The 57671-nt window shown below is 70.6% G+C and carries 47 protein-coding genes (2 of these 47 cut by a window edge); 32 read left to right on the top strand and 15 right to left on the bottom strand.

Going from position 1 to position 57671, the window contains the following annotated elements:
- The 7 genes in view from G7043_RS32965 to accC are tightly spaced (at most 49 nt apart) and all read left to right on the top strand, a layout consistent with a single transcriptional unit that may run on beyond the window.
- A protein-coding gene (locus G7043_RS32965) for a beta-ketoacyl synthase N-terminal-like domain-containing protein (protein WP_242642906.1) crosses the window boundary here: on the top strand, positions 1-1374 show its final stretch. 5658 nt of this gene lie to the left of the window's left edge; only the last 1374 of its 7032 coding nucleotides appear in the window; its start codon lies beyond the left edge, outside the window; it ends in the stop codon at positions 1372-1374.
- A complete protein-coding gene (locus tag G7043_RS32960; protein ID WP_166052399.1) occupies positions 1371-2939 on the top strand; it encodes a PfaD family polyunsaturated fatty acid/polyketide biosynthesis protein in 1569 nt (522 codons plus the stop codon). The genes G7043_RS32965 and G7043_RS32960 overlap by 4 nt, the downstream gene beginning before the upstream one ends.
- Positions 2940-2988: 49 nt before the next feature.
- Positions 2989-4740 carry an acyl-CoA dehydrogenase family protein gene (locus tag G7043_RS32955; RefSeq protein WP_166052397.1) on the top strand — a complete coding sequence of 584 codons (1752 nt, stop codon included), beginning with the start codon at positions 2989-2991 and terminating at the stop codon, positions 4738-4740.
- A complete protein-coding gene (locus G7043_RS32950) occupies positions 4737-6473 on the top strand; it encodes an acyl-CoA dehydrogenase (RefSeq protein ID WP_166052395.1) in 1737 nt (578 codons plus the stop codon). The genes G7043_RS32955 and G7043_RS32950 overlap by 4 nt, the downstream gene beginning before the upstream one ends.
- Positions 6470-8131, top strand: a complete 1662-nt coding sequence (gene accD, locus G7043_RS32945; RefSeq protein WP_166052393.1) for an acetyl-CoA carboxylase, carboxyltransferase subunit beta — start codon at positions 6470-6472, stop codon at positions 8129-8131. Before G7043_RS32950 ends, accD begins: the two co-directional genes overlap by 4 nt.
- Positions 8128-8574 carry an acetyl-CoA carboxylase biotin carboxyl carrier protein gene (gene accB, locus G7043_RS32940; RefSeq protein ID WP_166052391.1) on the top strand — a complete coding sequence of 149 codons (447 nt, stop codon included), beginning with the start codon at positions 8128-8130 and terminating at the stop codon, positions 8572-8574. Before accD ends, accB begins: the two co-directional genes overlap by 4 nt.
- Positions 8575-8579: 5 nt before the next feature.
- A complete protein-coding gene (gene accC / locus G7043_RS32935; RefSeq protein WP_166052389.1) occupies positions 8580-9923 on the top strand; it encodes an acetyl-CoA carboxylase biotin carboxylase subunit in 1344 nt (447 codons plus the stop codon).
- Here accC and G7043_RS32930 read toward each other — a convergent pair.
- From G7043_RS32930 to G7043_RS32920, 3 genes are all read right to left on the bottom strand, one after another.
- The gene (locus G7043_RS32930; RefSeq protein WP_166052387.1) at positions 9894-11282 is read right to left on the bottom strand and encodes a DHA2 family efflux MFS transporter permease subunit; all 1389 of its coding nucleotides are present in this window, start codon (positions 11280-11282) and stop codon (positions 9894-9896) included. The two genes, accC and G7043_RS32930, sit on opposite strands and share 30 nt — an antisense overlap.
- A gap of 114 nt (positions 11283-11396) precedes the next feature.
- Positions 11397-12254 (bottom strand): hypothetical protein, encoded by an 858-nt coding sequence (locus tag G7043_RS32925; protein ID WP_166052385.1) that lies wholly within the window; start codon positions 12252-12254, stop codon positions 11397-11399.
- Positions 12255-12334: 80 nt separating this feature from the next.
- On the bottom strand, positions 12335-12769 hold the full coding sequence (locus G7043_RS32920; protein WP_166052383.1) for a peptidase inhibitor family I36 protein: 435 nt from the start codon (positions 12767-12769) through the stop codon (positions 12335-12337).
- Positions 12770-12948: 179 nt separating this feature from the next.
- Here G7043_RS32920 and G7043_RS32915 point away from each other — a divergent pair, with 179 nt between their 5' ends.
- Entirely contained in the window at positions 12949-14358 is a 1410-nt protein-coding gene (locus G7043_RS32915) for an AfsR/SARP family transcriptional regulator (protein ID WP_166052381.1), read from the top strand.
- Positions 14359-14390: 32 nt separating this feature from the next.
- Here G7043_RS32915 and G7043_RS32910 read toward each other — a convergent pair whose 3' ends face one another.
- Genes G7043_RS32910 through G7043_RS32895 form a run of 4 tightly spaced genes read right to left on the bottom strand, consistent with a single transcriptional unit; the run spans position 14391 to position 18710 of the window.
- Complete coding sequence (locus G7043_RS32910; protein ID WP_166052379.1) at positions 14391-15782, bottom strand: dynamin family protein; 1392 nt, start codon at positions 15780-15782, stop codon at positions 14391-14393.
- Positions 15779-17542 carry a dynamin family protein gene (locus tag G7043_RS32905; protein ID WP_207312015.1) on the bottom strand — a complete coding sequence of 588 codons (1764 nt, stop codon included), beginning with the start codon at positions 17540-17542 and terminating at the stop codon, positions 15779-15781. Before G7043_RS32905 ends, G7043_RS32910 begins: the two co-directional genes overlap by 4 nt.
- A gap of 3 nt (positions 17543-17545) precedes the next feature.
- On the bottom strand, positions 17546-18085 hold the full coding sequence (locus G7043_RS32900) for an IniB N-terminal domain-containing protein (RefSeq protein ID WP_166052377.1): 540 nt from the start codon (positions 18083-18085) through the stop codon (positions 17546-17548).
- A gap of 55 nt (positions 18086-18140) precedes the next feature.
- Positions 18141-18710: a hypothetical protein gene (locus G7043_RS32895; protein WP_166052376.1), complete on the bottom strand. Its 570-nt coding sequence runs from the start codon at positions 18708-18710 to the stop codon at positions 18141-18143.
- Between the two features lie 235 nt (positions 18711-18945).
- Between G7043_RS32895 and G7043_RS32890 the strand changes: the two genes are divergently transcribed.
- The 4 genes from G7043_RS32890 to G7043_RS32875 are packed head-to-tail and all read left to right on the top strand — an operon-like array spanning position 18946 to position 22879.
- On the top strand, positions 18946-20361 hold the full coding sequence (locus G7043_RS32890) for an Hsp70 family protein (protein ID WP_166052373.1): 1416 nt from the start codon (positions 18946-18948) through the stop codon (positions 20359-20361).
- Positions 20358-20807: a hypothetical protein gene (locus tag G7043_RS32885; protein ID WP_166052371.1), complete on the top strand. Its 450-nt coding sequence runs from the start codon at positions 20358-20360 to the stop codon at positions 20805-20807. The genes G7043_RS32890 and G7043_RS32885 overlap by 4 nt, the downstream gene beginning before the upstream one ends.
- Positions 20804-22180, top strand: a complete 1377-nt coding sequence (locus G7043_RS32880) for a helix-turn-helix transcriptional regulator (protein ID WP_166052369.1) — start codon at positions 20804-20806, stop codon at positions 22178-22180. The genes G7043_RS32885 and G7043_RS32880 overlap by 4 nt, the downstream gene beginning before the upstream one ends.
- Before the next feature lie 27 nt (positions 22181-22207).
- A complete protein-coding gene (locus G7043_RS32875; protein WP_166052367.1) occupies positions 22208-22879 on the top strand; it encodes a transporter substrate-binding domain-containing protein in 672 nt (223 codons plus the stop codon).
- Positions 22880-22883: 4 nt separating this feature from the next.
- Here the strand turns inward: G7043_RS32875 and G7043_RS32870 are convergent, their stop codons facing one another.
- Positions 22884-24044, bottom strand: a complete 1161-nt coding sequence (locus G7043_RS32870) for a beta-ketoacyl synthase N-terminal-like domain-containing protein (RefSeq protein ID WP_166052492.1) — start codon at positions 24042-24044, stop codon at positions 22884-22886.
- Positions 24045-24243: 199 nt separating this feature from the next.
- Here G7043_RS32870 and G7043_RS32865 point away from each other — a divergent pair, with 199 nt between their 5' ends.
- From G7043_RS32865 to G7043_RS32815, 11 genes are all read left to right on the top strand, one after another.
- Positions 24244-27003 (top strand): sensor domain-containing protein, encoded by a 2760-nt coding sequence (locus G7043_RS32865; RefSeq protein WP_166052365.1) that lies wholly within the window; start codon positions 24244-24246, stop codon positions 27001-27003.
- Positions 27004-27055: 52 nt separating this feature from the next.
- Positions 27056-27772, top strand: a complete 717-nt coding sequence (locus tag G7043_RS32860; RefSeq protein ID WP_166052363.1) for a spermine/spermidine synthase domain-containing protein — start codon at positions 27056-27058, stop codon at positions 27770-27772.
- Positions 27773-27836: 64 nt separating this feature from the next.
- Entirely contained in the window at positions 27837-28928 is a 1092-nt protein-coding gene (locus G7043_RS32855; protein WP_166052361.1) for a VanZ family protein, read from the top strand.
- A 126-nt stretch (positions 28929-29054) separates the two neighbouring features.
- Positions 29055-29915 (top strand): STAS domain-containing protein, encoded by an 861-nt coding sequence (locus G7043_RS32850; protein ID WP_313888191.1) that lies wholly within the window; start codon positions 29055-29057, stop codon positions 29913-29915.
- Positions 29915-30289: an STAS domain-containing protein gene (locus tag G7043_RS32845; protein WP_166052359.1), complete on the top strand. Its 375-nt coding sequence runs from the start codon at positions 29915-29917 to the stop codon at positions 30287-30289. Before G7043_RS32850 ends, G7043_RS32845 begins: the two co-directional genes overlap by 1 nt.
- Positions 30289-30702, top strand: a complete 414-nt coding sequence (locus G7043_RS32840; protein ID WP_166052357.1) for an anti-sigma regulatory factor — start codon at positions 30289-30291, stop codon at positions 30700-30702. The genes G7043_RS32845 and G7043_RS32840 overlap by 1 nt, the downstream gene beginning before the upstream one ends.
- The gene (locus G7043_RS32835; protein WP_313888190.1) at positions 30690-31727 is read left to right on the top strand and encodes an ATP-binding protein/SpoIIE family protein phosphatase; all 1038 of its coding nucleotides are present in this window, start codon (positions 30690-30692) and stop codon (positions 31725-31727) included. Before G7043_RS32840 ends, G7043_RS32835 begins: the two co-directional genes overlap by 13 nt.
- Positions 31724-33463, top strand: coding sequence for an ATP-binding protein (locus G7043_RS32830; RefSeq protein WP_166052355.1), 1740 nt, complete (start codon positions 31724-31726; stop codon positions 33461-33463). The genes G7043_RS32835 and G7043_RS32830 overlap by 4 nt, the downstream gene beginning before the upstream one ends.
- Positions 33460-35010 carry a fused response regulator/phosphatase gene (locus tag G7043_RS32825; protein ID WP_166052353.1) on the top strand — a complete coding sequence of 517 codons (1551 nt, stop codon included), beginning with the start codon at positions 33460-33462 and terminating at the stop codon, positions 35008-35010. The genes G7043_RS32830 and G7043_RS32825 overlap by 4 nt, the downstream gene beginning before the upstream one ends.
- Before the next feature lie 114 nt (positions 35011-35124).
- Entirely contained in the window at positions 35125-37743 is a 2619-nt protein-coding gene (locus G7043_RS32820) for a SpoIIE family protein phosphatase (protein WP_166052352.1), read from the top strand.
- 151 nt (positions 37744-37894) lie between these two features.
- Positions 37895-38260: a cupin domain-containing protein gene (locus tag G7043_RS32815; protein ID WP_166052350.1), complete on the top strand. Its 366-nt coding sequence runs from the start codon at positions 37895-37897 to the stop codon at positions 38258-38260.
- Positions 38261-38262: 2 nt separating this feature from the next.
- Here the strand turns inward: G7043_RS32815 and G7043_RS32810 are convergent, their stop codons facing one another.
- Positions 38263-40371, bottom strand: a complete 2109-nt coding sequence (locus G7043_RS32810) for an alpha/beta fold hydrolase (RefSeq protein ID WP_313888189.1) — start codon at positions 40369-40371, stop codon at positions 38263-38265.
- Positions 40368-41441, bottom strand: coding sequence for a class I SAM-dependent methyltransferase (locus tag G7043_RS32805; protein WP_166052349.1), 1074 nt, complete (start codon positions 41439-41441; stop codon positions 40368-40370). Before G7043_RS32805 ends, G7043_RS32810 begins: the two co-directional genes overlap by 4 nt.
- A gap of 389 nt (positions 41442-41830) precedes the next feature.
- On the opposite strand from G7043_RS32805, the gene G7043_RS32800 reads away from it, so the two are divergent.
- On the top strand, positions 41831-44497 hold the full coding sequence (locus G7043_RS32800; RefSeq protein ID WP_242642955.1) for an ATP-binding protein: 2667 nt from the start codon (positions 41831-41833) through the stop codon (positions 44495-44497).
- Here the strand turns inward: G7043_RS32800 and G7043_RS32795 are convergent.
- The gene (locus tag G7043_RS32795) at positions 44465-45103 is read right to left on the bottom strand and encodes a glyoxalase (RefSeq protein WP_166052345.1); all 639 of its coding nucleotides are present in this window, start codon (positions 45101-45103) and stop codon (positions 44465-44467) included. The two genes, G7043_RS32800 and G7043_RS32795, sit on opposite strands and share 33 nt — an antisense overlap.
- Positions 45104-45219: 116 nt before the next feature.
- Between G7043_RS32795 and G7043_RS32790 the strand changes: the two genes are divergently transcribed.
- Positions 45220-46509, top strand: coding sequence for a cation:proton antiporter (locus G7043_RS32790; RefSeq protein ID WP_166052343.1), 1290 nt, complete (start codon positions 45220-45222; stop codon positions 46507-46509).
- Positions 46510-46534: 25 nt separating this feature from the next.
- On the opposite strand, the gene G7043_RS32785 is transcribed toward G7043_RS32790, so the two are convergent.
- From G7043_RS32785 to G7043_RS32775, 3 genes are all read right to left on the bottom strand, one after another.
- Entirely contained in the window at positions 46535-47044 is a 510-nt protein-coding gene (locus G7043_RS32785; protein ID WP_166052341.1) for a hypothetical protein, read from the bottom strand.
- A complete protein-coding gene (locus G7043_RS32780; RefSeq protein ID WP_166052339.1) occupies positions 47034-47816 on the bottom strand; it encodes a thermonuclease family protein in 783 nt (260 codons plus the stop codon). Before G7043_RS32780 ends, G7043_RS32785 begins: the two co-directional genes overlap by 11 nt.
- 325 nt (positions 47817-48141) lie before the next feature.
- A complete protein-coding gene (locus G7043_RS32775; protein WP_313888188.1) occupies positions 48142-48930 on the bottom strand; it encodes a PaaX family transcriptional regulator in 789 nt (262 codons plus the stop codon).
- Between the two features lie 92 nt (positions 48931-49022).
- Here G7043_RS32775 and G7043_RS32770 point away from each other — a divergent pair, with 92 nt between their 5' ends.
- The 6 genes from G7043_RS32770 (at position 49023) to G7043_RS32745 (ending at position 55355) form a co-directional block, all read left to right on the top strand.
- Complete coding sequence (locus G7043_RS32770) at positions 49023-49901, top strand: SDR family NAD(P)-dependent oxidoreductase (protein WP_166052337.1); 879 nt, start codon at positions 49023-49025, stop codon at positions 49899-49901.
- Positions 49898-50785 carry an amidohydrolase family protein gene (locus G7043_RS32765; protein WP_166052335.1) on the top strand — a complete coding sequence of 296 codons (888 nt, stop codon included), beginning with the start codon at positions 49898-49900 and terminating at the stop codon, positions 50783-50785. The genes G7043_RS32770 and G7043_RS32765 overlap by 4 nt, the downstream gene beginning before the upstream one ends.
- A complete protein-coding gene (locus G7043_RS32760) occupies positions 50782-51240 on the top strand; it encodes a MaoC family dehydratase (protein ID WP_166052333.1) in 459 nt (152 codons plus the stop codon). Before G7043_RS32765 ends, G7043_RS32760 begins: the two co-directional genes overlap by 4 nt.
- 12 nt (positions 51241-51252) lie before the next feature.
- Positions 51253-52569 carry an MFS transporter gene (locus G7043_RS32755; RefSeq protein WP_166052330.1) on the top strand — a complete coding sequence of 439 codons (1317 nt, stop codon included), beginning with the start codon at positions 51253-51255 and terminating at the stop codon, positions 52567-52569.
- Positions 52508-53980, top strand: coding sequence for an acyl-CoA synthetase (locus G7043_RS32750; RefSeq protein WP_166052328.1), 1473 nt, complete (start codon positions 52508-52510; stop codon positions 53978-53980). The genes G7043_RS32755 and G7043_RS32750 overlap by 62 nt, the downstream gene beginning before the upstream one ends.
- 316 nt (positions 53981-54296) lie before the next feature.
- Positions 54297-55355 carry a hypothetical protein gene (locus tag G7043_RS32745; protein WP_166052326.1) on the top strand — a complete coding sequence of 353 codons (1059 nt, stop codon included), beginning with the start codon at positions 54297-54299 and terminating at the stop codon, positions 55353-55355.
- Between the two features lie 26 nt (positions 55356-55381).
- Here G7043_RS32745 and G7043_RS32740 read toward each other — a convergent pair whose 3' ends face one another.
- Positions 55382-57457 carry an FAD-binding oxidoreductase gene (locus G7043_RS32740; RefSeq protein ID WP_166052324.1) on the bottom strand — a complete coding sequence of 692 codons (2076 nt, stop codon included), beginning with the start codon at positions 57455-57457 and terminating at the stop codon, positions 55382-55384.
- Between the two features lie 66 nt (positions 57458-57523).
- Here G7043_RS32740 and G7043_RS32735 point away from each other — a divergent pair, with 66 nt between their 5' ends.
- Positions 57524-57671, top strand: partial view of a TetR/AcrR family transcriptional regulator gene (locus G7043_RS32735; RefSeq protein WP_166052322.1) — the 5' end (the start) only. It continues 467 nt past the right edge of the window; the window shows 148 of its 615 coding nt (coding positions 1-148); the start codon lies at positions 57524-57526; the stop codon falls past the right edge of the window.

The raw sequence follows: 57671 nt of genomic DNA, 5'->3' as shown, positions 1-57671 counted from the left end.
ACGATCAAGGTCCGCGGCCAGATCACGCCGGGCACTCCGGCGATCCGCTACGAGGCCGAGATCATCGAGATCACCATGTTGCCGAGGCCTACGCTCGTCGCCGACCTGGTGATCTACGACGGCGACAAGCCGATCATCAGCATCCACGACTTCGGCATCCGGCTGTGCGAGAAGCCCGGCACCCCGTACCGGCCGGGACCTGGTGGCGTGCCGCCGTTCTTCGGGCGGCGCAACCACACCGGCGAGCAGGCGTTCGTCAACGAGCTGCACCTCGCGCACGCGGCGAAGGGCGACCTCGACGTCACGATGGGGCCGGAGTTCGAGATCTACCGCAACCTGCGCGCGCCCTACATCCCGAACGGCGACTTCCGGTTCGTGGACCGGGTGATGCAGCTCAGCGGCACCCGTCGCAAGCTCGTCCCCGGCGCGACGATGGACAGCGAGTACGACGCACCGCCGGAAGCCTGGTACTTCCACGAGAACCCGGCGGGCGACGTGCCGAACTGCGTGCTGATGGAGACCTCGCTGCAGGCGGCGATCTTCCTCGGCTACTACCTCGGTGCCACGCTGGACTTCCCGGACACCGAGCTCAGCATCCGCAACCTGGACGGCCGCGCCACCCTGGTCCGCGACCTGGACCTGCGCGGCAAGACGATCCGGCACCACTCGGAGATGTTGTCCAGCCAGTCCGTGAAAGGCGTGGTGCTGCAGAACTTCCGGTACGAGCTCTCCGCAGACGGCGAGGTCTTCTACACCGGCGAGTCGCTGTTCGGGTACTTCACCGACGACGCGTTGAGCAACCAGGTCGGCCTCGACAACGGAACCTACGTGCCACCGTGGCTCGACCAACAGTCCAATGTGGATTCTAGGAGGCTGCAGCTCGACGACAGCTGGTTCACCGAAGCGCCCGCACTCGGTGACGGCCATCTGCGCCTGGTCAACGAGGTCGACATCGTCACGGACGGCGGCGAACACGGCAAGGGCTATGTGCGTGGCACGCGCACCATCTCCCCCGACGACTGGTACTTCGACTGCCACTTCCACCGCGACCCGGTCATGCCCGGTTCGCTCGGCGTCGAGGCGATCATCCAGGGACTCCAGGTGTTCATCCGCGAAACCGGCCTGGCCGAAGGGATCCCCCGGCCGGTGTTCACCACCGCACGGGACGTGGAGATGGCCTGGCGCTACCGCGGCCAGATCCTGCGCACCGACCCGGCCATGACGTTCGACCTGCACGTGCGCGAGGTGCGCCGGCAGGACGACAGCGTGATCGTGATCGCGGACGCGAGCCTCTGGCGCACCCCCGGCCTGCGGATCTACGAGCTCACCGGCCTCGCCGTCGAGGTGCGGCCGGGCGAGGAGGACTTCAGATGACGCTCACCACCGATCGCCCCGCGGCCCAGGGGCAAGGCATGCGGCACGCGTTGATGCGCCTCGACCTGCCCTGCTACGTCGTGCGCGGACAGGGCCGGATCGGACTGACCACCGAACGACCCGCCGACGACAGCGCGGTGATCGCCGTGGCAGCGCCGCTGACCGCCGACCGGCTCGGGTCCGCCGCGTTCCGCAAGGCGCACGGCGTGCAGTACGCCTACATGTGCGGCGCCATGGCGGGCGGAATCGCCTCGCCAGACCTGGTGATCGCCATCGCGCGAGCGGGCAGCCTCGGCACCTACGGCGCGGCAGGCGTGTTGCCGACGAACATCGAGAAGGCGCTGCAACGGTTCCGCGACGAGATCCCCGGCCTGCCGTACGCGGCGAACCTGATCCACAGCCCCAGCGAGGACGCGCTGGAACGCGACGCCGTCGAGCTCTACCTGAAGTACGGCGTGCGATGCGTCGAGGCGTCGGCGTTCATGGCGCTGACTCCGCACGTGGTGCGCTACCGGGTGGCCGGGCTGTGCCGCGATCAGCAGGGCCGGCCGGTGGCACGGAACCGGTTGGTGGCCAAGGTGTCCCGCAGCGAGGTGGCCGCCCACTTCCTGCGTCCGGCTCCCGCTGCCGTGGTCGCGGACCTCGTGGTGAACGGCCTGGTCACACCTGAGCAGGCCGAGCTCGCCGAGCAGGTGCCGATGGCCGACGACATCACCGTCGAGGCCGACTCCGGTGGCCACACCGACCGCAGGCCGATGGGGGCGTTGCTGCCCACGATCCTCGGCCTGCGCGACGCCGAGCAGGCGCGCCACCGTTGGCCGATCAGGGTGGGCGCCGCCGGCGGGCTCGGCACGCCGGCCGCTTTGGCTGCGGTGTACGCGATGGGCGCGGACTACGCCGTCACCGGCTCGGTCAACCAGTCCTGTGTGGAGTCCGGCACGTCCGACGCGGCCAGGCGGCTGCTGGCGGAGGCGGACGTGGCCGACTGCGAGATGGCGCCCGCCGCGGACATGTTCGAGCTCGGCGTCGAACTCCAGGTGCTGCGCAAGGGAACGCTGTTCCCCATGCGCGCCAAGAAGTTGTACGAGCTCTACCGGACGTACGAGGGTGTCGAGGCGTTGCCCGTGAGCGAACGGCTGCGGCTCGAACAGCAGATCTTCCGCCGCCCGCTGGACGAGGTGTGGGCCGACGTGGTCGCGTACTTCACCCGGCGCGACCCGGCACAGCTGGAACGCGCCGCGGCCGACCCGCGCCGCCGCATGGCGCTGATCTTCCGCTGGTACCTCGGCATGGCCTCGCGGTGGGCGGTGACCGGCGAACCCGACCGGGCGCAGGACTACCAGATCTGGTGCGGCCCGGCGATGGGCGCGTTCAACGACTGGGTGCGCGGCAGCTACCTCGCGAACCCGGCCCGCCGCACCGCCGCCGACGTCGCCACCCACCTGATGCGCGGCGCCGCCTACACCTCACGGGTGTGGCAGCTGAAGCTGGCCGGCGTACGCCTACCCCCGTCGTGCACCACCTACCACCCCACCCCCTTGTCCACAGATCCCGGAGACGCCTGATGCCCGCCACCCCGAGCACAGACCCCAGCACGGAGAACGGAGTGGTCCCATGTCCGCGACGCTGAACGGACCGGAGGCCACCCGCTACCCCGCCGGTGCCGAGCTCGATCACCGGCTCGGCGACCCGCGAGCGGACGAGAACCCCTACGGGTTCGCCGCGATGAGACAACGGGACGAGCGCGCCGACCTCACCGCCCTCGCAGATGAGGCCGGAACGGATCTGCGCCTCGCGTTCGTGCCGCGCTGCTTCGGCGGTGAGCTGCTCACCGCCGACGACACCCTCATGTCGGCCAGGCTCGCGTCCCGCCGGGACGGCACGGCCATGCCCGCCACCATGTTCGGCATCACCGCCACCACGTGCGTGCTGCTGGCCGGCACCCCGGAGCAGTGCGCCGAGGTCGTGACGATGGCGCGGCACGGCCAGTCCATCGGCTTCGCCCTCATCGAGGAGGAGCACGACGGCGACCTGCTGGCGGGCGACTGCTCGTTGTTCGACGACGGCCGTGGCGACTACCGGCTGACCGGACGGAAGTGGCGCGTCGGTCTCGGGCCGCGGTGCTCGGCCCTGCTCGTCCTCGCGCGCACCGGTGACCGCGGCCCCGCGGCCTTCACACTGGTGCTGCTGCGGGACCAGGACCTGGCAAAGGCCAAGCGGCACGTGCACCGCACCGAGGGCTTCCGCGGCATCGAGTTCGCCGACTTCTGCTTCGACAACCTGCTGGTGCCCGTGCAGGACGTCGTCGGCGGCATCGGTGAGGGCATGGAAACGGTGCTGCGCGCGCTGCAACTCGTGCGCGCCATGAGCACGGCGGCCAACCTCGGCTGCGCCGACACCGCGCTGCGCCTGACGATGGACCACGCCACCACCGCCGGCTTCGAGGGCGCGCCCCTGACCGCCATGCCGTACGTGCGCCGCGAACTCGGCGCCTCCGCCGCGGCCCTGACCGTCGCCGACGTGGTCGCCACCGCCTGCGCCCGCGGCCTGCACACCCTGCCCGGTCAGCAAAGCCTGTGGTCGAGCGTCGCCAAGTCGGTCGTGACGGACCTGTCCGAGGACGTGTTCGCCCGCTGCGCCGACGTACTCGCGTTCCGCGGCCAACTCGCCGACGGCCCGACCGGCGCGTTCGGCGTGGCCCGCCGCGACAACGCGGTCGTCCGCTACCTCGACATCGACCCCGTCGGCAACCTGCGCCTGATCGCCCAGCAACTGCGTCGGCTCGCCTCCCACGACGTGCTCGACCAGCCGCCACCTCGCCCGGAGCTCGCGACGACGTTCAGCCTCGACGCACCCCTGCCCGAACTCCGCCTGAGCGACCTCGCGCTGTCCTGGCGCGGGCGGGACGACGTGACCGCCGCACTGCCCGCGGTCTCGCACGACATCCGCGACCTCCTCGCCGGGGAGCCGTCCGCCGGCCCGTTGCTGTGCCGGTTGGGGTCCCTGCAGGCAGCGCTCAGCCTGATCCCACGGGACGTGCACGAACTGGCCGACGCGCTCGGCAAGGACTGCGGCCGCTCGGCCGAGCTGCTCGACCTGGCCGAACGCTTCGCCCAGCTGCACGCCGCCGCGAGCTGCGTGCACCTGTGGTGGTTCAACCGCCACCGGCCGCTGTTCGGTCAGGCGCCTGCCTCGACCGGTTGGCTCGTCGCCGCCCTGGACGTGCTGCGCAACCGCGGCGGCGGACCGCGCGGCCGGCTCGAACCCGAGATCGCCGCCGCACCGTTCACGCTGGCGGAGGCGCTGCACGCGGATGGCCGGCTGTTCAGCGCCGCACCTGTACAGCTGCGGGAGGGCGCGTCATGACCCGCGTCGCCGACCTCGCCGCGCTCACCGAGGACCTCGAACGCCACCTCGGCGACCCGCACGACCCGAACAGCCCGGCCTCCTTCGCCACCATCCTCGACCTCGACGAGCGCGAGCAGTACCCGCACGTCCTGCTCGACCACCTCAGAGCCTGGCGGTGCCACGAGTTCGGCGTGCCGGTCAGCGCGGGCGGGCGCGGGGTGGCCACCCAGGACTCCATCGCGTTCGGCACGGCCATCGCCCGCCGGGACGCGACGGCGGCCACGGCGTTGAGCATCACGATGCTGGCGTACCTGCCGATCTGGGTCGGCGGCACCGACGAGCAAAAGAAACGCTACGGGCGTGCGGTCTGCAACGGCGCCAAGGTGTCCTGGGGGCTGTCCGAACGTGAACACGGCAGCGACCTGCTGGGCAACCAGATGACGGCCCGACGCGCGGAAGGCGGCTATGTCGTCGACGGCGAGAAGTGGCTGATCGGCAACGCCACGCTCGCGGACTACATCGTGCTGTTCGTCCGCACGGAGGACCGCGGTGGGCCCGCCGGGTTCACGATCCTGGTGCTGGACAAGCGGTCCACGCCGGCGCACCACATCACCGCGTTGCCGGACGAGCAGCTGCACGGACTGCGCGGCATCGACATGAGCGGCGTTCGGCTCACCCGGTGCTTCATCCCGGAGTCCGCCCGCATCGGCGCGGAGGGACAGGGGCTGGAGATCGCGCTCAAGAGCTCACACCCCGTCCGCGTCATGATCACCGGCATCGCGCTCGGCTGTGCGGACACGGCCTTGAGGCTGACGCTCGACTTCACCACCCACCGGCGGATCTTCGGGCGTGAAGTGGTCGACGTGCCGTACTCGCGGCGCAAGCTGGTCGAGTGCTTCGCCGACCAGCTGCTGTGCGACGTGCTCGCCAACTGCGCCGCGCGCGGGTTGCAGGCTTCACCCGACCAGAGTTCGGTGTGGTCGTCGGTGGCGAAGTTCCTGATACCGACCGTGCTCGACCGCACGGTCAGTGCTCTCGCCGTCGTGCTCGGCGCGCGGCACTACCTGCGGGCGCACCCGCGGTACGGCGCGTTCCAGAAGGCCAAGCGCGACCTGTTGGTGGCGAACTTCGCCGACGGCAACACGGTGGTGAACCTCAAGAACGTCGCGCTGCAGCTGCACAACCTGCTCAAACCCGCGGAGGCCGACATCGCAAGGGCGTCCGTCGTGTTCGACTGGGACGCCGAGCTGCCGCCGATCCGGCCGTGGGCCGCGCAGACCGTGAGCCGCACCGGAGACGACGCGCTGTTGACGTTGCCGCACGCATTGGACCTGCTGCGGCACCGAGGCTGGGACAAGTGCGTCCGGCTCGGCGAGCTGTTCGCCGGTGAGATCGAGAAAATGCGCGAGGAGTGCGCGTCACTGCGCGAGACGCGAGGCCGCCGGTACGGCGACTCGGCCGAACTGTTCGTGCTGGCCGAACGGTACTGCGTCGTGCACGCCGCCGCGTGCTGCCTGGCGCATCGGGCCATGTCGACGTGGATCGGCGAACCGCTCGTCGGCCCGGAGCCGTTGCTGCTGTGCCTGCAACGGCTGTGGCACCTGTTGCACCCGCTCGACACCGTCATCGATGAGTCCGATGTGGACGCCGGAGCGGCGGTGATGCTCAGGTTGTACCGGGAGAACCGTTCGTTCGGCTACCGCCAGTTCGCCCTCGCCAAGAGCTCCGAACCGGGAGGTGAACCGCGATGAGCGACGACGACGTGCGGTGGGCGAAGTGCCCGTCCTGCACCACGCTGGTGTACCTGAAGCGGCTCGACAAGCACGCCAAGGTGTGCCCCGAGTGCTCACACCACTGGCGGATGCCGGTGCGCGAACGGCTGGAGCTGTTGTTCGACGACGGGTCCTTCGAGGAGTTCGGTGCCGGGCTGCGGCCGGAAGACCCGCTGGAATTTCACGACAGCAAGCCTTACACCCGCCGGCTCGCCGATGCCGAACGGCGCACAGGCGAGGCCGAGGCGTGCATCTGCGCGTCGGGAGCCATCGACACGGTGCGGGTGATCGTCGCGGCGGTGGACTTCGGCTTCATGGGCGGGAGCATCGGCAGCACGACGGGCGAGAAGATCGCGCTGGCCGCCCGGCGTGCGCTCGACGAGCGCACGCCGTTGCTGATGATCTGCGCGTCCGGTGGAGCGCGGATGCAGGAGGGCGCGCTGTCGTTGATGCAGCTCGTGAAGACGAGCCAGGAGGTCGCGCGGCTGCACGAGGCGGGCGTGCTGTGCCTCAACCTCAACACCGATCCGACCTACGGCGGCGCGACGGCGTCGTTCGCGACGCTGGGTGACGTCGTCATCGCCGAACCGGGTGCGCGCATCGGGTTCGCCGGCCCCAACGTCATCGCGCAGACCATCCGGGAGGAGCTGCCCGACGGGTTCCAGACCGCGGAGTTCCTGCTGGCCAACGGGATGCTCGACATGGTGGTGTCCAGGGACGCGCTGCGGCCGTTGCTCGGCAGGCTGCTGGGCATGCACACGAAGTCGAACCCCACGCCTGAGGCCCCGCGCACGCTGATCACCGACCCGGAGCGGATTCCCGAGCGGGCCGCGTGGGACGTCGTGCTGTCCGCCCGCGACCTCGGCCGCCCGACCACTTTGGACTACTGCGCGACCGTGTTCGACGACGGTCTCGTGGAACTGCACGGCGACCGCCGTTCCGGTGACGACCGGGCCGTGGTGGGCGGGCTGGCCCGCCTCGCCGGGCGCACCGTCGTCGTCATCGGCCTGCAGAAGGGACATTCACCGCCGGAGCTGGTGCGGCACAACTTCGGCATGCCGAACCCGAGTGGCTACCACAAGGCGCGCAGGCTGATGGGGTACGCGGAACGGTTCGGCTTCCCGGTGGTGACGCTCGTCGACACACCCGGCGCGTTCCCCGGCGCCGACGCCGAACGCAGCGGCCAGGGCACCGCGATCGCCGAGTGCATCATGCGCATGTCCCGGCTGCGGGTGCCCACCGCGGTCGTGCTCACCGGCGAGGGCGGCAGCGGTGGCGCGCTCGCGCTGGGCGTCGGCAACCGCGTGCTGATGCTGGAGAACGCCTACTTCTCCGTGATCAGTCCCGAGGGGTGCTCGTCGATCCTCTGGGGCACGTCGGCGGAGGCGTCCCGTGCGGCGGAGGCGCTCAGGATCACGTCGCGCGAGCTGCTCGCGCTCGGTCTCGTCGACGGCGTGGTCGCGGAACCACCCGGCGGTGCCCAGTCCGACTGGGAGACCACCGCCCGCAACGTCCGCTCCGGCCTGGTGCAGGCGCTCACCGAGCTGGACGGCATGACCCCGGAGCAGCTGACCGACGACCGCTACGCGCGGTTCTCGCGGTACGGCGCTCCCGTTGAGAGCGAGGTGCCGGTATGACCGAGGAAACGACTCAGGGCGTGGCTCCCGAGGCCGTCGCGGCCCAGGTGGTGCGACTGGCCAACGAACTGCCCGGCACACCACAGCGGATGAAGGTCGAGGCCGCGGGGACCGCTGTCGAGGTCGACTGGGACACGTCCGCGGATCCCGCCGGTGCACCGGACGAACCAGCGCCGTCCCACGACGGTGAACCCGCCGGGCCGCGGATCACCGCTCCCCTGGTAGGCACGTTCTACCGCTCGCCCGGTCCCGGCGAGGCGCCGTTCGTCGAGGTCGGTGACGTGGTCGCGGAGGGCCAGCAGGTGGGGATCGTCGAGGCCATGAAGCTGATGAACCCGGTGGAGGCGACCCAGTCGGGCACGGTCGCCGAACTGCTCGTCGAGGACGGCGAGATGGTCGAGTTCAGCCAGCCCCTGATCCTGCTGGCCCGCGACGGGAGCTGAGGTCCATGTTCGGCAAGGTGCTCGTGGCCAACCGCGGTGAGATCGCCGTGCGCGTGATCAGGGCGTGCCGCGAGCTCGGGGTGCGCACCGTCGCGATCTACTCGACCGCCGACGAGTCGTCGATGGCGGTGCGGCTCGCGGACGAGGCCGTGCACGTCGGCGGGTCGCCCGCCAAGCAGAGCTACCTGAACATCCCGAACATCATCGGTGCCGCCGTCAAGACCGGCGCCGACGCCGTGCACCCCGGCTACGGTTTCCTGTCCGAGGACCCGTACTTCGCCGAGATCTGCGCCGACCACGGCATCACGTTCATCGGCCCGCCGCCGCAGGTGATGGAGGCGCTGGGCGACAAGGCGACCGCGCGGCGCCTGATGACCGACGCCGGACTGCCGTTGCTGCCGGGCACGCTGTCCGCGCCCGCGTCGGTCGAGGAAGCGGTCGAGGCCGCCGCCGATGTCGGGTTTCCGTTGCTGCTCAAGGCTTCCGCCGGGGGCGGCGGCCGGGGCATCACGATCGTGCCGTCGGAGTCCGAACTGCCGGACGCGGTGCGCGCGACGCGAGCCGAGGCGCAGACGTTGTTCAACGATCCGTCGGTGTACCTGGAGCGCTACCTGAGCCCGGCGAAGCACATCGAGGTGCAGGTGTTCTGCGACGACCACGGCAACGCGATCCACCTCGGTGAACGGGACTGCTCGGTGCAGCGCCGCAACCAGAAGCTGCTGGAGGAGTCGCCGTCGCCGGTCGTCGACGAGGAGTTGCGCTTCCAGCTCGGCGAGGCGGCCGTCCGCGGTGCCCGCGCGGTCGGCTACCGGGGTGCGGGGACCATGGAGTTCCTGCTGGACGAGGACAACCGGTTCTGGTTCATGGAGATGAATGCCAGGATCCAGGTGGAGCACCCGGTCACCGAGCTGGTGACGTCCGTCGATCTCGTGGCCGAACAGCTGCGGGTGGCGGCGGGCGAACCGTTGTCGGTGAAGCAGGAAGACGTCGTGCTGCGCGGCCACGCCGTGGAATGCCGGATCAACGCGGAGGACCCGGAACGGGACTTCGCCCCCACTCCCGGTGTGCTGGAGGTCTGTCAACCTCCCGGCGGCCCGTGGGTGCGGTTCGACTCGCACTGCACGCCGGGCTACACGGTTCCGCCCCACTACGACTCGATGATCGGCAAGGTCATCGTGTGGGCCACCGACCGGTCGGCCGCGTTGAACCGGATGGACCGGGCGCTCACCGAACTGCGGGTCGAGGGCCCCGGCGTGCACACGACCGCCTCGTTCCACCGGGAACTGGTGCGGCACCCCGTGTTCCGTCAGGGCGGCGTCTCAACGGACTTCCTGCGCAACCACCTGTGACCGCGGCACCAGCGCCATCGCCACCACCGCCAGCGCCATCGCGCCCGCCCCCACCCACAACGCCGGCTGCAGCCCGTCGACGAACCGCTGCGGCGACTCGAGCCCGCCCCACCCGCTGAAGACCGCCGCCAGCAACGCGACCCCGATCGTCGCACCGAGCTGCCTGGTCGCCGCGTTGGCACCAGCGGCGATGCCCTGCTCGTCCTCCCTCACCGACCCCATCAGCACGTGGGCGATCGGCGCGTAGAACAGTCCCATGCCCAACCCCGCCAGCACGAACGCGGGCAACTGCGCCGCGTACGACACGGTCGGCGTGATCACCACCGCGTAGTAGCCGAGCGCGAGCGTCTGCAGGACCAGCCCGACCAGCACCACCGGCCGTCCCCCGAACCGGTCCGCGAGCATTCCGCTCACGGGCGCCGCCACCATCGGCGCCGCCGTCCAGGCCAGCATCCGCACCCCCGCCTGCATCGGGTCGTACCCCTGCACCGTCTGCAGGAACTGGGTGAGCAGGAAGATCGCCCCGAAGACGCCGACACCCATCAACAGGCTGGCGACGTTGATCCCGCTGAACGCCCGGTTGCGGAACAGGGCGAGCGGCAACATCGGCTCATCGGTCCTCTTCTCCCACCACACGAACAGAACCAGCGCCAGGACGCCTCCGGTGAGCATGGTCAGCGTGGTGGCCGAACTCCACCCGTCCACGTGGCCGCTCACGATCCCGAACACCAACCCGAACATCCCCAGGCTCACCAGCACCGTGCCGGCCACGTCCAGCCGGGCGTTCGGTCCACGGCTGTCCGCCAGGCCCCACAACGCCACCGGCGCGAGCAGCAGCCCGACGGGAACGTTGAGCCAGAAGATCCAGTGCCACGACAACTCCTGCACGACGAGTCCGCCCACCAGTGGTCCCGCCGCGGCGGAGACACCGCTGACCGCGGCGTACACGCCCAGCGCGGCACCGCGTTTGCGTTCCGGGACCGCCGCGGTCAGCAACGTCAGCGACAGCGGCATGATCACCGCGGCCCCCACGCCCTGCACGGCACGGGCCGCGATCAACCACCCGATGCCCGGTGCCAGCGCCGCCGCGGCCGAGGCGCCGGTGAAGATCAGCAGACCGGCGACGAAGACCTTGCGCCGGCCGAACCTGTCCCCCGTGGCGGCGGCCAGCATCATCAGCACCGCGAACGACAGCGTGTAGGCGTTGACCGTCCACTCCAGGTCGTTCAGCGCGCCACCGAGCTCGACGCTGATGGTGGGCAGCGCCGTCACGATCACGAGGTTGTCCAGGCCCGCCATGAACGCCGCCAGGCCGGTGATGGCGACTGCTCGGGCCACGTTCTCCTTGGTGTGGAGCATCGGACGCCTCTCGCGGGGTGACGTGTCAGGCCTGGCCCCACTGGGTTTCCGGTGCGCCGCAGGCAGAAACCGCGCCGTCTCACTTGGTGTTCCCGGTTTCGCGGTGTGGACGGCTCAAGCCTTCGCCGCCGCCTCGGTCCACGCCTTGGCGACCCGGTGCAGGTCGACTCGGTCCACCTCGGGGAGTTCGGCCACCAGGCGGTGTTTGATCCGCAGCACGAGGTCCGGGACGCCACCCTGCTCGGCGCACTCACCGTCGGCGACCGCGGTGGCGATCTCTCGTGCGCGCAGCTCCGGCGACGGCCCCTGGCGCCCGTACAGGTCTTTCAGCTCGTCCTGCGCCGCTTCTGGTGACGTGACCTGGAATCCCCTGCCGGACATGCACCTCGACCATTCGCGGATCGCCGCCAGGTACTCCTGGTCCTTCTCCACCTGCTTGGCCAGGGTGAGGTGCAACGCCTGCGGCACATAGGTGATCCGCGCCCACTCGACGACGTCGCCGTACAGCGTTCGTTGGGCTTCGGCCTGGCAACCGCCGCCAGCGAACGACACCGTGCCACCGTTGCTGAGCTTGATCGCGCGGCGTTCACCGTCGGTGCCCACCAGGGCTTCCTCGTAGGCGTCCTGATCCGCGGGTGCGAGTTCGCTGACGTGCGCGTCGTTCGCCGTCACGTCCTGCTTTGTGCCGGTGTACTGCTCGTACAGGCCATATCCACCGGCTCTGCGACCCTCCACTGTGGAGTCCGGGGTGGCGGGAACCTGGTCCGGCGGCAGGTAGGACCGGCCGCGCTTCGACATGCACTCACCGATCAGCCGGTGCTCGGCGGACACCAGCACGCTGTTGACGCGGTCGTACGACCCGGTCTGGGTGAGCAGGTCGAACGCAGCCGTGTCATCGGACGTGCGGTCATCGGGCGTGCGTCCGCATCCGGCGAGGAGCAGGGTGAGGACGACCAGCAGGCGGAGCGGCACGACGACCTCCCGGGGTGACCCCGCCGGCCAGTGGCCGGCGGGGCGACGGACCAGACCCAGACGGATCAGACTCGGACGGATCAGACGCAGTTCGACCACGAGTTGGAGCTGGCGGCGTTGTCGAAGCCCCACGCCCCGAGGTTGGGAATGCCGACGCTGCGGTTCAGGCCGATGTTGCCGCGGGCACCGAGCGTGTAGCTGAAGCCGTCCCACAGGTACGCCCAGCACCTCGTGCCGGCGTTGTAGACCGAGGAGGCACAGTCGTTCCACGTGCCTCCGCCACACGTGCGGTGCGCGAACCGGCGCCAGTCTGGATTGGTGCCGGCCAGCCTGCCCGGCCCGTCGCTGTAGTTGTTGTTGACCCAGAAACAAACGTTCGTCGACGTGCAACCCGGAGGCGGGGCCATCGGCGCCACTTCCTCGGTCGACCGTTGCACCGGCTCGGCGCTCGCGACGGCCGCGGAACCGAACAACACCATCGCGACCGCGGCGAGCACGAGCAGAACTCGTCTCATCGTCTTCCCCTCTCGTTTGCCGTTTCCAGCGGTCATGAGGCTGCCGCAACGACATTGGCCTGGCCTTGGACAACTCTTGGACCCGCTGCTCAACACCGGTTCCCTTGGCAGGGAGGACCTTCGGCCGATGTCCGCGGGCGGCGGAAGTGGCACGATGTCGCTCTGAGGGGGGCGAAACCGTGGGGGTTCAGTTCAAGCTGCTCGGGGATGTTTCGTGCCTGGTCGACGGTGTCCCGCTGGACATCGGTCACCGCCGGCAACGCAGTGTTCTGGCGGTGCTGCTGCTCGACGCGAACCGGCCGGTGCCGGTCGAGCACCTGATCGACCGGATCTGGTCGGCGGAGGCGCCGTTGCGCGCCCGCACCACGTTGTACGGCTACGTGCACCACCTGCGCCGCGCGCTGGACGCCACGGGGGCGCGGCTGGAGACGCGGGAGGAGGGTTACCGCCTCGTGGTGGACCCGATGTCCGTGGACGTGCACCGGTTCGCGCGACTCGCGGCCCAGGGGTGGGCCAGCGGGGAGTGCGTGCTGTTCGACCTGGCGCTCGCGCTGTGGCAGGGCGAACCGCTGGCCGGCCTGGAGTCGCCGTGGTTCGACGCCGTGCGCGAAGACCTGCGAAGACAGAAGCTGGCGGTCGAACTGGACCGCAACGACGCCTGGCTGCGTGCCGGACGTCATCAGCAGTTGCTGCCCGTGGTGGCCGCGATGACCGGTGACCTGCCGATGGACGAGCGGCTCGCGCATCAGTTCATGCTCGCTGCCTACCGCTGCGGCCGGCAGGACGAGGCGTTGCACCGGTTCGCCGCGATCCGCGCACACCTCGCCGAGGAGCTCGGCGCGGATCCGGGCGAGGCCTTGCGGACGTTGCACCGCAGGGTGCTGAACGCCGATCCCGGTCTGTGCCTGCCTCCCGCCGGTGGACCGCGCCGGCCGGTGCCCCGCCAGCTGCCGACGCCGCCCCGGTTGTTCGTCGGCCGCGCGAGCGAGTTCGCCGCGCTGGACGGCTACCTGGGCGCCGGACGTGCCCCTTCACCCGCGGCGCCGATCGCGGTGGTGCACGGCCCGCCCGGCATCGGGAAGACCGCGCTGGCGCTGCGCTGGGCACAGTCCAGAGTGGACCTCTTCCCGGACGGGCAGCTGTACGCGGACCTGCGCACCGAGAACCCGTTGCGCGGCTTCCTGGACGCGCTCGGCGTCGAGCCTTCCGAGATCCCCGCGGATCTCTGCGCCTGTGCGGGGTTGTACCGCAGCCTCGTGGCGGGCAGGCGCATGCTGATCGTGCTCGACCACGCGACCGACGCGGAACAGGTGCTGTCGCTGCTGGCGGGAAGCGCGACCAACACGATGATCATCACGAGCCGGGATCCGTTGATCGAGCTGATCGCGACGCACGGGGCGCACAGCGTGCGGCTGGACGCGTTGCCGGCGGACCAGGCGCGGCAACTGATCGCCGGGCACATCGGTGAACGGCGGATCGCCAGCGAGCCGGTGGCGGTCAGTGCGATTCTGTCCCGGTGCGGAGGAATTCCGCTGGCGTTGAGCACGGCGGCGGCGCGGTCGTTGGCGTCCAGGTCGCGGTTCGGCTGAACGCGGATCTCCGCTGGCAGCTCGCGGCGGACTCAGCGGCGGGGCAGCAGGCCCTCGCAGGTGCGGATCAGCACCCGGCACGCGTCGGCCGCACGCCTGGTCAGCATCGGGTTCTCGGCGTGTCGCTGCCAGCGTTGCAGCGCGGCGAACGCGGCCTGTCCCACCTCGCGCGGGCCGCAGCCGTCGGGCAAGCCCAAACGCACCAACGGATGTGCGCCCTCATCGCCCAGCAGCCGGGAGGCCAGCTCCAGATCGGGCACCTTCACCGTGCCGGATCGCAACGCGCTCAACAGCCGCAGCTCGGCGAACTCGTGCGTGCCCGCCAGGATTCGCTCGACCGCGCCGGTCAGCCGCGAGTCGCCGACCGAGCGCAGCACGCCGTCGAGCGCCAGCAACGCCGAACGCGCCTTCAGCAGGTGCCGGCGTTCGCTGAACTGGGTGTGCAGCACCTTCTGCAGTTCGCCCAACCCGCTGCGCGCCACCAGTTCCGCGGCCAGTGCCGACGGTTCGGTCACGCCCTGCCTGATCAACGTCACCGCCAGCCGGATGCCGAACACGCCGAACCGGCCCAGCAGTGCCCGCCGTTCCACCGAGCCGTCCGCGAACCGGTCAGCGGACAGCAGCAAGGACTCCAGCTCTTCGCGCGGCACCGCGGCCAGCGCCGACAACGCGACGAAGTCGTTCTGCCGCAACGAACGACCGGAGAACGCCAACAAGCCGGCGACCGCCACGACGTTCTGGCACAGGCCCTGCAGCGAGGGGTCCGAGCGGTAGCGGCTGGCGATGCCGCGGGCCGAGATCATCGCGTCCACCCGGCCGCCACCGATCTCGTCGGCCCGCGAGATCACCGCGACGGTGTTGATCGCGGTAGCCCGCGCGACGCCCTGGTCGCGGAACGACTCCAGGAAGTTCGCGTCGGCCGAGTGCAGGTGCCGCATCAGGTAGATGACTGCGTCGGCCTCGGTGGGCGTCGAGTCGTCCGGCGTGAGGAAGCGGGTGGCGTGCAACGAGTTCGACGTGGTGAGCGACGCGATGCCGGGAGTGTCGATCAACGTGGTCGAGCGCAGCGACTGCGAGGGCCAGTCGACCACGAGCCGGTCGGCGGGACCGTCCAGCGCGATCTCCAGCGCGCCGTCGCGGCGGACCACCGGCAGCGATCTGCCTTGGGGGAACTGGACGATGCGCGGTGAAGGGCCGTCGCGGTACCAGGTGACGACCTTCGTGCACTCGCCGGCGTCGGTCGGCGCGATCTCCTCGCCGACCAGGGCGTTGAGCAGCGTCGACTTGCCCGCCTTGACCTTGCCGGCGATGGCGACCCGCAACGGCTCGTCGAGCCGGACCAGTTGGCGCCGCAGCACTTCCCTCGCCTGGGGATACAGGTCGACGGCGGCCAGCAGCGTCCGCCGCACCTCATCGGTGATCATGCCGTCACCTGCTTCACCACGCGCTCCAACGCCGCCAGCTCCGCCTTGATCTCGGTGAGCCGCGCGTCGCGCTCGCTCTGTGAAGCCTTCACGGACTTCTGCGCCGCCTGGATGGACTCCTGCAGCGAGCGCTTCAGCTGCTCGGCCAAGGTCGTGAAGTGGTCGCGCAGGTCGCGTTGCAGGCCGCGCAGCATGTCGCGGGAGTCCTTGCCCGCGTGGAACGACACGTCGTCCACGTACTTGCGCAGCGCCACCTTGCAGTCGTTCTGGCGTTTCGTGGTGATCCGCTTGCGCTCGTCCACGATCCCCTTGCCGCCCAGCAACAGCGCCGCGCCCACCGAGATCGGGTTGATCAGCGTCATGCCGATCACCGTGCCGATCAGGCCGAACATCAGCAGGCCGCCGTAGCCGCCGCGCAGACCGGTGAGCAGGCGGCTGCCGAGGCCGAACTTGTCCGACTCGCGCACCGAGAGCTCCGGCACCGACCGCAGCGGATCGGCGGTGCCGACGCGCAACGCCGGCAGCATCTGCTCGCGTTCCGAGTCGAAGTGCTCCGCGACGCGCTTGGCCAGCCAGCGCGCTCGCTGCGTCGCCCAGACCGAGTTCGCCGACACCGCGGACGTCACGGCCTGCTGCGCCCACACCGAGAACTGGTCCCAGATCTTCTGCGGATCACCGGCCAGCAACGCCTCCTCGGCTTCGCGGACGATCTCCCGCATCCGGTCGCGCAGGTCGTAGTCGACGTCGGCGTTGAGGTCGGCCACGCCGTCGCTCAGCGTCTGCTGCCAGCGCGCCGACCGTTCCTTCAAGCCCGCCGCGCGCTGCTCGGCCTCGGTGAGCTCCCGGATCAGCTGCTGCACCGACTCCGGGTTCTCCTGCGCCGACTGCTCGGCCCGCAGGCCGTCCACGACCTGGCCGATCACCGTCAGCACGTCGTGCAACGTCGACCGCCGGGCCAGCAGGTCGGCCTGGGCGAGGACCTTCTTGCGCAGATGAGTCACCAGCGCCGGGTAGCCGGACTCGGCGTTCACGGCCTGATCGCCGGACTGCAGGGCGTGCCACCGCAGGGTCGACGACACGGTGAACAGCTCGGCCTTGATGCCCGCGTCCGCCAGGTGCAACCGGTCGCGGTCGGCGATCGAGCGCCAGTCCGGGTACAGGTCGGTCTTGGTGAGCACGCAGGCCACGTTCGGGCACACCGCCATGGCCTGCTTCAGGAACTCCAGCTCCGGCGCCGTGTACTCCTGCGAGCTGTCGGAGACGAGCAGCACCGCGTCGGCGGACGGCAGCGCCGCCATCGTGGCGGCGCCGTGGACCGAGCTGAGCCCGCCGACACCGGGGGTGTCGACGAGCACCAGTCCCTCGGCCAGCAACGGCCGCGGGAGGCCTACCTCGACGTGCAGCAGGCGTTCGCGGTTGCCCGGGTTGCCCTCTTCCGAGGCGAACGCCGACAGCTCCTGCAGCGGCACCTCGGTGCGGCCCTCGGCCCGCACCACCGTCACCGTCGGCACCTCCGCGTGCTTCACGACGGTCGGCACGGCGGTGGCGACGTCGTCGGACACCGGGCAGACCGGTGCCCCGACGAGGCCGTTGACCAGCATGCTCTTGCCTTGTTTGAACTCGCCGACGACCAGCAGGCGCACGTGGTCGTCGGCCAGCCGGGCCCTCGCCTGGTGCAGTCGCCGCTCCAGGTCGGGCCGGCCGTAGCGCTCGATGGCGGCCAGCGCGAGCTCGACGGCCTGCTGGGGTGTGGTCGGCACTGGTCACCCCGTCCCCGCGAGGGAGCCGACGGTGTCGACGGGCTCGGGCTCTTCGACGGGTGGCTCGTCCAGCAGCACGGGCTCCGGCTCCGGTTCCGGCTCGGCCGGCAGTTCCAGCGCGGGCTCCGGCTCGTCGTCCTCCTCGGCAGGTGCCGCGGCGTCGGTCCGGTCCACGTCGATGTCGTTGAACGAGTCCTTCACCTGCACGACGTTGGTCTCGGTGTCGTTGTCCTGGATGGCGACGGAGTTGACCTCCGTGTCGTCGTCGGAGTTGAACGAGTCGTCGATCAGCACGGTGTCGCGGTCGTCGATGTTGAACGTCTGGTCGATCTGCTGGACCGGACGGTCGTGCACGACCTCGGTGTGGTGCACCTCCCGCACCGGGCGGTCGGCCATGATCAGCTTCGCGTCCCGGATGTCGGCGTCGGTCGCCCCGGCCAGGCCGGCCCGCGCCAGCTCCTGCTGCGGGTTCTCGTCGAACGCCTGCTGGGCCTTCGGGTCCTTCATCATGTTCATCAGGAAGTCGATGAGCTTTTCCAGCATGGTGGTGTCTCCTCACCGAGGAGACCGGCCCCGAGGCGGCGGGGCCGGTCGGCGGTCAGATGGGCAGGTCGAGGTCTTCGAGGACGTTGTCGATCTGGGTGTCGACGTCCAGGTCGAAGTCCTGGTCCTGGTCGGAGACGGCGGTCTGGTCGGCGTCCTGGTTCGAGAACTGGTCCGAGTCGAGGTCGGCGTCCTGGTCGGCGTCCACGTCCACGTCGGAACGGGCGTCGCCACCGTTGCCACCGCCGGCGTCGGCGTTGCCGCCGTTGCCCGCGACGCCACCGTTGCCGCCGACCCCGAGGCCGCTGCCGCCCGCGGAGCTGCCGAAGTTGACGTTGACCAGACCGTCCTGGTCGATGTCGCCGCCGGCGCCACCGATGCCGAGACCGTTGCCGCCGTCCGCGCTGCCGCCGTCGCCGGCCACGGCGATGCCACCGTTGCCGCCGTTACCGGCCTCGGTCTCCGTGACGGTGGTGGTGTCCTGGTCCTGCCTCGCGTCCTGCGCCGAGGTCTGCGGCGCGACCTGTGCCGACTGGACCTGCTGCTCGCTCGCCTGGGTGCCGTCGGCGTCCAGGTCGGCGGTCAGGTCGGCGAGGAAGGCGTTGAGGTCGATGGGGTTGCTCATGTCGGGCTCCTAAGTGTCTGGTCCGCCGGACGACGTTTCGACCGGCTGCCAACAAAGTTAGGGACCCTTGCGCCCCTTGCCATCTGGGTCGCTCCCGGTTCGTCACCGACCGCGCACACAGGGATCCCGACCGCTATAGGGGATTCACCCTTGTATTTCCGAAAAGGTGAACCACTCCATATGAGACGCACGTGTACTGACGTCCGCCCCTGTCCGCCGCTACCGGGAGTGTCCGATGAACTACCAGATCGGGCTGGATCTCGGATCCACCCGCACAGCAGTCGCCACGTGCCGCGAGGTACCGAGGCTGGAATCGGTCATTCCGACCGTCGTCATCGCAAATCCTGATGGCTCTTTGGTCATCGGCGACGAAGCGGAACGCCGCGCGTCCGCCGACCCGAGCCGGGTGGCCCGCCGGTTCCTGCGGCGCGTCGGCGACCCGACGCCGTTGCGGCTGGGTGGAGTCGCGCTCAGTGCCGACGTCCTCACCGCGCGTTTCGTCACACGTCTGCTCGCACCCCACAACGGCCGGGTGGCCATCGCGCATCCGGCGTCCTGGGGTCCACACCGCCTGGAATCCCTGCGCGGAGCGGGACTTTCCGACGTGTTGTTCGTGCCCGCACCACAGGCCGCGGTCGTGGCGTACGACGAGCGGGCCCGGCTGCAACCGGGTTCCGTCGTCGCCGTGTACGACCTCGGCGGCGGTGGTTTCGAGGCCGCGGTGGTGCGCAAGCTCGCCGATTCCTGCGCGCTGGCCGGCCGTCCCGAGGAGGCCGAGGTCGGCGGGCTGGACTTCGACGAGGCGGTCTTCGGGCACGTCGTCGAGTCGCTGGAGTGGGACTCGCTGGACACCGAGAACCCTGTTGTGCTGGCGGCGGTTTCCGATCTCCGGCGGGCCTGCACGGCCGCCCGCGAACAGCTCTCGTCGGACACCGAGGTGCGGATTCCCGTTGCCGTGCCGGGGATCTCGGTCCGCGAGGTGCGGCTGACCCGAGCCGAGTTCGAGGAGATGATCCGGCCCGCACTCGCCGAGACGACGGCCGCGCTGCTGCGGGCGTTGCAGAACGCCCAGGTGACCGCTCAGGATCTCGCCGCCGTGCTGCTGGTCGGCGGCGCGGCCCGAACTCCGTTGGTGACACAGGAAGTTTCCGCCCTGCTCGGCCGTTCGGTGACGCCCGCCTCCGAGGGCATGGTCGCGGTCGGCGCCGCCTTGTCCGCCCGCGTGCGCGAACCCGCGCCGGAGGTGGCGACCGTCATGTGGTCGCGGCCGCCGAAGCCCGCCGCGCCCGCGTTGCCGCACAAGCGGAAGAAGCTCACCCCGTACATCACCGCGGCGGTGCTCGCGGCGGCGGTCGGCGGTGGTCTCGCGATGAACACCTACTTCGCGGGCAACGCCACCCCGGACCCGACGACCACGGCGCCGACACCGACGACTGAGCAGACGGTTGTGGCACCGGTGACCACCACGTACGTGGCACCGACGCAACCGCAGAAGACGGTCGCGCCACCGCCTCCACCTCCGCCGACCAAGCGCACCACCACGACGACGACCACGCGGCCGTCGAGCTCGGCGCCGAGCGTCAGCAAGTCGGCCAGTCCCCCGCCTGTCGTGCCCAGCAGCAAGGCCGCCACCAAGGTGGGTGCGCCATGACCGCTTTGCCTCCGAGACCTGTCCAGACGAAGTTTCAGCTGGTCCAGGCGCCGCGACCGCGACTGGTCACGGTGTCCGCCTGGCTGTGGCTGGTCGTGGTGGTCGTTGAGTTGGTGGTCGTCGCTGTTGCGTTCGGTGACGTGCGCGCCTCGCTCGTCGCGGAGGTGACGGCGCGCGGTGTTGATCAGTCCACACAGGACAAGGTGGTGCTCGCGGGGTTGGGTGTGTTGCTCGGGCCGGGCGTGCTGGTGGGCCTGGTGCAGCTGGGAGTGCTGTGGGCGTATCACGGCGGCCGGAACTGGGCGAGGATCTTGTTGGCAGTGCTGGGAGTTCTCGGAGTACTGGTTTCTCAGGCGCCGCTGCCGGTGGGGATCGGGGTTGTCGGTGCGGGTGTGTTGATGTTCCTGCCGAAGTCGAACGCTTGGTTCAAGGGGAAGCGAAGATGACCGCGGTCGCAGCGGAGCTGGCGTGGCGTGAGGGTGACACCGCGACGGCGATCGAGACCGCCGACCGGATTCTCACCGAGGGCACGGACCAGGACTGCGTGGCGGCCGGAGTCGCCGCCGCGGCAGCGGCCGCCGACGGTGCCCTGTTCGACGCCGCCGCACGGTGGCGCGTCATCGCGGGTTCACTCAGCGGCGCACCCGGTGTCGCCGCGGCAGCCCGGGCCGCACTGGCCGGCTGTCTGGCCGGCGACCTGGACGCCGCCGCGGCGGACCTCGCCGACGCGCGGGCCCGGCTGTCCGGTGCCGCGCCGCGGGGGTTGACGGTGCTGCTGGACGGCGTGGACGCGGCGTTGGAGGCGGTGCGCGGCGGGTTCTCCCCCGCTGCCCGCAAGCTGGCCGGGCTGGCCGCCGCGACCGTGCCCGCCGACCCGATGGCCGCCGAGCAGTGGGGCGACCTGGCGATCACGGCGCTGATCGCCGGTGGTCACGACGCCACCGCCGAAGAGTTGCTGCTGATGTTCGCGGATCGCCCGACAGCGCGCCGCCGGTTGCTCACGGCGTGGCTGCACCTGCGGGCAGGGCGGTTGTCGGCCGCGCGCACCGAGATCGCCGCCTGCACCGCGCCGGTGTTGCGCCGCGACGCCGTGCTGGCGGCGGCGGTGACGATCGGGCTGGCCCGCCGGGCCGGTGACAAGGACGCGTTGCGGACCACCTGGCGCCGGGTCGCGCCCGTGGTGGCCGGGGTGGACGTGGAACCGTTGCTGCTGGACGCGTGGGGCGAACTGTCCGCCGGTGCGGGCAGCGTCTTCGAACGCGACACGATCGTCGACGCGATGAGCGCCGCGGTCGCTCGGGTCGATGCCGGCTGGTGCACGGAGACGGACAACTGGTGGCGCGTGCAACGGGCCGTGGTCGCGGGGGACGCGTCAGTGGTGGTGGAACTGACCGTTGAACCACGGGCCTCCGCCGCGCGGATGTGGGCGTCGATCCTCGCCGGTGACGTCGATCCGCTGGTGGTGGCCGGGGTTGCCGATCGACTGGCCCGTGCGGGTCAGCCGTGGGACGCGATGGCGTTGTGCGGCGCGGCGGCCGCCCGCTTGAGCGATCCGGCAGCGGCGCGTGAGCTGTTGAGCACCGGGCGTGCGCTGCGGGCTCGGATCGGCACCGAACACGACAAGCCCGGCGACGGGCTGTCCAAGCGAGAACGCGCGGTCGGCGAGTTGCTGATGGAAGGCTTGACCCACAAGGAGATCGGCGCCCGGCTCTACATCTCGCCGAAGACCGTCGAACAGCACGTGGCGAAGATCCGGCAGAAGCTCGCGGTGAGCGGGCGGTCCGAGCTGATGGCCTCGCTGCGCGCCCGACTGGCGTGAGGGAACAGCCTCAGTAGGCTGGTGATCATGACTGTGGCCGAGGACCTGGCACCGACGGGCGTGTTGCGAGCGTCGATCAACCTGGGGAATCCCGTGCTGGCGAGGGGAACTCCGGACGAACCGGCCGGCGTCACCGTCGACATCGCGCGGGAGATCGGCGCCCGGCTGGATCTGCCCGTGGAACTCGTCTGCTTCGACGCGGCGCGCAAGTCGTTCGAGGCGATGAAGGACGGCCGAGCGGACATCTGCTTCCTCGCGATCGAACCCGCGCGGGAGGCGGAAGTCGCGTTCACCGAGCCGTACGTGGTGATCGAGGGCGTGTTCGCCGTGCCGGTCGACTCGGCGATCACGACGGTCGGCGACGTCGACCAGCCCGGTGTGCGGATCGGCGTGAAGCAGGGCTCGGCGTACGACCTGTACCTGACGCGGACCCTGCGGCACGCACTGGTCGTGCGCGGTGACGAGGGTCTCGACGTCTTCCTCGAGCAGGAACTCGACGTGGCGGCCGGGATCCGCGAGCCGATGACCGCGTTCGCGGCCGGCAACGCCGACGTGCGGTTGATCGACGAACGGTTCATGGAGATCCGGCAGGCGGTCGGCACGACGAAGTCCCGGCGGCCCGAGACCGTGCGGTTCCTGAGCGACGTCGTCGACGAGTTGCGGGCGACCGGGTTCATCGCCCGATCACTGGGACGGTGACAGTTCAGCCCGGCGGCGCCAGCACGACCACCGAGTTGTGGCCGCCCATGCCGAGCGACGACTTGATCGTGACGCCGTCGACGACCGGCGTGAGCCCGTTCATCAGCCGGGGATGGCCGGACGCGACCACCGGTGGCGCCGGAATCACCCCGCGGTCGTACGCCATCGCGGTCACCGCGGCCTCGATCGCCGACGCCGCGCCCTGGCAGTGGCCCGTCAGCGGTTTCACCGAGTAGATCTCGGTCTCCGGCCCGAACAACCGCTCCAGCACGGCGGCCTCGGCGGCGTCGCACTGCGCGGTGCCGGGGCCGTGGGCGTTGAGGTAGCGCACGTCGGCCGCGCTCACGGAGGCGTTGTCCAGCGCGTCGGCGAAGCACGCGGTGACCTGGTCGAGCCGCGGGTCGATCGACGTCACGTGGTAGGCGTCGTGTGACATCGCGCCACCGAGCGTGACGGCGTACGGGCGCGTGGCTCGTCGCGAAAGGACGAACGCCACCGACGCCTCGCCCAGCACGAACCCCCTGCTGCCCTGCTGGAACGGCCGGCACGCGTCGAGCGGCTCCGCGTCCACGATCGCGACACCGAGCCGGACGAAGTGGGCGACGTTCTCCGGGGTGAGGGACAGATCCGTCGCGACGAACACGACGTCGTCGACGATTCCCGCGTCCAGCCACGCTTTCGCGGTGAGCAGGCCGGCATTGCCCGACGCGCACATCGCCGAGACGTTCATCGCGGGACCGTGAAAACCGTATTCCTGCATGAACGTCGACATCGGAGTGGACGGCATCAACGCCAGGTAGTCGTGCACCGGCAGTGTGCCACCGCGCGTGACGTAGAAGTCGCGCCACAGGTCCACTTCGCCCAGCACCACCGCGTGCAGAAGGCCGACCCGGCGGCCGGGCTGCCAGCCGCGGGTGCCCGCGTCCACGATGGCCTCTCTGGCGGCGGCACGCATCGCCTGCGCGAACCTGCTGGGCCCGTCCGCCGGGTCACCGCCCTCGCCGACCCGCGCCGCCCAGACGGTGTCACCGGGGAAACGGCCCAGCCCGGGAACGACTTCGGCCGCGGGCTTGCCGCTCACCAACCCGTCCCAGAGCGACTCACGGCTCCAGCCGTATCCGCTGACCACGCCGATTCCGCAGACACCCACATCTCGCGCGACCATATCCAGCTCCACCACCGAGGGATGACACCTCTGTCCCAAGGATAACGGTGTAAACCGCCCGATCCCGGACGGGTTTCCATTAGTCCACAATGGACATCGCCCCCTGATCATCGGCCGGATCCGGCCACGGGATATAACGGCACACCATGTTCACACCAGACGGATGCGGCTCTGGTCGAATGTGTAGTAGGACTTCACGATGGCCACGCCACCGCGAATCCGAGGAACCGTCGGATCTGAGAGTCACGAGGTGAGCAGCCTGATCGGCGATGCCGAGTTCGACCACGAACTGCTGGCCGAGCTCGCGCTCTCGGTCGGTGCCGCGGTGGTGTGGTGGCTCGACCTCGGCACGGACCGGCTCGGCTGGATGCCGGGTCTCGACGTGGTGGTCGGCGTGCCCGGCGCGGACCCCGCCACCGTGCGCGCCCGGCTGGCCGAGCTGATCGCGCCGCTGACCGTGGCGGCGAAAGAGGCACCCGCGTGGCAGGACTTCGACCTCGAGCAGCCGCTCGACACCCCGGCCGGCCCGCGCTGGCTCCAGTTCCGGGCCCGCGTCTCGACCCACGGAACCGCCCGCGCCCTGGTCGGCGTCGTCGCGGACGTGACCCGGCGGCACGCCCAGCAGCAGGAACTGGCGGATCTGGCCGACCGCTACCGGCTGCTGGTGGAGCTCGCGCCGGAGGCGATCGTCGTGCACGAGGCGGGCCGGCTCGTGTACGCGAACCCGGCAGCCGTCCAGTTCGTGCGAGCCAGGTCCGACGACGAGGTCCTCGGGCGGCCGATCACCGACTTCGTCCACCCGGACTCGCAGCCGGAGATGCTGAAGCGGATCGCGCAGCTGGCCGTGCCGGGGGCGACGAGCGACCCGGCGGAGGCCGTGCTGGTCCGGTTCGACGGGGGCACCACCGACATCGAGTCGGTCTCGGTGCGCACGACTTGGGAGGGCCGGCCGGCCTTCCAGGTGATCATGCGCGACATCACCGCGCAGAAGTCGGCCGCGGCGGCGATGTGCTACCAGGCGGCGCTCGTCGCGCACGTCAGCGACGCGCTCATCGCGACCACGTCCGACGGCGTCGTGACGAGCTGGAACCCCAGCGCGGAACACGTCTACGGCCATCCCGCGGACGAGGCGATCGGGCGGCCGATCGCTTATGTGGTGGGCGCGCCGCTGGACCCGGAGGTGGTCCTGGAGGCCGGCGGGGTGGCCCAGGCGCAGCACCGCAGATCCGACGGTGAGGCGCTGGTGGTGCGGGTGTCGGTCGCCCGGATGGACCGCGGGTACGTGCTGATCTGCGCGGACGAGACCGCCCGCAGACGCGCGGAGCACCACTTCACCGCGGTGGTCGCCGCCATCGAGGAGGGCGTGCTCGTCGTCGGCGCCACGGGCCTGGTCGAGTCCGTCAACCCCGCGGCCGAACGGATCCTGGGCGTGCGCGCCCAGGAGGCGATCGGCAAGCCGTCGACGTTGACGGAACTGCACGACGAGACCGGCCATCCCATTCCGCCCGCGCAGTTCCCGTCGGCCATCACCAGGGCGACCGGCCGGTCGCAGCACAAGCGGATCGTCCGCGCGCGGCGGCCGGACGGCAGCCGGGTCTGGCTCTCGCTGAGCGCCCGCGCCCTCAACCCGGACGGAAACCTGCCGTCGGCGACGGTCGTGTCGTTCACCGACATCACCGAACGGCGCATGATCGACAACCGGCTGGAGCACGACGCGACGCACGACGCGCTGACCGGCCTGCGCAACCGCACCGTCACCATCGACCGGCTCAGCCCGGCCGCGCGGGCGCACCGGTCAGGGCTCACCGCGGTCCTGTTCATCGACCTGGACAAGTTCAAGGTCATCAACGACTCCCTCGGCCACAGCGCCGGTGACGAGGTGCTGCGGGTCGTCGGCACGCGGCTGAGCCGCAGCACCCGCCGCGGCGACGTGGTGGGCAGGCTCGGCGGTGACGAGTTCACCGTCATCGCCTACGGGGTGGCCGACCCGGACGAGGCGACCGCGCTCGCCGAGCACATCCGCACCGAGCTCACCAAGCCGATCCTGGTGGAGGGCCGACAACTCCACGTCGACGCGAGCGTGGGCATCGTGATCGCCGAACCCGGCGACCCCCGCGACGGCGCCGACCTGCTGCGCGACGCCGACCTCGCGATGTACCAGGCCAAGACCAGGGGCCGGGGCCGGGTCGCGTTCTTCGACGTCGAGCTGCGCGACCGCATCCAGCGCCGCCTGCAGCTGGAGCAGGACCTGCGGATGGCGCCGCTGGGCGACGAGCTGTGGCTCGCCTACCAGCCGATCGTCGACCTCCGCACGAACCGGCGCACGGCCGTCGAGGGTCTGCTGCGCTGGACGCACCCCCGCTACGGCCTCATCCTCCCCGGCGAGTTCATCACGCTCGCCGAGGAGAGCGATCTGATCAACATCGTCGGCGCCCACATGCTGCACACCGCCACCCGCGAGATCGCCGAACTGGCGCCGGACCTCCTGCTGACCGTGAACCTGTCGGCCCGCCAGCTCGACGACCCGTGGCTCGTGTCCGCCGTCCGCAACGCCACCTACAAGGCGGGCCTGGCACCGAGCTCGTTGTGCCTGGAGATCACCGAAAGCGCCCTGATGCGCGACCCGGACGTGGCGGCGCGCACCCTGACGGCGTTGCGCGACCTGGGCGTGCGGCTCGCGATCGACGACTTCGGCACCGGTCATTCCTCGCTCGCCCAGCTGCTCACCCTGCCGCTGGACACGCTCAAGATCGACCGTTCCTTCACGGCGGGGCTGGGCCGTTCCGACGAGGCGGAGGCGATCGTCACGAGCATCATCGCCATGGCCCACGCGGTCGATCTGACCGTCATCGCCGAGGGAGTCGAGCAGCCAGAACAGCTGGAGATCCTGCGCACGCTCGGATGCGACCACGCCCAGGGGTTCCTCCTGGGCAAACCGATGCCGGTGGCCGGGTTGTGAAGTGCGGTGGTCCCCCGAACGTGTCCTGGCGCGCGGGGTACCGTGCCTGCGCATGAGTGCTCGTTTCCAGGAACTCGACTACCGCCAGACCCCGCTGGGCGAACTCACCCTGCGGCGGCGGCGCGATCCCGGCAGTGGCGCGGACGTCCACGAGATCAAGCTCAACGACGAGTTCCTGATGTCGAGCCTGTTCACCGTCGCCGAGGTCGAACTGGCCCACCTCGCCCTCGCGGAACTGGCGGCGGAACGACCGCAGGTGGTCGTGGGCGGCCTCGGACTCGGCTACACGGCGCAAACCGTGCTGGAGCACCAGAACGTCGATTCGCTGCTGGTCGTCGACGCCCTCGCCGAGGTGATCGAATGGCACCAGCAGGGGCTCATCCCGGCCGGGAAAACGCTCTCGGCCGACCCGCGGTGCCGGCTGGTCCACGGTGACTTCTTCGCCCTGCTCCGCTCCGGGCAGGGCTTCGACCCGGAGGCGCCCGGCAGGCGGTTCGACGCCATCGTCGTCGACATCGACCACTCGCCCCGCCACCTGCTGCACCCGGACAACGCGGACTTCTACGAGCCCGAGGGCATGCGGCGCCTCGCCGGCCTGCTCAGTCCCGGCGGGGTGTTCGCGCTGTGGTCCAACGACCCGCCGGACGACGAGTACACCGCCACTCTCGCGACGGTCTTCACCGACGTCCGGGCGGAGGTCGTGAGCTTCCCCAACCCGTTGCAGGGCAAGGACTCCACCAACACCGTGTATCTCGCGAAACGCGGCTGACCCGTTCGGCGCATTCTCGCCGATCTTGGTTTGCCGGAGAACGCCACCGGGCACAGGACCGCTCATGATGGCGTCGTACTGGGAAACCGCGCGGACCGGTTTCCTGGCGTTCGTGGGCATCGGCCTGCTGGTGCTCGTCCCCCTGGTGTCGCTGCACTACTGGCGCTTCGGGCGGGTGGAGCCGCGGCGGGCGTTCGTGCTGTACGGGCTGCTCGCCTACGGGCTCGTCGCGCTGGCGCTGATCTTCCTGCCGTTCCCCGACGACCCGGCGCGGGTGTGCCAGGGCGAGCAGATGCTGTCCACCGTTCCGTTCCAGTGGTGGACCGACATGAACAACAACATGGCGGCCAACGAACGTTCCGGCGTCGCGGCGATGGTGCGGTCGCAGGCGTTCCTGCAGCAGTTGTTCAACGTCGCGCTGTTCGTGCCGCTGGGTGTGGTGCTGCGCAAGGCTTACGGCAAGGGCCCACTGGCCGTCATCGCCATCGCGCTGGGCGTGTCGCTCGCCGTGGAAGTGGTGCAGTACACCGGCAACTTCGGCTACTACGCCTGCCCGTACCGGATCGCGGACGTGGACGACCTGATCTCCAACACCTTCGGCGGCCTGCTGGGGTGGATGGTGGGGCCGGCCGCGCTCGTGGTGCCCAAGGTCCCCGGATCCGACGAGTCGACCGCCCCGGCCGACACCGTGACCGTGCCCCGCAGGCTGCTCGGGCTGGTCACCGAGCTCATGCTGGTGCTCGTCATCACCACGCTGGTGCTGCACTCCGACCCGCGCTGGGCCCTCTGCGTGCTGGTGGCGTTCCGCGTGGTGCTGCCGGCCGTGGCGCGTGGCAAGACCATCGGCGGATGGCTCATGCGCTACCGGATCCGCAGCGAGGACAGGTCGCCCGCCAACCCGCTGCAGATCGCGGTACGCGAACTGCTCGGCGTGACCGGGCTTTTCACCTACGCGATCGTCGTGTCACCACTGATCGACATCGGCCGGCTGGACGTCGTCGTCGTGGCGTTGTTCGCCTTCGCGGCGTTCGCCGTCCCGGTGTTCCGGCGCGACCAACGAGGCTGGCACGAACACGCGGCCCGCACGCGCGACGTGCCGGCCGAGCACTCGCCCGAACGGCGGCCACCGACGGCCGCTGAGCTCGCTCGTGATTAGGATGCGCTGATCCGTGACGGTCGCTGCAGTGGCGGCCGAGGTTGAGAACGCAGCCGGCCACGAAACCGTTGCCCTGCGCTCAGCCGGCGGACGTCTGCCTGCGCGTCAGGGCCTGAGGAGGCTCGAGTGACCGCAGACGTGGAACACGGACAGGCACTGACGGAGTTGTTGCGTGCCAACGCCGACACGGTGGTCGAGAAGTGGGTGGCCGAGGTGGCGGCGGTGCTGCGCGGCCGGGCCACGCGGCAGGAGCTGGCCAGGGACTTCCGCGAGCTCTACGACGTGGTGCTGCCGCTCGTCGGCACCGACGGCCGTGACCTCGCCGGAGCCGACTTCGCCGAGATCAGGGCGTTGCTGGAGGAGTACTCCCGCGCACGGGTGCGGGCGGGCTTCACCCCGTCGGAAACGGCGTCGAGCGTGTTCTCCCTCAAGCGCACCGTGTTCGACCTGGCCGAGAACGACGAAGACCCCCAGCTGTTCCGGCAGCTCATGACGTTCTCCGGGTTGCTGGACGCCTTGGGGTTGTGGACGTTCGAGTCCTACGCCCGCGCCCGCGAGGAGATCATCCGGGAGCAGGCCGAGCAGTTGCTCGAACTGACCACGCCGGTGGTCAAGCTGTGGGAGGGCGTGCTGGCGGTGCCGCTGGTCGGCACGCTGGACTCCGAGCGGACCCAGATCGTGATGGAGAAGCTGCTCGAAGCGTTGGTGGAGACCGGGTCCGAGCACGCGATCATCGACATCACCGGTGTGCTCGCGGTCGACACCCAGGTGGCACAGCACCTGCTCAAGACCGTGGTCGCCGCGCGGCTGATGGGCGCCGAGTGCATCGTGTCCGGCATCCGGCCGCAGATCGCCCAGACGATCGTGGCACTGGGCATCGAGTTCGGGGACATCGTCACCAAGGCGTCGCTCGCCGACGCCCTGCGGCATGCGCTGCGCCGCGAGGGCGTTCACGTCGTGCGCCGGCCGGCCGGCGAGGACGTCTGATGGAGCGGGTGCCGATTCTCAAGATCGGTGACGTCCTGCTGGTCTCCATCCAGATCGACCTGCAGGACCAGAGCGTGCTCGCGCTGCAGGAGGACCTGGCGGAGAAGATCAGCTCCACCGGTGCGCACGGGGTGGTCATCGACATCTCCGCCGTGGAGATCGTCGACTCGTTCATCGGACGGATGTTCGCCACGATCGCGTCCATCTCGCGCCTGTTCGACGCGGACACCGTGGTGGTGGGCATGCGTCCCGCGGTCGCCATCACGCTGGTCGAGCTCGGCCTGACGCTGGACGGCGTGCGCACCGCGCTCGACCTGGAGCGCGGGATGAAGATCCTGGGCCAGCTCACCGCCCGGCGCGGGCGGGACGCGTGATGCCGTCCCCGACGCAGGGGCCTGAGCGCGTACCGATCACCGGTGACGACGACGTCGTGCGAGTGCGGCAACTGGTGCGCGCCTACGCGCAGCGGATGAAGCTTTCCCTGGTCGACCAGACGAAACTGGTGACGGCGGCCAGCGAGCTCGCCCGCAACACCCTGGTCTACGGCGGTGGCGGGTTCGCTCTCGTCGAGGAGGTGCACGACGGACCGCGACCGGGTGTGCGCGCCTCGTTCCACGACGACGGGCCCGGCATCGCGGACCTCGACCTGGCTCTGGCCGACGGCTGGAGCAGCGGGCAGGGACTCGGCCTGGGCCTGTCCGGGGCGCGCCGGCTGGTGGACAAGTTCGATCTCGACACGGAAGTCGGACGGGGCACGGTCGTGACGGTGGTCAAGTGGAAGCGGTGAGCGGTGTGAGCTGCCTGCCACTGGTGCAGGACGTGGCCTGGCTGACCGTGGAGGAGCCCGCCGAGGTCGGCCGGGCGCGCCGGGCGGCGACGTCGCTCGCGGAACGACTCGGCTTCGCCGCCACCCGCACGGCCGAGATCGGGCTGGCCGTCACCGAGGTCGGGACCAACCTGGTCAAGCACGCCGAGCGAGGCGTGGTGCTGCTCCGGTCGGTGCGCGGAACGCGCGAGGCGGCGGTCGAGATAGTCGCGGTGGACCGCGGTCCCGGCATCGCCGACCTCGGCCTCGCCCAGCAGGACGGGCAGTCCACCACCGGGACGCTGGGCGTCGGGCTCGGCGCGGTCGCCCGGCTGGCGAGCACCTGCGCGATCACCTCACGCGTCGGCTCGGGAACGGTCCTCACGGCGCGTTTTCTCCCTTCGGCGCACCGCGAACCGGAGTGGGACGACGAGATCGCGGCCGGGGTCACCAGGCCGTTCGGCGGGCTGGAGATGTGCGGTGACGCCTACGCGGTGTGCCGGACGCCGGACCGGCTGGTGCTGATGGTGTGCGACGGGTCCGGTCACGGCCCGCTGGCGGCCGCCGCTTCCGGCACCGCGGTCCGCGTGTTCCGCGACCAGCCGACCGGTTCGCCGGAAGAGGTGGTCCGGCGGATTCACGGCGCCCTGCGCGGCACCAGGGGCGGCGCGGTGGCGGTGGCCGAGATCGACCTCGTGCGCCGGACCGCGCGGTTCTGCGGGCTGGGCAACATCGCCGCCGCCGTGCTCGCCGACGGCCGCAAGCACGGGATGATCTCGGTGCCGGGCGTCGCCGGGCATCACGCGCGCACGATCCGGTCGTTCGACTACGCGGTGCCGGACGGGGCGGTGGTCGTGCTGCACTCCGACGGCCTCACCGAGCGGTGGGGTGCCGACCACGGCAGCGACCTGGCCGCCGACACTCCCCTGCTGATCGCGGCCACGCTGTTGCGGGAAGCGGGTGTCCGCAACGACGACGCCTGCGTGCTGGTGGGCAAGCCGGGATGAACGACGAGCTGCTGCGGCTCGTGATCAAGGCCGAGCCCGACGTGTTCCTGCTGCGCCAGCGCGGGCGTCAGGTGGCGGCCGCCGCCGGGCTCGACGGCCAGAACCAGATCCGGACGGCGACCGCGCTCAGCGACGTCGGCCGGGAGCTGGTGCGCCAGGACGTGACGACGACGGCGGTGTTCCGGCTGCGGACGGCACCGCAGCCCGCGCTCCTGGTCGAGCTGCACTGGCACGGCCCCGCGTCGGCCGACTCCGGCACGGGCTGGACCACCGCGCGCCGGTTGATGGACGACGTGCTCGTCACCGCGACCGGCGCCACGTTGGTGAAGAACGCGCACTTCGAGCCCGCCGACGTCCCGCGCATCGCCCGACAGTGCCACGCGCTGCGGGCCGACCTGGACGGCAGCAGCGCGTTGGACGAGCTGCGCGTGCAGAACCAGGAACTGCTGGAAACACTGGAGAACCTGGAGCAGAAGAGCAAGGAGCTGGAGCGGCTCAACAGCGAGCTGGAGGACACCAACCGCGGTGTCGTCGCTCTCTACCAGGAGCTGTCCGAGGAGTTGGAGCAGACCAACCAGGGCGTGGTCGCGCTCTACGCCGAGCTCGACGCCAAGTCGGCCGAGCTGCGCGAGGCGGCCGCGGCGCGGATCAGGTTCTGGTCCAACATCAGCCACGAGCTGCGGTCGCCGATCAACTCGGTCGTGGGCCTGGCCCGGCTGCTCGCCGCGCCGGGCGGTGATCCGATGACCGACGACCAGCGCCATCACGTCGATCTGATCAACGAGTCCGCGATGACGTTGCTGTCGCTGGTCAACGAGCTCCTGGACACGGCGAAGGCGGAGTCCGGCGGTCTGCGGCCGAAGCCGGCGCCGGTGTCGCTGGAACACGTGCTGGCCGGGCTGCGGGCCTCCACCCAGCCGCTGCTGCGCTCCGGTGACGTGCGGCTGGTCGTCGACCCGGTGCCGGACCTGCCGTTGCTGGTCACCGACGAGACGATGCTGGTCCGGGTGCTGCGCAACGTGGTCTCCAACGCGGTGAAGTTCACCGAACGCGGCGAGATCCGCTGCTCCGCGCGCCACGGGCCGGGCGCGGACGAGATCCAGCTCGTGGTCGCCGACACCGGCGTCGGCATCCCCGCCGACGAGCAGAGCTTGGTCTTCGAGGAGTTCTACCAGGTACCAGGCCCGTTGCAGGTCCGGGCGGGAGGCACGGGGCTGGGTCTGCCGTACGCGCGCAAGCTCGCGGAGATCCTCGGCGGCACGCTGACGCTGGACAGCACTCCCGGCGTCGGCACGCAGGTCGTGGTGACGCTGCCCGCGGCGAAGGACGAGTCCGTCCAGCCGGCGCCGGTCGACTGCGTGCTGATCGCCGACGGCGACGCGGGCGCCAGGAACCGGCTGCACGACGCGGTGCGCGACCTGGCGAAGGAGGTCCTCGAAGCCGACGACGGCCGGACCGCGCTGACGCTGGCCAAGTCGCGGCGGCCCGACCTGATCCTGCTCAACGCGAGCACACCGCTGATGAGCGGCAGCGCGGTGTTGTCGGTGCTGCGCCTCGACCCCGTCCTGAGGGACGTCCCCGTGGTCGTCGTGTGCGACAACGACCCGGGCAGTCTCGCCCGCGGCGTCCACGGCCTCGGCGCCGCTCTGCTGCACCACTCGCTGATCTCCTCCGAGACCGTGCGCCGCGCCGTCCGAGATGCTCAGTTCGCCGTACGAAGGACGGACATCCGATGACGCCCGACACCACCGCCGCCCACGTTCTGGTCGTGGACGATCTCGAAGCCAGCAGGTTCATCGCGGCCAGCTGGCTGCGCCGCAGCGGCCACACCGTCATCGAGGCGGCCACCGCGGCCGAGGCGCTCAGCGCGCTGGCGGCGCATCGGGTCGACCTGGTCCTGCTCGACGTGCATCTGCCGGACATGAGCGGGTTCGACGTCACGGAACGGATCAAGGCGGATCCCCGCACCAGCTCGATCCCGGTCGTGCTCATCTCCGCCATGCACATCGAGACCGAGGACAAGATCAGCGGGCTGCGCCGCGGCGCGGACGCCTACCTGGTCGAACCGCTCGATCCCGGTGAGCTGATCGCCAACGTCGAGGCGGCGTTGCGCTACCACCGCGCCCGCGCGCTCGCCGAACACCTGGCCGACCGGCTCCAACGCCTGACGACCGCCACTCTCACCATCAACGCGGCCGCCACGTTCGACGCGCTCGTGCAGGCAGCGGCGGCCGGCGCCGCCGACGTCCTCGACGCCGAGACGACCGCCGTGCTCGTCACGCCGTCCGGTGCGGTCCGGGCTGCCTCGGCCGGCGGCCGGCGGGGTTCGCCGACGCCGCGCACCGAGCCGGAGGAACTCGGGACCTGGCTGTCCGCCGCACACCAGGGCGTGGGCGCCAAGCTCGTCGACGGACCGCGGCGAGGGGACTCGGCGCCCACAGTGGCGGCGCTCGCCCGCACGCAGCCGCCGCGGCCGCCGACCGGCATCCTCGTGGCCGCCGACACCGTGCGCACCGACGACGACCGCAACCTGCTGCGGCAGCTGGCCCAGGCGACCGCGCTGGCCGCGGAAGGCCTGCGCGCGTTCGCGGAGGAGCACTCCCTCGCTCTGACGCTGCAGCGCAGCCTGCTGCCCAGGACGCTGCCGCAACACCCCGAGCTGCCGATGACGGCCCGCTACCTGCCCGCGTCGCGCAACGCGGAGATCGGCGGCGACTTCTACGACGTCGTCGAGCTCGACGGCCGCATGCTGATCACCATCGGCGACGTGTGCGGGCACTCGATCGAGGCGGCCACCGTCATGGGCGAGGTGCGGCACACGTTGCGCGCCTACGCGGTCGAAGGACACTCCCCGACCACGATCCTGCGCCGGCTCGACACCGTGCTCGCCCGCTTCCACCCGGTGGGCGGGCTCACCACCGTGTGCCTGCTCAGCGTCGACCTGCGGTCCGGCACGATGCTCGTCGCCAACGCGGGCCACGTGCCGCCGCTCGTCGCGGACGACCGGGGCGCGCGGTACCTGCCCGTCAAAGGTCCGTTGCTGGGACTGGGTCTGGCGCGACCGGACGAGGTCGAGGTGCCGCTGCCGAAGGGGACCACGGTGCTGCTCACCACCGACGGGCTCGTCGAACGTCCCGGCACCGACCTGGACGAGGGCATGGAGCTGCTCAGGGCCGCCGTGTCGCCCACCGGTGACATGGACGAGCTCGCCGATCGGCTGCTCGCGGACTTCGGCGCGGACAAGCAGGACGACATCGCGCTGGTGCTGTTGCGACGTGTCTGAACCGAAAGGCAGGCGACCGGTGTTCCCAGTAGTGTCGTTCCCGTTCGCCGAGGTGCGCTTGAGCCGACAGGTGTTCACCTCCACTGGAGCCGCTGTGGGGGACGTGGGGATGACATGAACGACTCGGAGCTCGCCGCGCTGGTGGACGATCTCGCGGTCGTGGTGTGGCGCGGTGATTCCAGCACTCGTGTCATCACCTTCCTGTCCCGTTCCGCCGAGCGGCTCCTCGGTCATCCCCGGCAGCGCTGGTTCGACGATCCCGGTTTCTGGGCCGGGATCACGCATCCCGACGACCGCGAGGCGAGCGAACGGCTCAGGTGGGAGTCGGCAGCGGACTACGAGTCGACGTACCGGGTCACCACCGCGTCCGGTGATCTCCTGTGGTTGCTGGAGAAGACGCGGGTGCACGGCACGGGTCGCAGCGGCGTGCTGATCGACGTGACCGAACGGCAGGCGGCGTTGCAACGGCAGCAGTTCCTCGATCTCCTCGACCGCGAGTCGCAACTGCTCGACGACGCCGAAGAGCTGATGTCGCTCGCGACCCGGTTGCTCGGCGAACACCTGGGCGTCGACCGGTGTGCTTACGCCAGAACGGAAGCGGACGAGAACCACTTCGTCATGAGCGGCGACCACGCGACCGGGCTGCCTCCGTTGCCGGGGCGGTTCGCGATGCGCGAGTTCGGCAACGGCGCGCTGGCCGCGATGCGCGCGGGCGAGCCGTGGGTGGTGGTCGACTCGCTCGACGACCCGCGGCTCGACGCAGAAGACCTCGCCGCGTACCGGCTCACCGGCATTCGCGCGGTGATCTGCCTGCCGTTGTTGCGCGGCGGCCGGTTCGTCGCCGCGATGGCGGTGCACCAGGCCAGCGTGCGGCGGTGGACCCAGGACGAGATCGACCTGGTTTCGGTCGTGGTGAACCGCTGTTGGGAGTCGATGCAACGCGCGCACGCCGATCGTGCGTTGCGCGACAGCGAACAACGCCACCGGCGGCTCGTGGAACGGGCGACCGACGCGATCTGGTTGCTGGACCACGACCTGAGGTTCGCCGCCGTCAACCCGGCCACGGGCCACCTGCTCGGCTACCCACCCGACCAGTTGCTGGGCACTCCGGTCGCCGACCTCGTCGTCGACGGGCTCCCGGCCGATCTCTCCGCGTCGCACGTGGTGACCATGCGCCGCGCGGACGGCACGGAGATCGCGCTGGAACTCAGCGTCCAGCCCACGCCGACGGGTCTGCAGGCGATCGGCCGGGACGTGACCGAGCGCCGGCGGGCCGAGGCCGAACGGGAGCTGCTGCTGCAACGCGAGCACGAGATCGCCGCCGCGTTGCAGGAAGGCCTGCTGCCCCGCGAACTTCCCGTGCTGCCCAGGCTCACGACCGCCGCTCGGTATCTGCCCGCCGCGCGGCACTCGCAGATCGGTGGTGACTGGTACGAGGTGGTCCCGATCGGCGCGACCCGCGTGGGTCTGTCGGTGGGCGACGTCGTCGGGAAAGGGCCGGCGGCCGCCGCGGTCATGGGGCAGCTGCGCAGCGCGCTGGCCGGCTACCTGATCGACGGCCACTCCCCCGCGGAGTCGTTGCGGCGTCTCGACGCGTTCGCCGCTCGGGTGAACGGCGCGGTGGGCAGCACGTGCGCGTGCGTGATCTTCGACTGGGCCATCGGGGAGCTGTGCTGGTCGGCCGCCGGGCATCCGCCGCCCGTGGTGATCGCGCCGTCCGGGGCGCGGGTGCTGCCGGCCGACGTCGGTGGCGTGCTGGGGGCGGTCGGTCCGACGTTGCGCCGTCAGCATACGGTCTGGTTCCCGCCGGGTGCCTCGGTGGTGCTGTACACCGACGGCCTGGTGGAACGCCGCGGCGAACTGCTCGACCAGGGCATGCAACGGCTCGCGGACGTGGTGGACGACGCGTCCGCCCTCGACCCGGCCGCGCTGGTGCGGCGGATCATCGCCGCGATGCTGCCGGACGGTCAGACCGACGACGTGGCACTCGTGGTGGCACGGCACCTGCCCCCGCCGTTGCACCGCCACCTGCCCGCCCTGTCCGTCGAGCTGTCGCCGTTGCGGCGAGCCGCGACGACGTGGGCCGCGGAGGCGGGGTTGTCCGCGGACGCGATCTACGACCTCGAGCTCACGCTGGGCGAGGCCGCGGCGAACGTGGTGGACCACGCCTACCCGGTCGGCGGCGGTGCGTTCGACACCACGCTGGAGTGCACCGGCCGTGGTGTCCGGGTGACCGTCGCCGATCACGGCCGCTGGCGTCCGGCGCCGCAGGACAAGGGCTATCGGGGTCGCGGCCTGACGTTGATCGGCACGATCGGCGAGGAGGTGGAGCTGGACACCGGCGAAGACGGGACGACCATCCGCTTCCACGTGCCGGCCGAACCGAACATCGAGGCCACACCGCCTCGGGTGCGGCTCACGACAGCGGCGACGGGCCTGGTCGAAGGGGCGGACGACCACGTCCAGCTGGTGCTGCTGACCGGCGATCTCGACACCGCGACGGTGGAGGACCTGCGCGTGCAGCTGCTCGCCCGCGTCGAGGCCGCGGACGACCGGCCGATCGAGCTGGACCTCAGCGGTCTCGACTACCTCAGCAGTTCCGGTGTCGCGTTGTTGTTGCAGGCGTTGGGGTCCGCCAAGGAACGCGGCCGGATTCTGTCCATCGTGGCCGGTGCGGGCAGTGCTCCCGCCCGCATCCTCGACCTGTCCGGGCTGGCCCACACCACGCGGTGATCGAGCAGCCGGACTGACGCTGAGTTAGCCCGAAGCTACTAACAGGTTCCGTCTTTCGGCCCTGACGAACGGGCCTTGCGCCACGTGCGCCCGGTGCTCGCCGCGTGTTGTCCTCGATCCACCACCCTTCGCCGATCACCAGGAGGCGGCCATGTCCGGTCTGCTCGTCAAGAGCTTCGACACCCCTGAGGAGACCCGTCCCTTCGAGCAGAACATGGGTCAGCTGGACCTGCTCAACCTCGAGGCCGGCCCGGTGGGGCGGGCCGTCTTCCAGCCGGGGTGGCGCTGGTCCGAGCACGTCAAGCCGCTCGCCCAGACCGACAGCTGCCAGGTGGCCCACAAGGGCTACTGCGTGTCGGGCCGGATGATGATCGTCATGGACGACGGCCAGGAGGAGGAGATCAGACCTGGTGACTTCATGATGGCCGCGCCGGGACACGACGCGTGGGTCGTCGGCGACGAACCGTGCGTGCTGATCGACTGGCAGGGCTCGGACGACTACGCCAAGCGCCACTGAGGTCACAGCAGGTCGGCCAGCAGGGCGGCGGCGCGGACGGCACCGTCGGTCTCGACCGGCCGGTAGCCGACCTCCCGCCCGATCTCCGCGGCCATGGCGGCGGCCAGGGCTTCCGGTTCGACGACGTCCTCGTAGGTCATGCACCGGCCCGCGCCGTAACGGGCGAGCCGGTGCCGGACGTGGAAGTTCTGCTCGAAGTGGTGGCGCAGCGGCACGAAGATGAACGGACGGCGGCTGGCGGTCAGCTCCATGCACGTGGTCAGGCCGCCCTGCACCACCGCCAGGTCGCACGCGGCGAGGTGCCGGTGCAGGTCCGGCAGGAAGCCGTGCACCGCCACGCCGTCACAGCGGGGCAGCGACAACGGATCGATGCGCGGCCCGGTGACGACGAGGAACCTCAAGCCCGGCACCAGCTTGCGCACGAACGGCACAGCGTCGAGCACGCGGCGGAGCAACGACTCGCCCACGCCGGAGCCGCCGACCGTGACCACACACAGCTTTTCGTCCGGCCGAACGCCGATCCGTCTGCGCAGCGCCGAGCGCTCGCCTGTGTCCGGTGGGTCGAATCCCGTTACGTAGCCGGAGAAGTCGAAGTTCTCCTCCGTCCACTCGCGAATGGCGGGCAGGCCAGGACCGAACGGCAGCGCGACCACGTCGTCCGGGTTGCCGACGAACACCGACCTGTCGCGCACGCGCCGCAGGCGGGCGCGCTGCTCGATCATCTCCAGGTTGTAGTCGGTGGTCAGGCGTTCCTCGCGGGCGCCGCCGTCGGGCATCGGGAGCCAGCCGACGAAGTCGGTCAGCCAGGCGAAGGCGCTCCGCTTGAGCCGCGGGTTCTCGTGCAGGAAGTAGTCGACCTCCCACGCCTCGTCGCCGATGACCAGGTCGTACGGCTCGGCGGCGAGGAGGTCCTCGAACACCATGAAGTTGTTCACCAGCACCGCGTCCAGTCGCCGGAACGTCTCGAACACGTGCAGGTCGTGCTCTCCCGCGTCGTCCTCCACGTGGGCCGACTCGGTGGCGAGCCACGCGGACGCGGGGTGGATCCGTTCGCCCGCCGGGCCGAGCACTTCGGTGACGGGATGTTGCGCCAGCCAGTCGATCTGCAGGTCCGGGCGCAGTTTGCGCAGCTCGGAGGCGATGGCGAGGTCGCGCCGGGCGTGACCGAGGCCGATCGGTGAGCTCAGGTACAACGCCCGTGGCGGTCTGCTGAGCGCTCTGGACGACCTCTTTTGGGAGGCCACCGGGTGCACGCGGTCGACGAACTCCTTGATCAGCAGGTTGATCCGCACCGGTTCGCGGGCGGGCACGCCGTGCCCGGAGTCCTCCAGCAGCACCAGCGATCCGCCGGTCAGTTCGGCGAGGCGTTCGCCGATGGCGTGCGGGCGGACGCGGTCGTCGGTTCCGTGGATCACCAGCACCGGGCACTTCACCTCGCCGCAGGCCGCGACGACGGACTCCGAGGCCAACCGTCCGGCCGTGGTGTCCACGAGCGTGGCGGGCTCGATCTGGTGCGCCCACCGCACGGCGTCCTCGATCTGCTTGGTGGAGTGCGGTTCGGGGAACATCCTGGCGAAGAACCAGTCGACGAAGTCGTCGTACCCTCCGGAAAGCCAGTACCTCCGGTTGTACTTGATCCCGTCCTCGGTGGATTCCCAGGCCTGCTGTTCCTGGGCCTGCGCGCCGATCAGCGACCCGCTCGCCGGGGCGATGGCGACGATGCCGGTGACGCGGTCCGGGTGGCGCGCGGCCGCGAGCACCGACCACGCGTCCCCGCGCGACAACGCCACCAGCACGGCACGTCCGGTCGCCGTCGCGTCCAGAACCGCGATCGCGTCCTCGGCGTACTCGCAGTCCACATAGGACTCACCGCCGACCGGGCGGTCCGAGGTGCCGCTGCCCCGGCCGTCGAAGGTGACCACCCGGAGGTGCCGCGCGAGATAGGGCACCTGCGCCTTCCAGAACAGCGACGGCACGATCGACCAGGTCGGCATGAGCAGAACCGTTGGCCTGCCGGGGTTGTCGTAGACCTTGAACGCGAGCCGCACCCCGGCCCGCTCGGCAAAACCGGTCTGGTCGGCCTCGCGGACCGGGCGCGGCTCGGCGGTCACGGCCGGACTTCCAGGACCTGGTTGAACGGCGTCTGGGCCACCCCGGCGAACCGGGTGAACCCGCCCGCGACCGCCACGTCCCGAATCCGCGCGGGGCCGGCCTGGGTGCCCAGCGCGAGGCCGACGTCCTGGGACAGCGAGGCCGGCGTGCACAGCAGGGTGGAGAAGCCGTAGTAGGCGCGGCCGACCGGGTTGAGGTTGTCCTCGACGTGGTCGCCGGCCATCGGTTCGACGATCATCCACGTGCCGTCGGCCGCCACCGCGCTGCGGACGTGCTGCGCGGCCCCGACCGGGTCGCCCATGTCGTGCAGGCAGTCGAACATGGTCACGAGGTCGTAGCCCGTGCCGCTGAAGTCCTTGGCGGAGGCCACTTCGAACGTCACCCGGTCGCCGACCCCGGCGGCCGCCGCCCGTTCGCGGGCGACGCGGATCGACTCGGGGTGGTAGTCGGAGCCGACGAAGGTCGAGTTCGGGAACGCTCGCGCCATCAGGATCGTCGACGCGCCGTGCCCGCAACCGACGTCGGCGACCCTGGCACCGGCGCGCAGCTTGGCGGTGACGCCGTCCAGCGCGGGCAGCCAGCCCTCGATCAGGTTCGCCTCGTAGTTGGGCCGGAAGAACCGCTCGCAGCCGACGTGCACGTCGGTGTTGTGCTCGTGCCAGCCGACCCCGGCCCCGCTGCGGGCCGCGTCCAGGACCCGTCCGGCGTCGTGCACCGTGCCGAGCGCGATCTGGAACATCCCGGGCAGGAACGCGGGACTGTCCTCGACCGTCAGCGCGACCGCGTGCTCGATGGGCAACGCGTACCGCCCGGTGGCGGGGTCGTAGGTCACGTAGCCACCGGCGGCCTGGGCGTTGAGCCACTCGCGCACGTAGGGCTCCGCGGTGCCGCTGCGGTCCGCGAGCTCGGCGGGGCTGACGGGGTCACCGGACGCCATCGCGCGGTAGTAGCCGAGCTTGTCGCCCATGACGACGAGCGCCGCGTTCAACGTGGCCCCCACCTCGTCGACGGCGCGGAACACGAACTGCATGAGCTTGTCGGTGTCGACCTCGGGTCTTGTCGTGGTCATCGCTCTTCCCTCCTGCTGAGGGTCCGCAACCTATGAGCGCCAACAACCCAACCGCATCAGGTGCCCCACCTAGTCCCCCGCCCGCCCGTCGCTGCTGACACGCGGGGCCCTCTCGTACCGTCACACGACACGAAAGCTCCCCGCGTGCACTCCAGCAACAGCGTGCCGAACCACAACGCGCCACGAGACTGGGAGCGACCTCGCCGGCGAACTGACGACACGCGGGGCCCTTTCGTACTGTTACACGATACGAAAGCTCCCCGCGTGCACTGCGGCGACGGCGTGTCGGAGCACGACGCGCCGTGCGGCTTCGCCGGCGAGCTGCTGGCCCGAGTCGCCCGATGCATCCGTTTCGGGAGGCGAGCCGACCTAGACTGCGCCGTGTGCTGATGGGGCGCGAGTCCGAGCGTCGACAGATCGAGCGGCTCGTCGCGGGCGCTCGGCTCGGGCACGGCGGCGTCCTGGCCATCACCGGTGATCCCGGGGTCGGCAAGACCGCGTTGCTGCACCACGCGGCCGAGTGCGCCACCGGCATGAACGTCCTGCGCGCGGCCGGCAGCGAGCCCGAGCGGGAGATCCCGTTCGGTGCTCTGCACCAGGTGTTGCGGCCCGCGCTGGACCGGCTCGACGAGATCCCGGCACCTCAGGCGCAGGCGCTGTCCGTCGCGCTGGCCCTGCGGCCCGGCACGACCGGTGACCGGTTCGCGGTCGGCGCCGCGACGCTGAGCCTGCTCTGCCGGTTCGCCGAGAACCGGCCGGTCGCGGTGCTGCTCGACGACCTGCACCTGTTCGACCGGCCCTCCGCGGACGCGCTGGCGTTCGCCGCCCGCAGGCTCGTGGCCGACCCGATCGTGCTGCTGGCGACCTCGCGCTCGCCCGATCCGCCGCTGCCCACGCTGCCGTTGGCGGGCCTCGACCTCGCCGCCGCGGGCGAGCTGGTGGCGAGCCGTTCGGACGTCGCCGTGTCGCACGAACTGGTCGCGCGCCTGCACAAGGCGACCGCGGGCAACCCCCTCGCGCTGATCGAACTGGCCGCGGGCGCACAGCGGCTGGAGCACGCGTCGCCGGAGGCCCCGCTGCCGGTGTCCGCGGCGTTGGCGCACGAGTTCGCCGAGCAGGCGAGGTCGCTGACCGAGGCCGGGCGCGCGGCCCTGATCGTCGCTTCCGTGGCGGGCCACGATCTGCGGGTGGTCGCGGGCGCGTGCCGGTTGCTCGGTGTCGACGTCGACGCGCTGACGGAGGCCGAGAACGCCACGCTCGTCCGGATCACCGACGGCCGCGTCGAGTTCCGCCACCCGCTGATCCGGGCCGCGGTCTACGGCGACGCCACCCCGCAACGCCGCCGCGCGATCCACCGCGCCGTGGCGGAGGTGTTCGGCCCGCACGACGCGGACCGGCACGCCTGGCACCTGGCCGAGGCGACCCTGGGACCGGACGCCCATACCGCTGACCTTCTCGTCCTGGCCGCCCAGCGAGCGCACGAACGAAGCGCGCACGACGTCGCGGCGGCCGCGTACGAGCGGGCCGCACGGCTGAGCCCGGACGCCGGACGGCACCGCGCTCTGTGCGTGGCGGCGGCGGAGTCGGCGTGGCTGGCCGGCACCACGCAGAGAGCCGTCGCGTTGCTCGACGAGGTGGGGCCGGCCGAACAGACCGCGCTCGAACTGCGCGGTGCGATCGCGGCCCGCACCGGTTCCCTGACCGAGGCACGGGACCTGTGCCGGAGCGCCGCCCACCGGTCCGGCGACCCCGACGACAGCGTCGTGCTGCTGGCCGACGCGGTGCACGCCTGCTTCTACCTCGGTGACACCACGAGCGGCGTCGAACTGGCCCACGACATCGAGCACCTGCTCGGGCGAGTGACCACCCCGCGGGCTCGCGGGCTCGGTCTGATGGCGGCGGGCGTCGCCCGGATTCTCGCGAACCTGGGCGGCGCCGACCAGGTCCGGTCCGCGGCCGACCTGCTCGCCGGCTCTCGCCTGCTGCACGACGACCGGCGCCGGCTGCCGTGGTTGATGATCGGCCCGCTGTTCCTGCGCGACGCCTCCTCGGGGGTGGAGCTGCGGCGCATCGTCGGCGAAGCGCGGGCCGAAGCGGCCGTGGGGACGTTGCCGTCGTTGCTGTTCCACGTCGCGAGGGACGAGGCCACCACCAACCAGTGGGTCCGCGCGGAGGCGACCTACGACGAGGCGACCCGGCTGGCACGGGAGACCGGGCAGGAGACCGATCTCGCGATGTGCCTGGCCGGGCTGGCGTGGCTGCGGGCCCGCCTGGGCGACGAGGAGCAGTGCCGGGCGCTCGTCGCGGAGGCGTTGCCGATCTGCCGCGCCCGCGACATCCACATCGGACGCGTCTGGTCGCTGTTCGCGTTGGGAGAGCTGGAACTCGGCCTCGGCAACGCGCACCGGGCGTTGACCCGGCTGGAAGAACTCGCCGGACTGCTCGGCGAGCTGCGGCTCACCGACCCGGACCTGTCCCCCGCGCCCGAACTCACCGACGCGCTGGTCCGGCTGGGCCGGCGCGACGAGGCTCACCAGGTCGCGCGACGCTTCCGGGCCGAGGCGGCGGCGAAGGGCCAGCCGTGGGCGATGGGACGTGCCGAACGGGCGATCGGCGTGCTCAGCGAGAACGCCTCCGTCGACACGCATTTCGAGGCGGCCCTGCGGTGCCACGAAAGGACCTTGGACGACTTCGAGACCGCCCGCACCCGCCTCGCCTACGGTGCCCGCCTGCGCCGGGCCCGGCGGCGGGTGGACGCCCGGCCGCACCTGCACGCCGCGCTGGAGACGTTCGAGAACCTGCGAGCGGCCCGCTGGGCGGACCTCGCCGCGGTCGAGCTCGGCGCGACCGGTGAGACGATCAAGCGTCGCACGCCGAGCGAAACCCTTACGCCGCAGGAACTCCAGGTGTCACTGCTGCTCGTGGAGGGCAAGACCACCCGCGAGGTGGCCGCCGCGTTGTTCCTGAGCCCCAAGACCATCGAGTACCACCTGCGCAAGGTGTACACGAAGCTCGGCATCAGATCACGCGCCGAGCTGGCCGCCCGCCTGCCCTGACGTCGCGAGCGCCTCCCAGGCGAACCCGTCCGGGTCGGTGAACGAACCGGCGCCGTTCACCACGATCCGGTGCGATCCCGTGCCCTCCGGCGACACCCCGGCGTCCTTGGCGAGAGCGCGGCGCCGGTACAGCCCCAGCTTCACCGAGCCGGACGAGGCGAACTCGACGTACATGCGCCCGAAGCTCTTGGCCACGGTGAAGCCCTGGTCGAGGTAGCACTGCCGGCTCGCGCCCACGTCGGTGGCGCCGAGCAGCAGCACGACGGAGTCGATCTGCCCGGTGGCCGGGCCGGTGTCCTTCTTCGCCGAGGTCGCGACCTTCCAGATGGTGCCGTCCGGCGCCTGCACCACACCGCCGTAGCCCCACATGGACTTCGCGGCGGGCTTGAGCACCGTGGCACCGGCGTCCACCGCGCCGCCGATCAAGGCGTTGACGTCGGCGGGCTGCGCCACCGTGAGCGACAGGGTGAAGCCGCGGAAACCGGTGGCCGGTTCCTGCGCGGCCCGCAGCCGCAGCCGGGAGCCGAGTCCGAAAGCGTTGGCGTAGAAGCGTTCGGCGGCCGCGAGGTCGGCCACTTCGAGGGTGATCGCGTCGATTGAGGTCATGCCGGAAACGTTAGGCGGCGCCCCGCGGCCGGTGCTTCTCGATTCCTGACCGGACCGAGCGCGGGTTTGCGAAGCACCCCGCCGGGTACCAGTGGCGTCGAGACGAAAGGCGCGACGTGGACCCCGCTCCCCTGTTGTACGCCGGCGCGGGCCTCGCAACGCTCGCCGCCGCACTGCTGCCACGGCTGCTCGACCGCGCCCCGGTCTCCATGCCGATGCTGTTCCTCGGCGCGGGCGCGCTCACGTTCGCGGTCGTGGAACCGCTGCCCGATCCCGACCCGGTCGCGCACGCTCCCGTGCTCCTGCACCTCACCGAGATCTGCGTGATCATCTCGCTGATGGGCGCCGGGCTCGCGCTCAACCGCGCGGTCAGCCCGCGTGGCTGGGCCACGACCTGGCGGCTGCTGGCGATCACGATGCCGTTGTCGATGCTCCTCGTCGGCGTGCTCGGCTGGGCGGTGCTCGGCTTCGGGGTCGCCACCGCGGTCCTGGTCGCGGCGGCGCTCGCGCCCACCGATCCCGTGCTGGCGAGCGAGGTGCAGGTCGCCGAACCCGCCGAGCACCCGGAGTCGAACGAGGACGAGGACGAGGCCCGGTTCGCCCTCACCTCGGAGGCCGGGCTCAACGACGGCCTGGCGTTCCCGTTCACCTACGCCGCCATCGCGATCAGCGTGGCCGGTGCCGCTCCGGCGCTCTGGCTCCCGCACTGGCTCGCGGTGGACGTGCTCTGGCGCGTCATCGCGGCGCTCGCGATCGGCGGCGGGGTCGGCTGGTTGCTGGGCAAGCTGTTCTTCTCCGCGCCGTCGGAGAGGTTCCGCCTGGCCGAGCACGCGGAGGGTTTCGTCGCGCTCGCCGCGACCTTCCTCGCCTACGGGATCACCGAACTCGCCGAGGGGTACGGGTTCATCGCCGTCTTCGTGTGCGCCTGCGCGATCAGAGCGGCCGAGCGGCACCACGGCTACCACCAGGTGCTGCACCGCTACGTCGAACAGGCCGAGCGCATGCTCACGGTCCTGCTGGTGTTCCTGCTCGGCGGTGCGGCGGTGACGGGTCTGCTCGCCGGTACGACGTGGGTCGAGGTGGCGGTGGCGGCGGCGATCCTGCTGGTGGTGCGCCCGTTGACCGGCTGGCTCGGGCTGCTCGGAGGCTGCACGGGGCCGAGAGAACGAGCGGTCATCTCGTTCTTCGGCGTCCGCGGCGTCGGGTCGTTGTTCTACATCACTTACGCCCTGCAGGAAGGCCGCTTCGCCGAGCAGGGCGCGGTGTGGCGGATCGTCGGGCTGGTCGTCATCGGCTCCGTCCTCGTGCACGGCCTGTCCGCGTCGCCGGTGATGTGGCTGCTCGACCGCAGGCGTCAGGAGAAGGCGCGCGACCGCAACAGTGCCGCGGCCAGGACGCACGTGTGACCAAGTGGTGTGGCCCGGAACCGGCTCAGTTGAGCAACTCCGCGAGGTGCACGACCTGGCTGGGACTCCACGACTGCCGCGTTCCGCCGTGGAAGGCGACCCGGACGTCGTCGCCGAGCGTGACCTCGTTGACCTGACCGACCGGCCCGATCGAGCCGTACAGCCGGACCAGGTCACCTGGTGCGAGCTCGTCCGCGTGCACCGTCTCGACGTTGCGGGCCGCGGACGCCGGCCGCACCCGTGTGACGAGAAGCCACCACGACACACCGCACAGCGCCGGAGCCGTGAGCACCAGCAGGCCGGCGACCACCGGCGCTCTGCTCACCAGCACGGCCGCACCGACCGCGGACCACAGCAGTCCCACCACCGCGGCGATGTGCGCGGAGCTCACCGGGTGGTCGCCGACCTGGAGCCAGCCCGTCGTGCGCACCCAGCCGGCCTCGGTCAGGCCGCGCGGTGGCGTGCCGTCCGCGAGCGCGGGCGGCGGGTCGGCGACGGGTTTGCTGAACATGTCGACCTGATCGTCAGTCCGCACGTCGCCACCTCAGCACGTTGTTGTTGTTGCGGGCGCAGATCAGTTCGGTGCCGCCCGGCGACGTCCTTCGCGCGCCTTCGATGAGGCACAGCTTTCCCTGCCTGGCGCCGATCCACTCTTCGTCGTCGTCGTTGACAGGCGGCCGTTCGAGGGAACTCGACGGCGGCGGAGGTGGCTCTTCGGTGGTTTCCGTCGTGGGCGGGGCCGTGGTCGTCGTCGTGGTGGTCGGGGCCGTCGTGGTGGAGGACGGCGCGCTCGACGACGTCGCCGTCACCGCGCCGGGGGCGCAGGAGGCCGCCCACACACCGCGGCGTTCCACCCGTGCGGCGGCCTCGACCGACAGCAGCTCACCGCGGGTCGCCATGTCGGCCGTCGCCATGCCGTCCTGCACGACGGTCTGCCCGTAGTCCGCCCCGTCCGGCAGGCGCACGTCGACCGCGATCTCGTCTTCCCCGGAAATACCGTCCTTCTTGACGGTGAGCCACACGGTCTTGCCGAGCAACAGGTGCTCGGCGGTGGCCCGGGACTCCGCCAGCCAGCACTGGGTGATCACCCGAATCCCGGCGACCTTGGCCTGAAAGGAGAGCCCGGTTGCGGGCTCGATCCCCTCGAACGTGTCCACATCGGACACCGAGCGGACGGTCACCTCGAAGTCGTCGCCCCGATGCACCGCCACGTCGGATCTGGCGTTCCCCGGTCCCTGCCGGTCCACACCACCGGTGAAGCCCGCCGCTCCGGTCGTCGCGAGCACGGTGAGCACACCGACTCCCATGATCGCGACCCGCGCGGGCTGATTGGTGCGCCACCAGAGACGGCGGGCGATTCCCGGAGACTTCCGGTTGACGTCGGATTCAACTGGGCTGAGCAATGGCGATCCCGAATTCTTGAGGTACGAACACTCCTTGACACAAACGCGCTGGTCGCTGTCGTCGACGAAGTGTTGTCATCCGAGATCGACACCGTCAAGAACGAAAAAGGTTCAATCGAATTTCTTGACGTCCTTCACAGAACGCGCGCTGTGATTGATTCCGCACGCTCTGCGCAGGTGGCTGGGGTGGTCCGCCACATTCTTTCTGCACGAACAATCGTTCCGGCCGTCACACCTCGATCGACTCGATCGCCGCGGCGGCCAGCGGCGTGGCCGTCTCGACGTACCGCGTCGCGAGCGTCTGGAACAACTGCTCCGCCTCGATCGCGGGCCAGTCGCCGGCGAGGAGCTCGGCCGGCAGATGGGGGTCCTGGCGCACGAGATCGAGCCAGTCCCCGTGCAGCAGCAGCTGACGCGCGAGGTCGTCCGGCAGTTCGGCAGGCGGCTGCCGCCAGCGGGCCAGGAAGTCCTGGTAGCGCGCGGCGATGGCGGCGGTGTCGAAGGCGCGGACGGCCAGGTCGGCGGCTTCGGTCGGCTTGGCGTGCTGGGCGGTGAAGACCGTGACGTTCCCGGTGAGGCCCAGGTCGGCGACCATCTCGGTGACGTCACGGGTGCCGGGGGCGATCCACAGGCCGTTCTGGACGGGGCCGAAGCCCGCCCACTGCAGCTGGGAGCGCAGGTCGTGACGGTCACTGCGGCGGCCTTCCGGCAGGGAGAAGCCGACCAGCGTCCAGGTGCCGTCCCAGTCCCTGTTCACCGCGCCGCGCTGCCAGATGCGCCGCTCGCCGTCCTGAAGGACGTCCTTCGCGCGCGGCGTCAGTCCGAAGTAGACCTTGCGGCCGTTGCGGTGCTTGGCGAGCAGGCCCCGGGAGGTCATCCGGGTCAGGGTCGAGCGGGTGGCCTCCTCCGAGACGTCCACGCGCGCGAAGACGTCGATCACGCTGCCCGAGTAGACCGCGATGTCGCGGCCGAACACGTACAGACCGAGGAAGTTCAGCATCAACGACTGCGGCGTCACACCTGACACGATACATGTTGGGCAGCATCTAGACGAGCGTCACGAATGTGCCGTACGTTGAGCCGCGAGCCCAACGGAGAGGAACTCGTCGGATGGATCTGTCGGGAAAGGTCGCGATCGTCACCGGAGCCGGCCGCGGACTGGGGCGGGCCTACGCGGAAGCCTTGGCGCGCAACGGGGCCCAGGTCGTGGTCAACGACGTGGACGGGAGCGCCGAGGAGGTCGCGGCGAGCATCGGCGGGCGGGCGGTCATCGCACCGGTCGGGTCCACCGAGACCGCCGAACGACTCGTGGCCACGGCGGTCGAGGCGTTCGGGCAGCTCGACGTGCTGGTCACCAACGCGGGCATCCTGCGCGACCGCGTGCTGTGGAAGATGAGCGACGACGACTTCGACGCGGTGATCAACGTGCACCTGCGCGGCACCTTCACCTGTGCGCGCGCGGCCGCCGTCCGGATGCGCGAACAGGGCACTGGCGGCCGGCTCGTGCTGATCTCGTCACCGGCCGGGCAGCGCGGCAACTTCGGGCAGACCAACTACGCCGCCGCCAAGGCCGGCATCGCCGCCATGGCCCGGACGTGGGCGCTCGAACTCGCGCGGTCGGACATCGCCGTCAACGCGGTCGTGCCGGTCGCCGCCACCGAGATGACCAGGACCATCCCGGCGTTCGCGCCGCTGATCGAGGAGTCGGAACGCACCGGCACCCCGCTGCCTGCCTGGGTGCGCCGCGACGAGGGCCTCGGCACGGCCGAGGACGCCGCGGAGCTCATCGTCTACCTCGCCTCGGACGCGGCGAAGGGCATCACCGGCCAGGCGATCGGCATCGGCGGCGACCGGCTCGCGCTGTGGGCGCACCCCGCCGAGAAGCAGGTCCAGTTCGCCGACGGCGGCTGGCAGGCCGACCAGATCGCCGAGCACTGGCACGAGTTCGACGCCGAGTCCTACGGCATCCCGGCCCCGGTGGCGCCATGAGCCTCGACCTGAACGTGGAAGATCTCGTCGCGATCGACGTGCACACGCACGCCGAGATCTCCAAGGACGGCCACCACTCGCTCAGCCCGGCGCTGATCGAGGCGTCCACGAAGTACTTCAAGGCAGCACACCGCGAGCCGACCATCGCCGAGACCGCGCAGATCTACCGCGAACGCAAGATGGCCGCGGTGATCTTCACGGTCGACGCGGAACACGCCACCGGCCACCCGCGCATCGCCAACGAGGAGATCGCCGCCTCCTGCGCCGAGCACGCCGACGTGCTCATCCCGTTCGCGAGCGTCGACCCGTGGAAGGGCCGCGCCGCGGTCAGGGAAGCCCGCCGGCTCGTCGAGGAACACGGAGTGCGCGGCTTCAAGTTCCACCCCAGCCTGCAGGACTTCTCGCCGAACGACCGGATGGCCTACCCGCTCTACGAGGCGATCGAGGAGCTCGGCGCGCCCGCGCTGTTCCACAGTGGACAGACCGGGATCGGCGCCGGGGTGCCCGGCGGCGGTGGCATCAGGCTCAAGCACTCCAACCCGATGCTCGTCGACGACGTCGCGGTCGACTTCCCGCACCTCAAGATCGTGCTCGCGCACCCGTCGTTCCCGTGGCAGGACGAAGCCCTCGCCGTGGCCACGCACAAACCGTTCGTGTACATCGACCTGTCCGGCTGGTCGCCGAAGTACTTCCCGCCGCAACTCGTCCGCTACGCCAACACCCTGTTGCAGGACAAGGTCCTCTTCGGCTCGGACCACCCGGTGATCACGCCGGACCGCTGGCTCGCCGACTTCGCCAAGCTCGACATCTCGGACGACGTCCGGCCCAAGATCCTCAAGCACAACGCGGCCCGCCTGCTCGGACTCGTCAAGGAGGAAGCATGACCACCACCGTGCAAGGACTCGAAGAGCTCAAAGCCCTGGCAGGACAGGACCTCGGGTACACCGACTGGCTGCAGATCGACCAGGGCCGCGTCAACACCTTCGCCGACGCGACCGACGACCACCAGTGGATCCACGTCGACCCGGAACGCGCCGCCACCGGTCCGTTCGGCACCACGATCGCGCACGGCTACCTCACGCTCGCGCTGCTCATCCCGCTCATGAGCGATCTGCTCGTCGTCGAGGGCGTGCGGATGAGCCTCAACTACGGCCTGGACAAGGTGCGGTTCCCCGCGCCCGTGCCGGTCGGCGCCAAGATCCGCTTGAAGGGCCAGGTCGCGACCGTCGACGAGGTCAAGGGCGACGGCGTGCAGATCACCATCGACTTCACCGTCGAGATCGAGGGATCAGACAAGCCCGCGTGCGTCGCACGCGGCGTTTACCGCCACTACGCGTGAAGTGAGAGTGCCATGGCGACAACAACGCAGTTACGCCGTGCCGTCGCGTCCAGCTTCCTCGGCAGCGTGATCGAGTATTACGACTTCCTGCTCTACGCCACCGCCTCCGCGGTCGTGTTCAACAAGGTCTTCTTCTCCTCACTGGACCCGCTGGTCGGCACGATCGCCAGCTTCGGCACCTTCGCCACCGGCTACCTCGCTCGCCCGCTCGGCGGAGTCCTCTTCGGACACTACGGCGATCTGCTGGGACGCAAGAAGATGCTCGTGCTCACCATGAGCCTCATGGGTGTGGCGAGCTTCCTGATCGGCCTGCTGCCCACCTATGCCCAGGTCGGCTGGCTCGCCCCGGCCGGCCTGATCCTGCTGCGAGTCCTGCAGGGCATCTCCGTCGGCGGCGAATGGGGCGGCGCGGTCCTCATGTCCGCCGAACACGCCACCTCACGACGCGGGCTCTGGGCGAGCTTCACCAACGCGGGCGCGCCGTGCGGCATGGTGCTGTCGACCGCCGCGCTCACCGGCACCGCGGCACTGGTCGGCGAGCAGGCGTTCCTCAGCTGGGGCTGGCGGGTGCCGTTCCTGCTCAGCCTGGTGCTGCTCGGCATCGGCCTGTTCGTGCGCATGAAGGTCGAGGAGACGCCGGTCTTCAAGGCCGAGCGCAAGCGCACCTCCATGCCGTTGCTCGACGTGCTGCGCAACCACCCGCGCACCCTGCTGCTCGGCATCGGCGTCGGCCTCGCCGCGTTCGTCGCGCAGTCCACGCTGACGACGTTCATCCTCGCCTACGGCGTCCAGGCCGGAAACAGCAGGCAGGCGATCCTGAACGCCCTGACGCTGTCGTCCGCACTCGCGGTGATCGGCATCATCAGCTGGTCCGCGGCCTCGGACCGGTTCGGCCGCAGGCCCGTCGTGCTCGCCGGCGCCGTCCTCATGGCCGCCTTCGGGTTCGCCCTGTTCCCGTTGGTGGACAACGGGTTCATCGTCATCGCACTCGTCCTCGGCCAGGCCGTGATCCACCCGATGATGTACGGCCCGCTCGCCGCGCTCTACAGCGAGCTGTTCAGCACCGGCAGCCGCTACACCGGAGCCTCCCTCGGCTACCAGCTCGCGGGCCTCGGCGCGGGCCTCGCGCCACTGCTGTTCGCCCAGGTGCAGAGCACCGCCGGCACCGGCGCCATCCCGATCATCCTGGCCGCGTTCTGCGTGCTCACCGTCGTCTGCACGCTCGCCCTGCGCGAGACCAGCCACACCAGCCTGACAGGAGACAGGAATGCGGAACGCGGGACTGGGCAGCTGGCCACACCGCCGCGCGCGCATGGCGCCGAAGCGTGAGGCGTTCTCCTACGACGGAGTCTCCACCACCTACGAAGAAGTCGCCGTCCGCACCACGAAACTGGCGCGGCGACTCGAGGAACTCGGTGTCCGCCCCGGTGACCGCGTCTCCTACCTCGGCGCCAACCACCCGTCGTTCGCCGAGACGATGTTCGCCACGCACCAGCTCGGCGCGATCTTCGTCCCGCTGAACTTCCGCCTCTCCCCCGCCGAGATCAACTACCAGCTGGCCGACTGCGGCGCGCGCGTGCTCATCCACGCGCCGTCGCACCAGGTGGAGCACGAGCGCGCGATTTCGCTCGACTCGTACGAGGACTGGCTCGCCGGTGGTTCCGAGGAACCGCTCGACGTGCCGGTCACCATCGACGAACCGGCCCTGATCCTCTACACCTCCGGCACCACCGGCAGGCCCAAAGGCGCGGTGCTCAGCCACGCCAACCTGCTGTGGAACACCTTCAACCTGATGATCGGCGTCGACGTCACCACCGACGACATCGCGCTGGTCGCCGCCCCGCTCTTCCACGTCGCCGCGCTCACCCAGACGCTGCTGCCCACCTTCATCAAGGGCGGGCACAGCGTGATCACCCCGCGCTGGGACGTGGACGAGTGCCTCAACCTGATCGAGGGCTACGGGGTGACGTGGATGTTCGGCGTGTCCACCATGTACGCCGACCTGGCCGCGTCACCGCGGTGGCCCACGGCCGACCTGTCCGCGCTGCGAGTGTTGCTGTGCGGCGGGGCGTCCGTGCCGGACGCGGTGATCCACACCTATCAGGAACGTGGACTGGTGTTCTGCCAGGGCTACGGCCTCACCGAGACCGCGCCGGGCGCCACCTTCCTCGAGGCGGCGGACAGCGTGCGCAAGGCCGGCTCGGCGGGCACCCCGGTGTTCTTCACCGACGTGCGGCTGGCCGACACCGGCGAGATCGAGGTGCAGGGTCCCAACGTCACTCCGGGCTACTGGAACGACCCGGTCGCCACCGCGGCCGCGTTCACCGAGGACGGCTGGTTCCGCACCGGCGACATCGGGCGGCTCGACGACGGTCACCTGTACGTCGTCGACCGGCTCAAGGACATGTTCATCTCCGGCGGTGAGAACGTGTACCCGGCCGAGGTCGAGAACGCGATCACCGACCACCCGGACGTCGCCGAGGTGGCGGTCGTGGGCGTGCCCGACGAACGCTGGGGCGAGGTCGGCCGGGCGTTCGTGCGCCCACGGGCCGGCGCGGCGGTCGACGCGGCCGGGCTGCGCGAGTTCCTGTTGCCACGCCTGGCGAAGTACAAGATCCCCGTGCACGTCGAAGTGGTGACCGAGCTGCCGCGCACGGGTTCCGGCAAGGTCCTCAAGCCCGCGCTGCGCCGGTTGCCGCTGGCACCCGCGGTCAGTCCGGAGAACGCACCGGGGAGGTGAGGACGTCCTCGGCGGCGTCGGTGAACCGACCGATGGGATGGGCCTTCCACACCGCGGATTCGCCGCTGCGACTCGAGGTCGTGGCGGCGAATTTGCGGTATGAGCAGTGTGTCCAGCTCGTGGCGATGACCGGTAGGGCGTTCTTTTTAGTCAACACTGAAGCGATAGAGTCTGTGAAAATCAACGGCACTCCGCCTGATATTGGTCTGTTCGGGTCCATCAAGGACAACAAACGCCGGACGCGGTAACGGGCCATACGGCCCAGCCGATCTCCTCTGACACGCCGGTCGTTTCGGCCGAGGTGAGGAGATGCGCCATGAAAGCCACCACTCGTTGCCCCTGGGTACGGCTACTTCTGGTCCTCGGCTTCGTTGTCGTCTGGGGCGTGCTCGGCGCCCTGCAGGCGCAGGCTCACCCGAGCGCCGAACCGTCCGCCCCGAAGATTTCGATCACCCCGGCGGAACTCTCCATCCACGTCACGGGCAACGTGACCACGATTCTCCCGATGATCGTGAACAACGGCAGTGCCGCCGTGAACGTGACCGCCAACGTGAACTTCGATCACCACCGCGACGGGTGCACGGCGCCCGAGGTGGAGCTGGACGGCGACGCCGCCACGTTCGCGCCGAAAGAGACGCGGGCACAACCGATCGCGCTGTCCATTCCAGACGAATGTGCTGGGCAGAAGGGCACCCTGACGTTGATGGTCGACGGTGCGCAGGCAGCCAGCGCGAGATTCTCCGTGACCCGCGACTTCACCGAGAACCGCCTGTGGATTCCCGTCTGGGTGGCCCTCGCGGGGTTCGTGCTGGCCGCCGTCATCGGGCTCGCCGCCGCCAGCGCCTCCCTCAGCGAGCCGGTGCACGTCGCGTCGAGCTGGTCGTTCAAGGACAGCTGGGTCACCAACGTCGCAGCCCTCGGTGCGGTGCTGACGGCGGTCCTGGCAGCGACCGGCCTCCTCGACGCCATCATCCCCGGCACGACAACCGGTCGTCTGATCGGCCTGAGTCTCCTCTTCGGAGCACTCGTGCTCGCCGCACCCATCGTGTACTCGGCATCGAGCACATGGGGCTGGGAAACACTCGCTGATGGCAGCAGAGCACTCACGGTCCAAGGGCGTTGCTGGGGTGTCGCCGTCGCCGCCGCGGCGACGATCGCCGGCGTCGTCGGTCAGCTCGCCACGATTGGACTCATCACCCACGCGGCCGACGGAACGACTGCGGCGACGGTCTTCATCTACTGCTGCCTCGGTGCCGCCGCAATGCTGTTGCTCGGCTACGAATGGGTCTTCGTCCACGGAGTCACCAAGCAACCACCTTCCGGTACGACCACCACCTCGATGCCGGTGCGACAGGACGTGAGCGCCACCCTGTGATCAGCTCTGCGGAAGAGCGGGAGCGATCACCGGACGACGTCCAGGGTGACCTCTGTCAGCGGCGCGCTGGTGCAGGTCAGAATCCGACCGTCGGCTTTCTCCCGCGCGGTCAGGCAGTTCGGCTCCTGCTGCGAGACCTTTCCGGCGCGCAGCCGCACCACGCACTCCCCGCAGCTGCCCACCGTGCAGGAGAACGGCAACGCCAACCCGGCCGCGAGCCCGGCGTCGAGCAGCGTCTGGCCCGGTTCGGCCACCGCGGCGCCGACGGGTCGCCCGCCGTCCTCGACGAGCATTCGTTGCGGCGTGGTGGATCCGGCCGCCGCGACCGGTCCGGTGGTGTAGCGCTCGACGTGGACGTGGTCGTCGGGGACACCGAGCTCGTCCAGCGCCTGCCGGGCGGTGTCCATGAACGGTTCCGGTCCGCAGAGGTAGAACCGCGTGCCGGGCGACGCGAGGCTGCCGGCCCATTCCCGGACACCGGAAACGTCGAGCCGTCCGTCCCGGGAAGTCAGCACGTGCGTGACGGAAAGGCGGTCGTGCTCGGCCAGCCTTTCCAGCTCGGCCGCGAAGATGGTCTCTTCCAGGCTGCGGTTGCTGTAGAGCAACGCGATGCGGTCGGTCGACTCGGCGAGCAGAGACCGGATCATGCTCATCATCGGCGTCACACCACTGCCCGCCGCGATCAGCGCGACGTCGTGCCCGGTCTCCACGTGGAAGGAACCCGACGGGCCGCGCACGGACAACGTGTCCCCCACCGCGAGAGTGCGGTGTACATGAGTGGAGAACCTGCCGCCCTCAACGTGTTTGACCGTGATCTCCAACCGGGACGAGCCCGGCGCCGATGACGCCGAGTAGGGCCGGCGCACCTGACGTCCGTCGATGTCGGTCACCAGCGTGAAGAACTGGCCGGGCCGGAAGTCGAACGGCCTCCCCGCGTCCTCCAGCACCACCGTGACGGCGCTGGCGGTCTCCCGGCGCACCTCGACGACACGAACCTCGCGCAACGGGTCGGCGGCAGCGGCACGCCGCCCGAGGCCAGCAACCTCGTACCCCTCCTTGCGAAGCCCCCAGCGGTAGGCCAGGTTCATCATCGCTCGCAGCCACCTGACCGGAACCAGGCGCGAGACGCTCGCCCACCTGCTCGTGGTGTTCGCGGCGAGGTGCCGGCTGGCGAGCGCCATCAGGTCGGGCACCTCGGCGTGGTCGACGTGCGCGGTCCACAGCCGGGCCTGCGCCACCGCGTTGTTCGTGGTCAGCTCGGCGGACTCGACGTCGACGAGCACCGCGGCGTGCGGTGGTGCGCCCCGCAACGACAACGGCTCCAGCAGCGCGGGATCGACGGTGATCGTCGCGCGGCCTCGGACGTGCAGCACGCCGATGCGCCCCGGGACCAGCGCGGCGAACGACAGCCGGTCGTCTTCGAGCAGGTTGTGCAACGTGTCCGCGCGTTTGTTGCCCTTCCGGTCGGCGATCACGAGCGTGCGGCCGTCAACGATCCGCGCGACCGGGTGCTGGTCTCCACGCGGACTGGTGTCACTCCCGCCCGATGAGTCCCATGTGGACAGAAGCAGGAACGGTGCGGTGGCGAGGAAGTCCGCGACACCGGGCAGCGCGAGCGGTCCACCGTCGACCTCGGGCGCGGGCACCGCCGGAACGGGCGGTTGCCACAGCCCGGAACGCAGGACGGCCTGGGCGCAGTGCACGTACACCTGCTCGACGTCGAAGAGCACCTCGCCGCCCCGGCCCGCGGACGCGGAACCGTTGACCCGCAAGGTCTCCCCCACACCCGGCAACAGGAAGAGCAGCGACGCCGGTCCGACAGCGGGTTCGCTCAGCGCGAAGGAGATGCGGGTCGGCGAGTGCACGCGCGCGAAACCAGGTTTGCCGCCGACCAACGTCGTTCTGCTCGTGCCGTCCGCGTCCCGATGACCGAACCCCGCGATCGGACTGCGGCCAAGCACGTCGACGCAGCCCTCGTCGAGCGCGCCGACCTGCTTCAGCACGATCATCGACGCCGGGCGGCCGACGACGGCCTCGATCTCGTCCGCCGTCGCCAGCCGATGCGCAGATTCTCGCCCTGAACCCTTCTTTTCGCTGGTCATGACACTATTATGAGCTTTTGCTCAGGTTTTGCGTACTCGCTTTTCCCGCGTCAGGAGGGGCCCGCCGTGCCGTCGTCCAACCGCCACGTCGAACCACGTCGCAAGCCTCGGCAGGTCCGGGCGGAGCTCACCCGCGACCGCATCCTGACCGCGGCTGCTCACGTTTTCAGCGAGCACGGGTACGCCGCGGGCACCACCAACCGCATCGCCGAAC

Source organism: Lentzea alba (genome assembly GCF_011067745.1).
Taxonomy (GTDB): domain Bacteria; phylum Actinomycetota; class Actinomycetes; order Mycobacteriales; family Pseudonocardiaceae; genus Lentzea; species Lentzea alba.
Note: the sequence above shows the minus strand (reverse complement) of the source record. Positions and strands in the feature narration are given on the sequence as shown.

Bases quoted from the DNA above. Each gene is read 5' to 3' on its own strand.
- G7043_RS32740 (WP_166052324.1), bottom strand. From the start codon at position 57,457: ATGACCAGCGAAAAGAAGGGTTCAGGGCGAGAATCTGCGCATCGGCTG.
- G7043_RS32825 (WP_166052353.1), top strand. From the start codon at position 33,460: ATGACGCCCGACACCACCGCCGCCCACGTTCTGGTCGTGGACGATCTC.
- G7043_RS32780 (WP_166052339.1), bottom strand. From the start codon at position 47,816: ATGGGAGTCGGTGTGCTCACCGTGCTCGCGACGACCGGAGCGGCGGGC.
- accC (WP_166052389.1), top strand. From the start codon at position 8,580: ATGTTCGGCAAGGTGCTCGTGGCCAACCGCGGTGAGATCGCCGTGCGC.
- G7043_RS32930 (WP_166052387.1), bottom strand. From the start codon at position 11,282: ATGCTCCACACCAAGGAGAACGTGGCCCGAGCAGTCGCCATCACCGGC.
- G7043_RS32890 (WP_166052373.1), top strand. From the start codon at position 18,946: ATGAACTACCAGATCGGGCTGGATCTCGGATCCACCCGCACAGCAGTC.
- G7043_RS32880 (WP_166052369.1), top strand. From the start codon at position 20,804: ATGACCGCGGTCGCAGCGGAGCTGGCGTGGCGTGAGGGTGACACCGCG.
- G7043_RS32815 (WP_166052350.1), top strand. From the start codon at position 37,895: ATGTCCGGTCTGCTCGTCAAGAGCTTCGACACCCCTGAGGAGACCCGT.
- G7043_RS32830 (WP_166052355.1), top strand. From the start codon at position 31,724: ATGAACGACGAGCTGCTGCGGCTCGTGATCAAGGCCGAGCCCGACGTG.
- G7043_RS32865 (WP_166052365.1), top strand. From the start codon at position 24,244: ATGGCCACGCCACCGCGAATCCGAGGAACCGTCGGATCTGAGAGTCAC.
- G7043_RS32920 (WP_166052383.1), bottom strand. From the start codon at position 12,769: ATGAGACGAGTTCTGCTCGTGCTCGCCGCGGTCGCGATGGTGTTGTTC.
- accB (WP_166052391.1), top strand. From the start codon at position 8,128: ATGACCGAGGAAACGACTCAGGGCGTGGCTCCCGAGGCCGTCGCGGCC.
- G7043_RS32795 (WP_166052345.1), bottom strand. From the start codon at position 45,103: ATGACCTCAATCGACGCGATCACCCTCGAAGTGGCCGACCTCGCGGCC.
- G7043_RS32840 (WP_166052357.1), top strand. From the start codon at position 30,289: ATGCCGTCCCCGACGCAGGGGCCTGAGCGCGTACCGATCACCGGTGAC.
- G7043_RS32910 (WP_166052379.1), bottom strand. From the start codon at position 15,782: ATGATCACCGATGAGGTGCGGCGGACGCTGCTGGCCGCCGTCGACCTG.
- G7043_RS32800 (WP_242642955.1), top strand. From the start codon at position 41,831: ATGGGGCGCGAGTCCGAGCGTCGACAGATCGAGCGGCTCGTCGCGGGC.
- G7043_RS32875 (WP_166052367.1), top strand. From the start codon at position 22,208: ATGACTGTGGCCGAGGACCTGGCACCGACGGGCGTGTTGCGAGCGTCG.
- G7043_RS32955 (WP_166052397.1), top strand. From the start codon at position 2,989: ATGTCCGCGACGCTGAACGGACCGGAGGCCACCCGCTACCCCGCCGGT.
- G7043_RS32885 (WP_166052371.1), top strand. From the start codon at position 20,358: ATGACCGCTTTGCCTCCGAGACCTGTCCAGACGAAGTTTCAGCTGGTC.
- G7043_RS32765 (WP_166052335.1), top strand. From the start codon at position 49,898: ATGAGCCTCGACCTGAACGTGGAAGATCTCGTCGCGATCGACGTGCAC.
- G7043_RS32900 (WP_166052377.1), bottom strand. From the start codon at position 18,085: ATGCTGGAAAAGCTCATCGACTTCCTGATGAACATGATGAAGGACCCG.
- G7043_RS32860 (WP_166052363.1), top strand. From the start codon at position 27,056: ATGAGTGCTCGTTTCCAGGAACTCGACTACCGCCAGACCCCGCTGGGC.
- G7043_RS32750 (WP_166052328.1), top strand. From the start codon at position 52,508: ATGCGGAACGCGGGACTGGGCAGCTGGCCACACCGCCGCGCGCGCATG.
- G7043_RS32855 (WP_166052361.1), top strand. From the start codon at position 27,837: ATGATGGCGTCGTACTGGGAAACCGCGCGGACCGGTTTCCTGGCGTTC.
- G7043_RS32760 (WP_166052333.1), top strand. From the start codon at position 50,782: ATGACCACCACCGTGCAAGGACTCGAAGAGCTCAAAGCCCTGGCAGGA.
- G7043_RS32820 (WP_166052352.1), top strand. From the start codon at position 35,125: ATGAACGACTCGGAGCTCGCCGCGCTGGTGGACGATCTCGCGGTCGTG.
- G7043_RS32755 (WP_166052330.1), top strand. From the start codon at position 51,253: ATGGCGACAACAACGCAGTTACGCCGTGCCGTCGCGTCCAGCTTCCTC.
- G7043_RS32770 (WP_166052337.1), top strand. From the start codon at position 49,023: ATGGATCTGTCGGGAAAGGTCGCGATCGTCACCGGAGCCGGCCGCGGA.
- G7043_RS32960 (WP_166052399.1), top strand. From the start codon at position 1,371: ATGACGCTCACCACCGATCGCCCCGCGGCCCAGGGGCAAGGCATGCGG.
- accD (WP_166052393.1), top strand. From the start codon at position 6,470: ATGAGCGACGACGACGTGCGGTGGGCGAAGTGCCCGTCCTGCACCACG.
- G7043_RS32745 (WP_166052326.1), top strand. From the start codon at position 54,297: ATGAAAGCCACCACTCGTTGCCCCTGGGTACGGCTACTTCTGGTCCTC.
- G7043_RS32805 (WP_166052349.1), bottom strand. From the start codon at position 41,441: ATGACCACGACAAGACCCGAGGTCGACACCGACAAGCTCATGCAGTTC.
- G7043_RS32845 (WP_166052359.1), top strand. From the start codon at position 29,915: ATGGAGCGGGTGCCGATTCTCAAGATCGGTGACGTCCTGCTGGTCTCC.
- G7043_RS32870 (WP_166052492.1), bottom strand. From the start codon at position 24,044: ATGGTCGCGCGAGATGTGGGTGTCTGCGGAATCGGCGTGGTCAGCGGA.
- G7043_RS32895 (WP_166052376.1), bottom strand. From the start codon at position 18,710: ATGAGCAACCCCATCGACCTCAACGCCTTCCTCGCCGACCTGACCGCC.
- G7043_RS32950 (WP_166052395.1), top strand. From the start codon at position 4,737: ATGACCCGCGTCGCCGACCTCGCCGCGCTCACCGAGGACCTCGAACGC.